Annotated in this window: 51 protein-coding genes and 2 pseudogenes (1 of these 53 running past the window's edge); 26 read left to right on the forward strand and 27 right to left on the reverse strand. The window is 71.4% G+C overall.

Annotated features, from left to right (window positions below):
- Positions 1–111: 111 nt before the first annotated feature.
- On the reverse strand, positions 112–894 hold the full coding sequence (locus ACWDRW_RS16405; RefSeq protein WP_451723721.1) for a sulfite exporter TauE/SafE family protein: 783 nt from the start codon (positions 892–894) through the stop codon (positions 112–114).
- Between the two features lie 266 nt (positions 895–1160).
- Between ACWDRW_RS16405 and ACWDRW_RS16410 the strand changes: the two genes are divergently transcribed.
- The 5 genes from ACWDRW_RS16410 (at position 1161) to ACWDRW_RS16430 (ending at position 6882) form a co-directional block, all read left to right on the forward strand.
- Complete coding sequence (locus ACWDRW_RS16410; RefSeq protein ID WP_451723723.1) at positions 1161–2375, forward strand: NAD(P)/FAD-dependent oxidoreductase; 1215 nt, start codon at positions 1161–1163, stop codon at positions 2373–2375.
- A complete protein-coding gene (gene nirB / locus ACWDRW_RS16415) occupies positions 2375–4969 on the forward strand; it encodes a nitrite reductase large subunit NirB (protein ID WP_451723725.1) in 2595 nt (864 codons plus the stop codon). Before ACWDRW_RS16410 ends, nirB begins: the two co-directional genes overlap by 1 nt.
- Entirely contained in the window at positions 4966–5316 is a 351-nt protein-coding gene (gene nirD, locus ACWDRW_RS16420; protein ID WP_451723726.1) for a nitrite reductase small subunit NirD, read from the forward strand. Before nirB ends, nirD begins: the two co-directional genes overlap by 4 nt.
- Before the next feature lie 272 nt (positions 5317–5588).
- A complete protein-coding gene (locus ACWDRW_RS16425) occupies positions 5589–6101 on the forward strand; it encodes a hypothetical protein (RefSeq protein WP_451723729.1) in 513 nt (170 codons plus the stop codon).
- Positions 6102–6234: 133 nt separating this feature from the next.
- Complete coding sequence (locus ACWDRW_RS16430; RefSeq protein ID WP_451723732.1) at positions 6235–6882, forward strand: LysE family translocator; 648 nt, start codon at positions 6235–6237, stop codon at positions 6880–6882.
- Positions 6883–6885: 3 nt separating this feature from the next.
- Here the strand turns inward: ACWDRW_RS16430 and ACWDRW_RS16435 are convergent, their stop codons facing one another.
- The 3 genes from ACWDRW_RS16435 to ACWDRW_RS16445 form a co-directional block, all read right to left on the reverse strand.
- A complete protein-coding gene (locus ACWDRW_RS16435; RefSeq protein WP_451723733.1) occupies positions 6886–7812 on the reverse strand; it encodes an oxidoreductase in 927 nt (308 codons plus the stop codon).
- Positions 7813–7841: 29 nt separating this feature from the next.
- Positions 7842–9428 carry a SulP family inorganic anion transporter gene (locus tag ACWDRW_RS16440; protein ID WP_451723948.1) on the reverse strand — a complete coding sequence of 529 codons (1587 nt, stop codon included), beginning with the start codon at positions 9426–9428 and terminating at the stop codon, positions 7842–7844.
- 515 nt (positions 9429–9943) lie between these two features.
- A complete protein-coding gene (locus tag ACWDRW_RS16445) occupies positions 9944–10549 on the reverse strand; it encodes a carbonic anhydrase (protein WP_451723735.1) in 606 nt (201 codons plus the stop codon).
- A 266-nt stretch (positions 10550–10815) separates the two neighbouring features.
- Here ACWDRW_RS16445 and ACWDRW_RS16450 point away from each other — a divergent pair, with 266 nt between their 5' ends.
- The 4 genes from ACWDRW_RS16450 to ACWDRW_RS16465 all read left to right on the forward strand — a co-directional run bounded on the left by ACWDRW_RS16450 (position 10816) and on the right by ACWDRW_RS16465 (position 14854).
- Positions 10816–11562 (forward strand): response regulator transcription factor, encoded by a 747-nt coding sequence (locus tag ACWDRW_RS16450; protein WP_451723737.1) that lies wholly within the window; start codon positions 10816–10818, stop codon positions 11560–11562.
- Positions 11559–13022 (forward strand): sensor histidine kinase, encoded by a 1464-nt coding sequence (locus ACWDRW_RS16455; protein ID WP_451723738.1) that lies wholly within the window; start codon positions 11559–11561, stop codon positions 13020–13022. The genes ACWDRW_RS16450 and ACWDRW_RS16455 overlap by 4 nt, the downstream gene beginning before the upstream one ends.
- 140 nt (positions 13023–13162) lie before the next feature.
- On the forward strand, positions 13163–14323 hold the full coding sequence (locus ACWDRW_RS16460; RefSeq protein WP_451723740.1) for an alkaline phosphatase PhoX: 1161 nt from the start codon (positions 13163–13165) through the stop codon (positions 14321–14323).
- A 135-nt stretch (positions 14324–14458) separates the two neighbouring features.
- Positions 14459–14854: an LAETG motif-containing sortase-dependent surface protein gene (locus tag ACWDRW_RS16465; protein ID WP_451723742.1), complete on the forward strand. Its 396-nt coding sequence runs from the start codon at positions 14459–14461 to the stop codon at positions 14852–14854.
- A 116-nt stretch (positions 14855–14970) separates the two neighbouring features.
- Here ACWDRW_RS16465 and ppdK read toward each other — a convergent pair whose 3' ends face one another.
- A complete protein-coding gene (ppdK, locus tag ACWDRW_RS16470; RefSeq protein ID WP_451723744.1) occupies positions 14971–17676 on the reverse strand; it encodes a pyruvate, phosphate dikinase in 2706 nt (901 codons plus the stop codon).
- Positions 17677–18082: 406 nt separating this feature from the next.
- Entirely contained in the window at positions 18083–19279 is a 1197-nt protein-coding gene (locus tag ACWDRW_RS16475) for an ROK family protein (RefSeq protein ID WP_451723745.1), read from the reverse strand.
- A gap of 120 nt (positions 19280–19399) precedes the next feature.
- On the opposite strand from ACWDRW_RS16475, the gene ACWDRW_RS16480 reads away from it, so the two are divergent.
- The 3 genes from ACWDRW_RS16480 (at position 19400) to ACWDRW_RS16490 (ending at position 25285) form a co-directional block, all read left to right on the forward strand.
- Positions 19400–21103, forward strand: coding sequence for an MGH1-like glycoside hydrolase domain-containing protein (locus tag ACWDRW_RS16480; protein WP_451723746.1), 1704 nt, complete (start codon positions 19400–19402; stop codon positions 21101–21103).
- A gap of 37 nt (positions 21104–21140) precedes the next feature.
- Entirely contained in the window at positions 21141–23078 is a 1938-nt protein-coding gene (locus ACWDRW_RS16485) for an amylo-alpha-1,6-glucosidase (protein WP_451723748.1), read from the forward strand.
- A gap of 191 nt (positions 23079–23269) precedes the next feature.
- The gene (locus ACWDRW_RS16490) at positions 23270–25285 is read left to right on the forward strand and encodes a CDP-alcohol phosphatidyltransferase (protein ID WP_451723751.1); all 2016 of its coding nucleotides are present in this window, start codon (positions 23270–23272) and stop codon (positions 25283–25285) included.
- A 6-nt stretch (positions 25286–25291) separates the two neighbouring features.
- Here ACWDRW_RS16490 and ACWDRW_RS16495 read toward each other — a convergent pair whose 3' ends face one another.
- Positions 25292–25819 (reverse strand): hypothetical protein, encoded by a 528-nt coding sequence (locus tag ACWDRW_RS16495; RefSeq protein ID WP_451723752.1) that lies wholly within the window; start codon positions 25817–25819, stop codon positions 25292–25294.
- A gap of 43 nt (positions 25820–25862) precedes the next feature.
- A complete protein-coding gene (gene dusB / locus ACWDRW_RS16500; protein WP_451723753.1) occupies positions 25863–27005 on the reverse strand; it encodes a tRNA dihydrouridine synthase DusB in 1143 nt (380 codons plus the stop codon).
- A gap of 78 nt (positions 27006–27083) precedes the next feature.
- Here dusB and ACWDRW_RS16505 point away from each other — a divergent pair, with 78 nt between their 5' ends.
- Complete coding sequence (locus ACWDRW_RS16505) at positions 27084–28526, forward strand: MFS transporter (RefSeq protein WP_451723755.1); 1443 nt, start codon at positions 27084–27086, stop codon at positions 28524–28526.
- On the opposite strand, the gene ACWDRW_RS16510 is transcribed toward ACWDRW_RS16505, so the two are convergent.
- Complete coding sequence (locus ACWDRW_RS16510) at positions 28516–29394, reverse strand: MmyB family transcriptional regulator (RefSeq protein ID WP_451723756.1); 879 nt, start codon at positions 29392–29394, stop codon at positions 28516–28518. The two genes, ACWDRW_RS16505 and ACWDRW_RS16510, sit on opposite strands and share 11 nt — an antisense overlap.
- 101 nt (positions 29395–29495) lie before the next feature.
- Here ACWDRW_RS16510 and ACWDRW_RS16515 point away from each other — a divergent pair, with 101 nt between their 5' ends.
- From ACWDRW_RS16515 to ACWDRW_RS16525, 3 genes are all read left to right on the forward strand, one after another.
- A complete protein-coding gene (locus tag ACWDRW_RS16515; RefSeq protein ID WP_451723759.1) occupies positions 29496–30935 on the forward strand; it encodes an MFS transporter in 1440 nt (479 codons plus the stop codon).
- A gap of 68 nt (positions 30936–31003) precedes the next feature.
- Positions 31004–31210 carry a hypothetical protein gene (locus tag ACWDRW_RS16520; RefSeq protein ID WP_451723761.1) on the forward strand — a complete coding sequence of 69 codons (207 nt, stop codon included), beginning with the start codon at positions 31004–31006 and terminating at the stop codon, positions 31208–31210.
- 48 nt (positions 31211–31258) lie between these two features.
- A complete protein-coding gene (locus ACWDRW_RS16525; protein ID WP_451723763.1) occupies positions 31259–31876 on the forward strand; it encodes a GNAT family N-acetyltransferase in 618 nt (205 codons plus the stop codon).
- Positions 31877–31880: 4 nt separating this feature from the next.
- Here ACWDRW_RS16525 and ACWDRW_RS16530 read toward each other — a convergent pair whose 3' ends face one another.
- Both ACWDRW_RS16530 and ACWDRW_RS16535 read right to left on the reverse strand, forming a co-directional pair.
- On the reverse strand, positions 31881–32474 hold the full coding sequence (locus ACWDRW_RS16530; protein ID WP_451723765.1) for a TetR family transcriptional regulator: 594 nt from the start codon (positions 32472–32474) through the stop codon (positions 31881–31883).
- Positions 32475–32497: 23 nt separating this feature from the next.
- Positions 32498–33505, reverse strand: a complete 1008-nt coding sequence (locus ACWDRW_RS16535) for an aldo/keto reductase (RefSeq protein WP_451723766.1) — start codon at positions 33503–33505, stop codon at positions 32498–32500.
- A gap of 192 nt (positions 33506–33697) precedes the next feature.
- On the opposite strand from ACWDRW_RS16535, the gene ACWDRW_RS16540 reads away from it, so the two are divergent.
- The gene (locus ACWDRW_RS16540) at positions 33698–34744 is read left to right on the forward strand and encodes a chitinase (protein ID WP_451723768.1); all 1047 of its coding nucleotides are present in this window, start codon (positions 33698–33700) and stop codon (positions 34742–34744) included.
- On the opposite strand, the gene ACWDRW_RS16545 is transcribed toward ACWDRW_RS16540, so the two are convergent.
- Positions 34722–35636: a LysR family transcriptional regulator gene (locus ACWDRW_RS16545; RefSeq protein ID WP_451723949.1), complete on the reverse strand. Its 915-nt coding sequence runs from the start codon at positions 35634–35636 to the stop codon at positions 34722–34724. The genes ACWDRW_RS16540 and ACWDRW_RS16545 overlap by 23 nt on opposite strands.
- Positions 35637–35715: 79 nt before the next feature.
- Between ACWDRW_RS16545 and ACWDRW_RS16550 the strand changes: the two are divergent.
- Positions 35716–36585, forward strand: a pseudogene (locus ACWDRW_RS16550) (EamA family transporter); the annotation flags it as partial.
- Positions 36586–36687: 102 nt separating this feature from the next.
- Positions 36688–37257: pseudogene (locus ACWDRW_RS16555) on the forward strand (NAD(P)-dependent oxidoreductase); the annotation flags it as partial.
- Here ACWDRW_RS16555 and ACWDRW_RS16560 read toward each other — a convergent pair.
- From ACWDRW_RS16560 to ACWDRW_RS16570, 3 genes are all read right to left on the reverse strand, one after another.
- Positions 37244–37855 carry a LysE family translocator gene (locus ACWDRW_RS16560; RefSeq protein WP_451723770.1) on the reverse strand — a complete coding sequence of 204 codons (612 nt, stop codon included), beginning with the start codon at positions 37853–37855 and terminating at the stop codon, positions 37244–37246. The pseudogene ACWDRW_RS16555 and the gene ACWDRW_RS16560 sit on opposite strands and share 14 nt — an antisense overlap.
- Positions 37856–37921: 66 nt before the next feature.
- Positions 37922–38836, reverse strand: coding sequence for a DUF4394 domain-containing protein (locus ACWDRW_RS16565; RefSeq protein WP_451723772.1), 915 nt, complete (start codon positions 38834–38836; stop codon positions 37922–37924).
- Between the two features lie 139 nt (positions 38837–38975).
- The gene (locus ACWDRW_RS16570; RefSeq protein ID WP_451723774.1) at positions 38976–40358 is read right to left on the reverse strand and encodes a glycine--tRNA ligase; all 1383 of its coding nucleotides are present in this window, start codon (positions 40356–40358) and stop codon (positions 38976–38978) included.
- Positions 40359–40501: 143 nt separating this feature from the next.
- On the opposite strand from ACWDRW_RS16570, the gene ACWDRW_RS16575 reads away from it, so the two are divergent.
- The 4 genes from ACWDRW_RS16575 to ACWDRW_RS16590 are packed head-to-tail and all read left to right on the forward strand — an operon-like array spanning position 40502 to position 43618.
- Positions 40502–41461 carry a metal ABC transporter substrate-binding protein gene (locus tag ACWDRW_RS16575; RefSeq protein WP_451723776.1) on the forward strand — a complete coding sequence of 320 codons (960 nt, stop codon included), beginning with the start codon at positions 40502–40504 and terminating at the stop codon, positions 41459–41461.
- A gap of 17 nt (positions 41462–41478) precedes the next feature.
- Positions 41479–42246: a metal ABC transporter ATP-binding protein gene (locus ACWDRW_RS16580; RefSeq protein ID WP_451723778.1), complete on the forward strand. Its 768-nt coding sequence runs from the start codon at positions 41479–41481 to the stop codon at positions 42244–42246.
- The gene (locus ACWDRW_RS16585) at positions 42246–43148 is read left to right on the forward strand and encodes a metal ABC transporter permease (RefSeq protein WP_451723781.1); all 903 of its coding nucleotides are present in this window, start codon (positions 42246–42248) and stop codon (positions 43146–43148) included. The genes ACWDRW_RS16580 and ACWDRW_RS16585 overlap by 1 nt, the downstream gene beginning before the upstream one ends.
- A 59-nt stretch (positions 43149–43207) precedes the next feature.
- Positions 43208–43618 (forward strand): Fur family transcriptional regulator, encoded by a 411-nt coding sequence (locus tag ACWDRW_RS16590; RefSeq protein ID WP_451723783.1) that lies wholly within the window; start codon positions 43208–43210, stop codon positions 43616–43618.
- Positions 43619–43625: 7 nt separating this feature from the next.
- Here ACWDRW_RS16590 and ACWDRW_RS16595 read toward each other — a convergent pair whose 3' ends face one another.
- From ACWDRW_RS16595 to ACWDRW_RS16645, 11 genes are all read right to left on the reverse strand, one after another.
- Positions 43626–43979, reverse strand: coding sequence for a hypothetical protein (locus ACWDRW_RS16595; RefSeq protein WP_451723785.1), 354 nt, complete (start codon positions 43977–43979; stop codon positions 43626–43628).
- Positions 43976–44809 (reverse strand): isoprenyl transferase, encoded by an 834-nt coding sequence (locus ACWDRW_RS16600; RefSeq protein ID WP_451723788.1) that lies wholly within the window; start codon positions 44807–44809, stop codon positions 43976–43978. The genes ACWDRW_RS16595 and ACWDRW_RS16600 overlap by 4 nt, the downstream gene beginning before the upstream one ends.
- A 25-nt stretch (positions 44810–44834) precedes the next feature.
- Positions 44835–45581: a DNA repair protein RecO gene (gene recO / locus ACWDRW_RS16605; protein ID WP_451723789.1), complete on the reverse strand. Its 747-nt coding sequence runs from the start codon at positions 45579–45581 to the stop codon at positions 44835–44837.
- Between the two features lie 406 nt (positions 45582–45987).
- Positions 45988–46608 (reverse strand): DUF1266 domain-containing protein, encoded by a 621-nt coding sequence (locus ACWDRW_RS16610; RefSeq protein ID WP_451723791.1) that lies wholly within the window; start codon positions 46606–46608, stop codon positions 45988–45990.
- Positions 46609–46632: 24 nt separating this feature from the next.
- Positions 46633–46848: a hypothetical protein gene (locus ACWDRW_RS16615; RefSeq protein ID WP_451723793.1), complete on the reverse strand. Its 216-nt coding sequence runs from the start codon at positions 46846–46848 to the stop codon at positions 46633–46635.
- 116 nt (positions 46849–46964) lie between these two features.
- Positions 46965–47948: a DUF6879 family protein gene (locus tag ACWDRW_RS16620; protein ID WP_451723795.1), complete on the reverse strand. Its 984-nt coding sequence runs from the start codon at positions 47946–47948 to the stop codon at positions 46965–46967.
- 35 nt (positions 47949–47983) lie between these two features.
- A complete protein-coding gene (locus tag ACWDRW_RS16625; RefSeq protein ID WP_451723797.1) occupies positions 47984–48952 on the reverse strand; it encodes an SCO2521 family protein in 969 nt (322 codons plus the stop codon).
- Position 48953: 1 nt separating this feature from the next.
- The gene (locus tag ACWDRW_RS16630; RefSeq protein ID WP_451723798.1) at positions 48954–49946 is read right to left on the reverse strand and encodes an SCO2522 family protein; all 993 of its coding nucleotides are present in this window, start codon (positions 49944–49946) and stop codon (positions 48954–48956) included.
- Positions 49943–50854, reverse strand: coding sequence for an SCO2523 family variant P-loop protein (locus ACWDRW_RS16635; protein ID WP_451723800.1), 912 nt, complete (start codon positions 50852–50854; stop codon positions 49943–49945). The genes ACWDRW_RS16630 and ACWDRW_RS16635 overlap by 4 nt, the downstream gene beginning before the upstream one ends.
- Before the next feature lie 4 nt (positions 50855–50858).
- On the reverse strand, positions 50859–52709 hold the full coding sequence (locus ACWDRW_RS16640; RefSeq protein ID WP_451723801.1) for an SCO2524 family protein: 1851 nt from the start codon (positions 52707–52709) through the stop codon (positions 50859–50861).
- Positions 52710–52800: 91 nt separating this feature from the next.
- The gene (locus tag ACWDRW_RS16645; protein WP_451723802.1) at positions 52801–53595 is read right to left on the reverse strand and encodes an SCO2525 family SAM-dependent methyltransferase; all 795 of its coding nucleotides are present in this window, start codon (positions 53593–53595) and stop codon (positions 52801–52803) included.
- A gap of 260 nt (positions 53596–53855) precedes the next feature.
- Here ACWDRW_RS16645 and ACWDRW_RS16650 point away from each other — a divergent pair, with 260 nt between their 5' ends.
- Positions 53856–54389, forward strand: coding sequence for a GNAT family N-acetyltransferase (locus tag ACWDRW_RS16650; protein WP_451723804.1), 534 nt, complete (start codon positions 53856–53858; stop codon positions 54387–54389).
- Positions 54390–54492: 103 nt separating this feature from the next.
- Complete coding sequence (locus ACWDRW_RS16655) at positions 54493–55995, forward strand: alpha/beta hydrolase (RefSeq protein ID WP_451723807.1); 1503 nt, start codon at positions 54493–54495, stop codon at positions 55993–55995.
- Between the two features lie 124 nt (positions 55996–56119).
- On the opposite strand, the gene ACWDRW_RS16660 is transcribed toward ACWDRW_RS16655, so the two are convergent.
- On the reverse strand, positions 56120–56557 hold the full coding sequence (locus ACWDRW_RS16660) for a protein-tyrosine phosphatase family protein (protein ID WP_451723809.1): 438 nt from the start codon (positions 56555–56557) through the stop codon (positions 56120–56122).
- 81 nt (positions 56558–56638) lie between these two features.
- Here ACWDRW_RS16660 and ACWDRW_RS16665 point away from each other — a divergent pair, with 81 nt between their 5' ends.
- Positions 56639–56651 carry the 5' portion of a SigE family RNA polymerase sigma factor gene (locus tag ACWDRW_RS16665; protein ID WP_451723811.1) on the forward strand. The gene runs 515 nt beyond the window's last position, so the window shows 13 of its 528 coding nt (coding positions 1–13); the start codon lies at positions 56639–56641; the stop codon falls past the right edge of the window.

Here is a 56651-nt window from a genome sequence, read left to right on the forward strand (position 1 = left end):
GCCGCACCGGGCACAAGCCCAAGTACATCCAGTACGAGGGCTTGCACCCGGCACGCCGAGAGCACGCACCGGACGCCGCTCCTTGACGGGCAAACCTTGCCTGACGCGGCACTAGGCCAGCCACTGCTCGTAAGCCATGTTCGCCACCAGCGCGAACACCACCGTCAGCAGCACGACCCGGACGAAGCCGCTGCCCTTCTTCAGGGCCGTGTGGGCGCCGAGGGTGCCGCCGCCCAGGTTGAAGCACGCCATGAGGGCGGCCAGCTGCCACAGGACCGTGCCCTGCCAGGCGAAGGTGGCGAGGGCGCCGAAGTTGGTGCAACAGTTGACGATCTTGGCGGTGGCGGAAGCGGTGACCAGGTCGAAGGAGAGGGTCGCGGTGAGCGCCAGGATCAGGAACGTACCGGTGCCGGGGCCGATCAGGCCGTCGTAGAAACCGATGCCGAGGCCCGCCAGGGCGATCGCGGTGAGGATCTGGCGGCGGGTGGCCGGGCCGGTCGCCGGGGCGGTGCCGAAGGCGGGGCGCAGGATCACGAAGGCGGCGACCGCGAGCAACACCACCATGATCACCGGCTTGAGCACCTCGGTGCTCATCCCGGCGGCCAGGAAGGCCCCGCCCGATGAGCCGGCCAGCGCCGCCAGCCCGATGCGGACGGCGATCCGGACGTCCACGGGAGCCTTGCGGGCGTAGGTCACCGCGGCGCCCGAGGTGCCGACGATCGCGACCGCCTTGTTGGTGCCGAGCGCGTAGGCGGCGGGCGTGTTCGCGGGCAGGCCCAGCAGCAGGGCGGGGAGCAGCAGGAGTCCGCCGCCGCCGACCACGGCGTCGATCCAGCCCGCGGCGAAGGCCGCGAGACAGAGGACGACGATCATGGTCAGCGATATGTCGGGCATGATCGCGACCCTAGGGACGGGATACATGCCGCGTCCATCCAACTGAGGGCTTTCTGAGGTTCCGGCCCGGCTCTCACCAGCGGCCTCCGCCCGGACCGGGGAACCCTCACAGGCCGCGGCCCCCCGGACCGGGGAACCCTCACAGGCCGCCGCTCCCTGAGCCGGGGAACCCTCACAGGCCACCGGCGCCCCCGCTGAGGGCAGAGTTCCCCGCGTGAAACAGATGCGATGCGGTCGGGTAACACCCGCACCGCACGCTCAGTGGCATGACCTCGAATACGCGTGTGGTGGTGATCGGCGCCGGCCTCGCGGGCGTACGGCTCGCCCGGCGGCTCGGTGAGCTCGGCACGCCCGCGCTGCTGATCGGCGAGGAGGAGCACCGGCCGTACAACCGGGTCCTGCTCGCCGAGGTGCTGGCCGGGCGGTACGCCCCCGAGGTGATCGCGCTGCCCTCCCCGGACGGGCTGCTGCGGACCCGGGCCACCGGCATCGACCGGGAGGGCCGCGTCGTCGAGTGCGCCGACGGCTCGAAGATCGCATACGACACGCTGGTCCTGGCCACCGGCTCCAACCCGGTGCTGCCACCGCTGCGCGGTCTGTTCACACCCGACCACGTCCTGCCCGAGGGCGTGCACGCGTTCCGCACCATGGACGACTGCCTGGGCCTGTCCAAGGCGGTACGGCCGGGGGTGCGCGCGGTCGTCATCGGCGGCGGGCTGCTCGGCGTCTCCGCCGCCCGGGCGCTGGCCGTCCGGGGAGCGCAGGTCGTGCTCGCCCAGCAGTCCGAGCGGCTCATGGAGCGTCAGCTCGACCCGGGCGCCTCGAAGCTGGTGCTGCGGCACCTGAAGGACCTCGGCGTCGAGGTGCACACCGAGTGCCGGGTGCGCGACGTGCGCTGCGTCGGCGGCGCGGTCCGCTCGGTGGAGATGGCCGACGGCTACGCCCTCGACGCCGACCTCGTGGTGCTGGCCTGCGGGGTGCACCCGCGCGTGGGGCTCGCCAAGGAGGCCGGGCTCGCCGTGCACAAGGGCGTCCTGGTCGACGACGAGCTGCGCACCTCCGACCCGCACATCCGGGCCATCGGCGACTGCGCCCAGCACGACGGCACGCTCTACGGCCTCGCCACCCCGGCGCTCGAACAGGCCGACGCGCTCGCCGAGTCGCTCGCCGGGGACCCGGCCGCCCGCTACACCGGCACCCGGACGCTGACCCGGCTGACGCTGCACGGCAACACCGCCTTCGACCTCGCCGCGTTCGGCGAGACCGAGGCGCTCCCGGGCGACGACGTCGTCCAGCTCACCGACGCCACCCGCGGCACCTACCGCAAGGTCGTCGTCCGCGACGACCGCGTGGTCGGCGGGGTGCTCGTCGGTGAACTCGGCACCGTCGGCGCGCTCGCCCGCGCCTGGGAGGGAGCAGAGCCGCTCCCCACGAACGGCGCCCCCCTGCTCCATCTGCTCACCAACGACGGAGGCTCCTGATGACCGCCACCCCGGGGGCCACCCCCACGATCGTGCTCGTCGGCCACGGCATGGTCGGCCAGCGCTTCCTCGAGGCGCTCGCCGAACGCGGCCTGACCGCCACCCACCGCGTGGTCGTGCTGTGCGAGGAGCCGCGTCCCGCTTACGACCGCGTGGCGCTCACCTCGTACTTCTCGGGCAAGACGCCCGACGACCTGTCCATGACCGACATGGAGTTCATCGAGAAGCACGCCATCGAGCTCCACATCGGCGACCCGGCTCTCTCGGTCGACCGCGAGGCGAGGAGGGTCACGGCCCGGTCCGGGCAGGTCTTCGACTACGACATCCTGGTCCTCGCCACCGGCTCCTTCCCCTTCGTGCCGCCGGTCCCGAACAAGGACGCCACCGGCTGCTTCGTGTACCGCACGATCGAGGACCTGCTGGCGATCGAGGAGTACGCGAAGACGGCGACGACCGGTGCCGTGGTCGGCGGCGGTCTCCTCGGCCTCGAGGCGGCCGGTGCCCTGAAGGGCCTCGGACTGACCTCCCACATCGTGGAGTTCGCGCCCCGGCTGATGCCCGTGCAGGTCGACGAGGGCGGCGGCGCTGCGCTGCTGCGGACCATCGAGGAGATGGGCCTGTCCGTCCACACGGGCGTCGGCACGCAGGAGATCGTCGTCGACGACACGGGTGCCGTCACCGGCATGAAGCTCTCCGACGGCTCCGAACTCGCCACGGACCTGGTCGTGTTCAGCGCCGGCGTCCGGCCGAGGGACCAACTGGCCCGGGACTGCGGCCTCCAGGTCGGCGAGCGCGGCGGCATCGCCGTCGACGAGCAGTGCCGTACGGTCAACGACCCCCATGTCTTCGCGATCGGCGAGTGCGCGCTGGCCTCCGACGGCCGGGTGTACGGCCTGGTGGCGCCCGGTTACGAGCAGGCCGAGACGGCCGCCGCGACCATCGCCGCCGACGAGGCCGCCTTCACCGGCGCCGACCTGTCGACCAAGCTCAAGCTGCTCGGCGTGGACGTGGCCTCCTTCGGTGACGCCCACGGCACCACCGAGGACTGCCTGGACGTCGTCTACTCCGACTCCCGCGCGGGCCTGTACAAGAAGCTGGTCATCGGCCGCGACGGCACCCTGCTCGGCGGCATCCTGGTCGGCGACGCGGAGTCGTACGGCACGCTGCGCGCTTTCACCGGCTCGGTCCCGCCGATCTCCCCCGAGTCCCTGGTGCTGCCCGCGGGCGCCGGCGCCCCGGCCCAGCTCGGCCCGTCCGCGCTGCCCGACGAGGCGGTCATCTGCTCCTGCCACAACGTCACCAAGGGCACGATCCGCGGCGCGGTCACCGAGCACCAGTGCACCACGGTGCCCGAGGTCAAGAAGTGCACCAAGGCCGGTACCGGCTGCGGCAGTTGTGTCAAGGTCCTCGGCCAACTGGTCAACGCCGAGCTGGAGGCGAGCGGCGTCGAGGTCGACAAGGGCCTGTGCGGTTGCTTCGGGCAGACCCGCGAGGAGCTCTACGAGATCGTCCTCGCCCTGCGCATCAACAGCTACCAGGACCTGCTCGACCGGTACGGACGCGACGGCGCCCGGGGCGGCGACGGCTGCGAGATCTGCAAGCCCGCGGTGGGTTCGATCATCGCCTCCCTCGCCCCGACCATCGGCGCGAGCGGCTACGTCCTGGACGGCGAGCAGGCGGCGCTGCAGGACAGCAACGACCACTTCCTCGCCAACCTCCAGAAGAACGGCTCCTACTCGGTCGTACCGCGTATCCCCGGCGGTGAGGTCACTCCCGAGGGCCTGATCGTGATCGGCGAGATCGCCCGCGACTTCGGCCTCTACACCAAGATCACCGGCGGCCAGCGGATCGACATGTTCGGCGCCCGCGTCGAACAGCTCCCCCTCATCTGGGCTCGGTTGGTGGACGCCGGCTTCGAGTCCGGCCACGCGTACGGCAAATCGCTGCGCACGGTGAAGTCCTGCGTCGGCCAGACCTGGTGCCGCTACGGCGTCCAGGACTCCGTCCGGATGGCGATCGACCTGGAGCTGCGCTACCGGGGACTGCGCTCCCCGCACAAGCTGAAGTCGGCGGTCTCCGGCTGCCAGCGCGAGTGCGCCGAGGCCCAGTCCAAGGACTTCGGCGTGATCGCCACCGCCAACGGCTGGAACCTCTACGTCGGCGGCAACGGCGGTGCCACCCCGCGCCACGCGGACCTGCTCGCCCAGGACCTCACGGACGCCGAACTTATCAGGCTGATCGACCGGTTCCTGATGTTCTACATCCGCACCGCCGATCGCCTGGAGCGCACCTCGACCTGGCTGGAGCGGATCCCGGGCGGCCTGGACCATGTGCGGGACGTGGTGGTGGAGGACTCCCTCGGCATCTGCGAGGAGCTGGAGTCCCTGATGGCCGCCCATGTCGACCACTACCGCGACGAGTGGGCCGAGACCATCAACGACCCCGAGAAGCTGGCCCGGTTCGTGTCCTTCGTGAACGCCCCCGACACCCCCGACCCGGTCGTCGGCTTCGTCCCCGAGCGCAACCAGATCAAGCCCGACCTGCCGCTGCTGACCATCGGCCACCGTCCCCTGGAAGGGAGCACCCAGCGATGACCCTGGCGCCCGAGACGACCGACCTCAAGGTCCAACTCCAGCTCGCCGACGACTGGTTCACCGTCTGCGACCTGAAGCAGCTGCTCCCCGGGCGCGGAGTGGCGGCCCTGCTCCCGGACGGCGGCCAGGTGGCCCTGTTCCGCGACCGCGCCGGCACGCTGTACGCCATCGACAACCGGGATCCGTTCAGCGGCGCCGGGGTCCTCTCCCGCGGGCTGACCGGCTCCTACCAGGGCCGCCCGTTCGTGGCCTCGCCCCTGCTGAAGCAGCGGTTCGACCTCGCCTCCGGGCAGTGCCTGGACGACGAGTCGGTGCGGGTGGCGACGTACGCGGTCCGCACGGCCTGAGTACCGCATCGGGCCCGGCCGGAACACTCCGGCCGGGCCCTTCGCCGTTCCCCCCGAGCGCGATTCCGGATACGTCCCGGCGCGCGGCGACGGCCGTACCACCCCTCTCGACCTGGCCCTCGCGACGCCCGGCCCGCTACGCCCCGAGGCCCCCGCACCACCCCGCGCGCCCCGGCCCCCCGTGCGCCGGGAACTCGCAGGCCGGGGCCCGCTGTCCCTGGGGATGCCGGCCGCCCACCAGGGTCGCGGCCGACGGACATCGGGGGACGATCATGCGCATCGCACGCACATACCGCCGGGCCACGACACTCGGCCTCGCCGCCCTCCTCACCGCCGCGACGCTCGCCACCGCCACGGGCTGCGGCTCGGACGGGGACCCGGGCGGTGGAGAGACGCGGAAGAAGGCCGTGGCACCCACCTCCGCGGCCTCCGGCCAGGCTCTGGAGGGCAAGGCCTACGGCTACGCCCCCTCCACCTGGGCCACCCGCCGGGACAGCCGGATCGGGGTTTACGGCATCGACCTGCACGGCCAGAGCTTCACCCTCGGCGGCGAGGTCAGGATGGCCCTCTACCGGGACGGCGGCATCCCGGGCGTGCCGTCCTGGGCGAGGTCCACCACCGCCCAGTGGCAGACCGGCCGCCGCGGCGGCGCCTTCGACGTCACGACCGGTCTGCTGGACTGCACGGCCTACGGGTACGGCAAGGACTCCACACTGATGGCGCTGGACGTCGCCACCAACACCTGGTCCAACAAGGTCCGCGTGTCGACAGGTTGCTCCCGCTGACAGTCCTTCTCGACCGATCCGGGCGCGGTCCGGCTCGCGGGACGGTGGGCGCGCGAGGCGGGCGGCGACCGCTTCGGCCACTCCGCCCGAGAATTCGCTCGCGGCACGGGGGCGCGGCTGCTTCCATGGCGGCATGGTGTCCACCGACCGTCTTCTCGCCTTCGCGGCCATGTCGTTCCTGCTGATCGTGGTCCCCGGGCCCAGCGTGCTGTTCGTCGTCGGGCGGGCGCTCGCCCAGGGCCGCCGGGCCGCTCTGATGACGGTGGCGGGGAACACCGCCGGCGCCTATGTGCTGGTCCTGGCCGTGGCGTTCGGGGTCGGCTCGGTCGTGGAGCGCTCCGTGCTGGTGTTCACGGCGCTGAAGCTCGCCGGTGCCGCCTACCTCGTATACCTGGGGATCAGGGCGTGGCGGGAGCGCGGTGCGCTGCGGAACGCCTTCGCCGACGATGTGTCGCAGGCTGCGGCGCAGGGCGGACTGCGGACCTTCTGGGAAGGGTTCGCGGTCGGCGTGAGCAACCCCAAGACCATCGTGTTCTTCGCCGCGGTGCTGCCCCAGTTCGTGGACCCCGGCGTGGGGCACACCGCGGCCCAGATGCTGCTGCTCGGCATGGTCTTCAACGTCATCGCGCTCGCCTCGGACAGCGTCTGGGGCCTGGCCGCGGCGACCGCCCGGGGCTGGTTCGCCCGCTCCCCGCGCCGCCTCTCGGCGGTGGGCGGGGTCGGTGGGATCAGCATGATCGGGCTCGGGGTCACGGTCGCCGTGACGGGCCGCAAGGACTGACGGTCAGTCTTTCAGCCCGTCGTACGACACACCGGTCAGCCGCTCGGAGGCCTCCCAGAGGCGTCGCCCCATCGCGTCGTCGGCCGCCCAGGGCGCCCGCCAGGACGGTGCCGGCGCGCCGCGCCACCCCGCGAGGGACGGGCCGGTGAAGGAGTCGGGCCCGACGTCGGGCGCGGTGGCCGCGTACAGCGTGGGCAGGGCGCCGGCCTCGGCGCTCTGGGCGACGACCCGGTTGCCGATCCCCATGACCCGCTCCACGAGCCGCCGGCCCGCCATGCGCGGCCCTTCGGCCTGGAGGTTGGTGGCCGCGTACCCGGGGTGGGCCGCGGCGGCCACCACGTCCGCGTCGTGCGCCGCCAGCCTGCGCGCCAGTTCGTGGGTGAAGAGCAGGTTGGCGGTCTTGGACCGGCTGTAGGCGGTCCAACGCCGGTAGCGGCGCTCGCTGTTGAGATCAGCCGGATCGATGGTGGCCACGAGGTGCATCAGGCTGGACACGGTCACCACCCGCGCCCCGGGCGAGCGCAGCAGCACCGGCAGCAGCAGTCCCGTGAGGGCGAAGTGCCCCAGGTGGTTGACGCCGAACTGCCGCTCGAAGCCGTCCACGGTCGTGCCGTACGGCAGGGCCATCACCCCGGCGTTGTTGACGAGCAGGTCGAGCCGTTCGTGCGGAAAGGACTCGGCGAACTCCCGCACGGACCCGAGGTCGGCGAGGTCCAGCCGCGCGAACTCCACCTCCACGCCCGGCGCTTCGGTCACCATCCGGTCCCCGGCCTCGTGACCGCGCCGCTCACTGCGGCAGGCGAGCACCACCGTGGCGCCCTTGCGGGCCAGTTCGCGCGCGGTGACGTACCCGATGCCGCTGTTGGCGCCGGTGACCACGGCGACGCGTCCACTCTGGTCGGGGATGTCCTCGGCGCGCCAACCGGCCATGACGGGCTCCCTCCGCTGTGGGCTCCGGCTCAGCCTACGAGCGGGGTGCGCTCCGCGTACCCGTCCGGGAGGGGCCGGGTGTCCAGGTAGAACCATTCGGCGCCGGGACCCGGGAGCGGGCCGGGCCGCGGAGCCGTGCCCAAGCCCTCCGGCGAGCCGGGCCCCGGCGTCGCGCCCGGGCCCTTCGGCGGGCCCGGCATCAACAGCTCCACCCGCAGTCCCCGAGCCCGCTGCTGAGCGGTGAACTCCTCCACCTGGCTGCGGCAGGCGTGGTCCAGATGGGTCACCGCGGTCAGATCGAGCCGGATCCTCGGCTTGCCCGACCCGGCGGCGGCCTCCAGGGCCTCGATCAGCCGGGGCAGCCGGAGGAAGGTGGCGTTGCCCGCCATGACGACCCTGGCGGTGTCCTCCGCCAGCTGCTGCCGGATCACCGTCTGCGACATGCGCAGCGCGGCCAGCACGATGCCGGCGACCAGCCCGATGATGACGCCCTCCAGCAGCGCGGTCGCCACGATCACCAGCGTGGTCACGGACATCACGACGAACTCGCCGCGGTCCTGCCGCCACATCTTCGGGAACTCGTCGGGCGCGAACAGCTTCCAGCCGCTGTGCACCAGCACTCCGGCGAGCACCGAGATCGGGATCAGCGCGAGCACCTGGGGCAGCAGCAGCGCGAAGGCGAGCAGCCACAGGCCGTGCAGGGTGCGGGAGAGCCGGGTGCGCGCGCCGGCCTGCACGTTCGCCGAACTGCGGGCGACCACGGCGGTGACGGGCAGCGCGCCCAGCAGGCCCGCCACGGTGTTTCCGGTGCCCTGGGCGATGAGTTCGGTGTTGTAACGCGTGCGCGGACCGCTGTGCATGCGGTCCACGGCCGCCGCGGTGAACAGGCTCTCCGCCGAGGCGATGACCGTGAAGGTCAGAATCGAGGTGATGATCGCCGCGTCGGCGAGACCCGCGAACTGCTCGGGTCCGGGCAGCTGTACGGCGGCGGCCAGATCGCCGACCTGGAGCGTCTTCACCGCTACGCCGGGCAGCGCGGCGACCGCGCAGCCCAGACCTACGGCGACCAGCGCGGCCGGGATCTTCCCGGCCGGGCCGGGCACCTTCTTCCAGAGGAAGCTGAGCGCGATGGTGAGGACTCCGAGCCCGGCTGCGGTCAGCGCCTGCCGGTCCGTCAGGACACCGGACAGCAGACCGGGGAGTCCCGCCATGTTCTCGACGGGGGTGCCGGGTGCCTTGGCGTCGGCCATCGGATAGACCTGGCTGATCATCAGCGGTAGTCCGATGCCGGCCAGCATGCCCTGGACGACGGAGAGCGAGATCGCCTGGAACATCCGGCCGAGCCGGACCAGGCCGAGGACGATCTGGAGGATGCCGGTGAACAGCACGATGACGCCGAGCGCGGCCACTCCGTGCTCCGCGACGGTCTCCGCGACGAGCGCGGCGAGTCCTGCGGCGGGCCCGCTGACCTGGAGCGTGCTGCCCCGGATCGCGCCCACCACCAGTCCGCCGACGACCCCCGAGACGATCCCGAGCTCGGCCGGGACACCGGAGGCGACGGCCACCCCGATACACAGCGGCAGCGCGACGAGGAAGACGACGAGGGAGGCGGTGATCTCGGTGAGGAGAGGCGCCTTCGCCCCGGTGCCGCCGTCGGCCCGCGACGCCTTTCCGGCCCGCGACGCCGCTCCGGCCGGGGGGCCGGCTCCCTTCCGCGCCCGGCTTCCGGCCCGCCCGGAGCTCCCGGGGCTCCCGTCGTGAGCCGCCGCCCGCGGCCCGTACCCAGCCGCTGGCCCACCGCCCACACGCCCCGCGCCCCCAGCCCGCGCGGCGGCCCCGGAACTCCCGTCATGAGCCGCCGCCCCCGGCCCGTCCCCAGCCGGTAGCCCGTCCCCGGACCAGGGCCCCTCCCCAGCCGGTAGCCCGCCCCCGGACCAGGGCCCATCCCCAGCAAGTTGCCCATCCCCGGCCGGTAGGCCGTCCCCCGACCGGGGCCCGTCCCCGGACCAGGACCCGTCCCCGGCCGGTAGCCCGCCCCCGGACCAGGGCCCACCGCCCGACCGCCCCGCGCCCCCGCCCCGCCCGGACGGTACGGCCCGCCCCGCCCCGCGTTTTCGCGCATGCGCCCCGCTCATCCGGCGTGCACCCGGAAGCGGTCGTCGGCGCCCAGTTCGTGCACCCGGCCGGTGTCGACCTCGTAGTACCAGCCGTGCAGGCGCAGATCGCCCTCCGTCAGGCGCCGCCGGACCATCGGGTGACTGCGCAGCGCGGCGAGCTGGTTGACGACGTTGCGCTGGGCCACGTCGGACAGCGACGGCTCGGCGCCATCGGTCGTGAGCACGTCGGCCAGGCCCGGGCGGGCCGACTCCAGCCAGGCGTCCACCCCGGGCAGCGCGGACAGGTCGTCGCCGGAGAGGAGCGCGCTCATCGCCCCGCAGTGTGAGTGACCGCACACGACCACGTCCTGAACCCCGAGCACCTCGAGCGCGTACTCGACGGTAGCCACCTCGCCGGAGGCGCCGGGCCGCCCGTACGCGGGCACGATATTGCCCGCGTTCCGCAGCTCGAATATCTCCCCGGGCCGGGCGCCGGTGATCAGGGCGGGTATGACCCGGGAGTCCGAGCAACTGATGACGAGCGCCTCGGGATATTGCCCGTCGGCCAGTTTCCGGTATTCGTCGCTCTCGAAATCGACCCGCCGCCCGAACGCGCGAGCACGGTCCAACAATGCCTTCAACGGTGCCTCCTGTGAAGGGAGTTCGGCCAGATGACCACACCGTAGAGGGGTGTACACCAGACGAAGGTTAAAGGAACACCAGCGCCCGGCCAGGAAGCGGACATTCTTTGCCCGAAACCCGTGTCCATAATTCCGAGAAATCGCTTTCTGAGCGGCTCGTCACACCCGGTCGCTTTTCCGCGACGCGGCATTGAGACTGCTTGTAGGTTGGCAACTCCACGACACGTCATTCGTGTTGTCCGGAAATTCACGGAGAGACAGGACGCATGGGCATACGAGTGCTGCTCATCGAGGACGACGAGACGATCGCCGAGCCGCTCAGAGAAGGGCTCGGGCACTTCGGGCTGACGGTCGATCACGTCGCCACCGGCACCGAGGGTCTGAGAGGTCCGTACGGCGATGTCGTCCTGCTCGACCTGGGGCTGCCGGACATGGACGGCATCGACGTCTGCCGGGGCATCCGGCAGGTCTCCGACGTCCCCATCGTCATCCTCAGCGCGCGCGGCGAGGAGGCCGACCGGGTGCTCGGCCTGGAGCTGGGCGCCGACGACTATCTGGCGAAGCCTTTCAGCGTGCGGGAGTTGGTGGCGCGGGTACGGGCGGTGACCCGGCGCACCCTGCGCACCCCCGCGCCCGAGGCGGCGGCACCCGTGCTGACCGCCTCCGTCCCGGACGAACCCGCGCCCGGGCCACCGTACGAACCAGGGCCGCTGGTCGTCGACCGCCGTACCCGCCAGGTCTGGGTCGGCGACGTGCCGGTGCCCCTGACCCCCAAGGAGTTCGAGCTGCTCGCGCTGCTCACCGAGGATCCGGGTGCGGTGTACTCCCGCCAGCAGATCCTCGACCGGGTGTGGGACCCGCACTACGAGGGGCCGACGAAGACGCTGGACGTCCATGTGGCCGCGCTGCGCCGGAAACTGGGCCACCCCGCGTGGATCCAGACCCTGCGCGGAGTCGGCTTCCGGCTCGCGGTGCAGGCCGAGCCGGGGCCGCAGCGGGTGGACTCCTCATGACCCGTCGTCTGCTGGCCGGCTACCTCTGCCTGGCCGCCCTGGTGCTGCTCTGCCTGGAGATCCCGCTCGGCTTCCTCTACACGGCCGGCGAACGGGCCCGGGTGGCCGACGCGGCACGCGACGAGGCCGAGTCGGCCGCGGCGTACGCCGCGCTGTCCCTGGCCACCGACCGGGCCGGGCGGGATCTGCCGGAACGCGCGGTCGTCGGCGCCGAACGCGTCGGCGGGAAGGTGGTGATCGTCGACGGTTCGGGCGCGGTGCTGGCCACCTCGCACCCGCTGTCCCGCCGGGCCGCCCGCGCCCTTCCCGAGCGCCCCGGCATCGCGGCGGCCCTCAGGGGCGAGGCCGTGACGGGCGTGGGTACGGCCGTCGTGGGCGGGGCGGAGCAGCTGTCCGTCACGGTGCCCGTCGCCCGGCGGGGTGCCGTGTGGCTGACCGTGCCCGCGCGGACGGTACGGGAGCGGGCCGCGCGGGCGTGGCTGCTCCTCGGCGGCTGCGGGCTCGGCGTGTTCACCGCGGTCGCCGTGGCCGGCCTGGGCCTCGCCCGCTGGGCGGGCCGCCCCATCCGCGAACTGGAGCGCGCCACCCAGGAGTTGGCGGACGGCGGCCTGGCCGCGCCCGTACCGGACACCAAGGGCCCGCCGGAAGTGCGCAGGCTGGCGGCGGCGTTCAACCGTACCGCCGCCCGACTGGCCCATCTGCTGGCCTCCCAGCACGCGTTCGCGGGCGAGGCCTCGCACCAGCTCAAGACCCCGCTCGCGGCGCTGCGGCTGCGCCTGGAGAACCTGGAGCCCGACGTGTGCGGGCCCGGCCGGGGCAGCCTCGCCGCCGCGGTGACCGAGACCGACCGGCTCGCGCGGATGGTCGAGGGGCTGCTGGCGATGGCCCGCCTCGAGGAGGACGCGGCCACCCCGGGACCGGTCGACGTGGGCGCGTTCTGCGCGGAACGGCACCGGACCTGGCTGCCGTTGTTCGAGCGCGAGGGCGTGGCCCTGGTGCTGTTCGCGGGGAGCGTGGGCCCGGTGCTCGCGGTGCCGGGGGCGGTCGAGCAGATCCTCGACAACCTGCTCTCCAACGCCCTGCGGGTCTCCCCCGCCGACAGCACGGTGACCATCGAACTGCGGCTGCACGTGCCCGCCAAGCGCGCGCTGCGCGACAGCCGCCCGTGCTGGGTCGACCTGCACGTCACCGACGAAGGACCCGGCATGACGGCGGAACAGCGCCGGCGCGCCTTCGACCGGTTCTGGCGGGCGCCCGGCGCGCCCAAGGGCGGTACGGGGCTCGGGCTCGCCCTGGTCCAGCGGCTGGCGGTGGCGAGCGGTGGGGCGGCGAGTCTGCACACGGCGGCGACGGGCGGACTCGACGCGGTGGTCCGGCTGCCCTCGGCGGACCCTTCCGCCGGCGGCCCCTCCCTCGGCAGGACGGGAACGCTCCGCGAGGCCCCGGCACTTCCCGCGTGACCCTCTCGGGCCCGTCACAGCCTGTCCATGACCCGTCAACCCACTGTCCCTGGAAGCGGTAACTCCGCCGCCCTAGCCTCCCTCTCCGCACGACCCCGTTCGCCGACCGGCGACGGGGCCTCTCCACCCTTGGAGCGAGAGTGGAACGTCGTACTGTCCTGCGTGCGGCCGTCCTCGGCGGGTCCTCCGCCGTCTTCGGCGGAACCCTGTGGCGCGGAGCCGCGTACGCCGCGCCCGCACAGCCCGGCACGGGCCCGTACGGGGCGCTCGGTTCACCCGACGCCAACGGCATCCGGCTGCCCAGCGGCTTCACCAGCCGGGTCATCGCCCGGTCCGGGCAGACGGTCCCCGGAACGTCGTACACCTGGCACAACGCCCCTGACGGCGGGGCCTGTTACGCGGACGGCACCGGCTGGATCTATGTCTCCAACTCGGAGATCAACCCCGGCGGCGGGGTCGGCGCGGTGAAGTTCTCCGCCACCGGCGCGATCACGGGGGCGTACCGCGTCCTGTCCAACACCCGCACCAACTGCGCGGGCGGGAAGACGCCGTGGAACACCTGGCTGTCCTGCGAGGAGGTGTCCCTCGGGTACGTCTACGAGACGGACCCGTGGGGTGTGAACGCGGCGGTGCGCCGGGACGCGATGGGCCGCTTCAAGCACGAGGCGGCCGCCGCCGACCCGGTGCGCAAGGTCGTCTACCTGACCGAGGACGAGACGAACGGCCGCTTCTACCGCTTCGTGCCGACCACATGGGGCAACCTCTCCTCCGGCACCCTCCAGGTCATGGTCGCCGGATCCGCCACCTCCGGTTCCTTCACCTGGGCCGACGTCCCCGACCCGGACGGCTCCCCGACCACCACCCGCACCCAGGTCTCCGGCTCGAAGTCCTTCAACGGCGGCGAGGGCTGCTACTACGCCAACGACACGGTGTGGTTCACCACGAAGGGCGACAACCGGGTCTGGCAGCTCAACCTGACCAACAACACCTACGAGTTGGCGTACGACGACTCCCTGGTGACGTCGGGCACGGCCCCCCTGACCGGCGTCGACAACATCACCGGCTCCTCCTCCGGCGACCTCTTCGTGGCCGAGGACGGCGGCAACATGGAGATCTGCGTCATCACCCCGAACGACGTCATCGCCCCCTTCCTCCGCATCGACGGCCAGTCCGGCTCGGAGATCACGGGCCCGGCCTTCTCCCCCGACGGCCGCCGCCTGTACTTCTCCAGCCAGCGCGGCACCAGCGGCAGCTCCTCGGGCGGCATCACGTACGAGGTGACGGGCCCGTTCCGGGCGTAGCCTCAAAGGGCCGGACGGTAGCGGAGAGCTACCGTCCGGTCACGTCACGCTTGCATCACAGGTCCGTCGAACCGCCGCGCCCTCAGGCGCCCCTCAATACGGTCAACACCTCAATTCCGGACCAAGGGGGGTTCCATGAACCGGATCCGCATGCCCGCAACCTTAGCCGTCACCGCGTTCGCGCTGGTCATGGCACCCGGAGCCGCCCAGGCCCACGAGGGCGCTCATCCGTTCGAGAACTGTTCCGAGGCCTACGCCAACGGGTACTCCAACATTTCCGAGGGCGACGAGCACTACGGCAGCCACCTGGACCGCGACGGCGACGGCATCGGCTGCGACCAGCCACCCGCGGGTTTCGTCCCGCGCGAGGAGGCCGAGGAGGCCGGGCCCGCCGACGAGCAGGACCAGGACCTCGCCGCGACCGGCGGCAACAGCGCCACCCCGTACCTCGCGGGCGGCGGCGCGGTCGTGGTGCTCGCCGGCGGCGGTGTGCTGCTGGCGGTCCGCAGGCGGCGGACGGCCGCCGAGTAGGCAACGCCGAGGGGCGGCAACCCCCGCACGGGTTGCCGCCCCTTTCTGGCGATCCGGAGCCGCCGTGGATCGGTACTGAGGGTCGGGGACCCACAGCGGCTCCGGAGTCGGTGAGGTCAGCGGTGGTCGCTGCCCTCGGACTGGGTGGCCGCACGCCCCGCTTCGAGGCGGGCGACCGGGATGCGGAACGGGGAGCAGGAGACGTAGTCCAGACCCACCTCGTGGAAGAAGTGGACCGACTCCGGGTCACCGCCGTGCTCGCCGCAGACGCCGAGCTTGAGGTCGGGACGGGTCTCGCGGCCCGCCTTGGCCGCCGACTTCACCAGCGAGCCGACGCCGTCCTTGTCGATCGTCTCGAACGGGCTGACCCCGAAGATGCCCTTCTCCAGGTAGGCCGTGAAGAACGAGGCCTCCACGTCGTCCCGGCTGAAGCCCCACACCGTCTGCGTGAGGTCGTTCGTGCCGAAGGAGAAGAACTCCGCCGCCTCCGCGATCTGACCGGCGGTCAGCGCGGCGCGCGGCAGCTCGATCATCGTGCCGATCGACAGCTTGAGCTTGGTGCCGGTCGCCGCCTCGACCTCCGCGATGACCTGGTCGGCCTCCTCGCGGACGATCTCCAGCTCCTGGACCGTGCCGACGAGCGGGATCATGATCTCGGCGCGCGGGTCGCCCTTGGCGTTCTTCCGCTCCGCCGCGGCCTCCGCGATCGCCCGTACCTGCATCGTGAACAGGCCGGGGATGACCAGACCCAGGCGCACGCCGCGCAGACCCAGCATCGGGTTCTGCTCGTGCAGCCGGTGCACGGCCTGGAGCAGCCGCAGCTCGTTCTCGTGCGGCTCCTGCCGGGACTCGGCGAGGGCCACGCGGACCGACAGCTCGGTGATGTCGGGCAGGAACTCGTGCAGCGGCGGGTCGAGCAGGCGGACCGTCACCGGCAGGCCGTCCATCGCCGAGAACAGCTCGACGAAGTCCTTCTTCTGCAGCGGCAGCAGCTCCGAGAGGGCCGCCTCCCGCTCCGCCTCGGTGTCGGCGAGGATCAGCTTCTCGACCATCTCGCGGCGCTCGCCCAGGAACATGTGCTCCGTACGGCACAGACCGATGCCCTGGGCGCCGAAGCGACGGGCGCGCAGCGCGTCCTCGGCGTTGTCCGCGTTGGCGCGCACCCGCAGCCGGCGCTTGCGGTCGGCGAAGGCCATGATCCGGTGCACGGCTTCGACCAGCTCGTCGGCGTCGTTGGCTCCCGCGTGCATCCGGCCCTCGAAGTACTCCACGACGGGGGACGGCACGACCGGGACCTCGCCCAGGTAGACCTTGCCGGACGACCCGTCGATGGAGATCAGGTCGCCTTCCTCCACGACGTGCCCGCCCGGGACCGTCATCCGGCGCCGCTTGGTGTCGACCTCGAGCTCCTCGGCGCCGCAGACACAGGTCTTGCCCATGCCGCGGGCGACCACGGCCGCGTGCGAGGTCTTGCCGCCGCGCGAGGTCAGGATGCCCTCGGCCGCGATCATGCCGTCGAGGTCGTCGGGGTTGGTCTCACGCCGAACGAGAATGACCTTCTCGCCCGAACGCGACCACTTCACCGCGGTGTACGAGTCGAAGACAGCCTTGCCGACCGCCGCGCCCGGCGAGGCGGCGATGCCCCGGCCGACCTGCTCGACCTTCGCGTCCTCGTCGAACTTCGGGAACATCAGCTGGGCGAGCTGGGCGCCGTTGACGCGCTGGAGCGCCTCCGCCTCGTCGATGAGGCCCTGGTCCACGAGCTGGGTCGCGATCCGGAAGGCGGCGCCCGCCGTGCGCTTGCCGACGCGGGTCTGGAGCATCCACAGCTGGCCGCGCTCGATGGTGAACTCGATGTCGCAGAGATCCTTGTAGTGGTTCTCCAGCGTCTCCATGATCTGCATCAGCTGGTCGTACGACTTCTTGTCGATCGACTCCAGCTCCGCCAGCGGGACCGTGTTGCGGATACCCGCCACGACGTCCTCGCCCTGGGCGTTCTGCAGGTAGTCGCCGTACACGCCCTGGTGGCCGCTGGCGGGGTCACGCGTGAACGCCACACCCGTGCCCGAGTCCGGGCCGAGGTTGCCGAAGACCATCGAGCAGACGTTGACCGCGGTGCCCAGGTCGCCGGGGATGCGCTCCTGACGGCGGTAGAGCTTGGCGCGATCGGTGTTCCAGGAGTTGAAGACCGCCTCGATGGCAAGGTCCATCTGCTCGCGCGGGTCCTGCGGGAAGTCCCGCTCGGCCTCGGTCTTGACGATCTTCTTGAACTTGGTGACGAGCCGCTTGAGGTCGGCCGCCTCCAGCTCGGTGTCGACCGTGACCTTCTTGGCCGCCTTCGCCGCGTCCAGCGCCTCCTCGAACAGCTCGCCGTCGACGCCGAGGACGGTCTTGCCGAACATCTGGATGAGGCGGCGGTACGAGTCCCAGGCGAACCGCTCGTCGCCCGCCTGCTCGGCGAGACCCTTCACCGACTTGTCGGAGAGGCCGATGTTCAGGACCGTGTCCATCATGCCGGGCATGGAGAACTTGGCGCCCGAGCGGACCGAGACCAGGAGGGGGTTGTCGGCCTGGCCCAGCTTCTTGCCCATGCGCTGCTCCAGCGCGTCGAGGTGCGCACTCACCTCGTCACGCAGTGCCGCCGGCTCCTCGCCGCTGTCGAGGTAGACCTGGCAGGCCTCGGTGGTGATGGTGAAGCCGGGAGGTACGGGAAGACCCAGGTTGGTCATCTCGGCGAGGTTCGCACCCTTACCGCCCAGAAGGTCCTTGAGCTCCTTGTTGCCCTCGGTGAAGTCGTAAACGAACTTTTTGTTTTCCGACACGGGTCCCAACTCCTCGAGGACTCGGTGGCTGCCCTGACGGCGAGGAACATACCCAGATCGAAGGCGCCTGGGTACGTCCACTTGTGCGTCATGCGCCTGTAACCAGTCGTCCGCCACGGGATCGAAAGTCAAAGCTTGGCAAGGAAGCGCGCCGTCACGCGTTCACCTCTTGAACGAATCCACCCCTGTAGACCCACGATTCCGCTCAGATGAGCGCTGGTTAAGCACATCTGATTTCGATCGATGAACGATCAAGGGGTGGCACCGAGTGCCACCCCTTGGAGAAGTGCAGTAGCCCAAGAATCGCTCATCTGAGCGCAACCCTTATCAAGGGTGGCGAGAATCACGCTGTCACAGGCGCCGAGATTTCACCATGCGGACGTGACGTGGGACAGAAACACGCCTGTCACACGCCCAGTTCCGTGAGTCGCTCCTCCGCCCGCTCGGGCGCGTACAGATGCTCCACGACCAGCGCACCGGCCCCCACCAGGCCCGCCCGCTCCCCCAGTCGCGAGGTGACGATCTCCAGATGAGCGGTGGAGCGCGGCAGCGCCCGCTGGTAGAGCAGCTCTCGAACACCGGTCAGGAACGGTGTTCCGGCCAGATCTCCCGCGATCATCAGCACCCCGGGGTTGAGCAGGGTCACCACGGTCGCCAGGACGTCCCCGACCTGCCGGCCCGCCTCCCGGGCGAGACCGACCGCCTCCGGATGCCCGGCCGCCAGCAGCTCCCGCACATCCGAGCCCGAGGCCGCCTTCACCCCGGCCTCGGCCAGCCGCCGGGCCACGGCACCGCCGCTGGCGACGGCGGCGAGGCAGCCGTAGGAACCGCAGCGGCACAGCGCCTCGGCGCCCACCCGGATGTGCCCGATGTCCCCGGCGCCGCCGTCGATGCCCCGGAACAGCGAGCCGTCCACGACCACGCCCGCGCCGATGCCGGTGGAGACCTTCACCAGGACGAACGCCGAGCAGTCCGGGTAGCCGGTGCGCTGTTCGCCGTACGCCATGAGGTTGGCGTCGTTGTCGACCAGGACCGGGACCCGGGGCGCTCCGGTGTGCTCGGTGAAGGATCTGGCCAGGCGGCCTCTTATGTCGTAGCCGTCCCAGCCCGGCATCATCGGCGGCTGGACGACCCGGCCGGTCTCGCTGTCGACCGGACCCGGCACGGCGAGCCCGATGCCGCAGACCTCGTCGGCCCGCTGACCGGCCTTCTCCAGCAGTTCCGCGAACCAGTGACCCAGCTCCCCCAGCACCGTCTCCGGCCCGTCCTCCACGACCAGCGTGCCGCCGTGCTCGGCGAGGATCTCACCGGTCAGGGAGAGGACGGCGGCGCGGGCGTGCCGGGTGTCGAGGTCGGCGGCGAGGACGACGGCGTGCGCGTCGTCGAACTCCAGGGTGATCGAGGGGCGTCCGCCGAGCGGGGAGCCGACCGGGCCGCCCGCGCCCTCGCGCAGCCAGCCCGCCCGGAAGAGCCGGTCGAGGCGCTGTCCGACGGTGGCCCGGGAGAGGCCGGTGACCTGCTGGAGGGCACCGCGCGTCGTGGCCCGGCCGCTACGGACCAGTTCGAGCAGATCGCCGGCGCTGATCTGTCCCCGACCCGTCATGCGCACCCCCTTGTGTTTCTCCATCTTGCATTACATATTGAGTTTTGCGTGTTAAATAGACGTAACCCTACGGTAGCTCTTGCCGAACCGATCACCGATTCGTCTCCCGGGGAGTCCCGAGTGGATCGCATCACCGCGCTGGCCGCCCGCCCAGTGGAACGGCCCTCCGTATACGATCCGGCCGCGCGCTCCCTGCACGTCAGAGCGGCTCGGGTGCTGGAGGCCAACTGGACGGGCGCCTCCACGGTCCCCTCACGGGGCCTGTATCCGCACCAGTGGTCCTGGGACTCGGCGTTCATCGCGATCGGGCTGCGGCACCTGTCGCCGTTACGGGCCCAGACGGAGCTGGAGACACTGCTGGACGCCCAGTGGGGCGACGGCCGTGTTCCGCACATCGTCTTCAACCCCTCCGTCCCGCTCGACGCCTACTTCCCGAGCCCCGACTTCTGGCGCTCCTCGACCGCGGGGCGCGCTGCGGGCGCCCCGCGCACCGTACAGACGTCCGGCATCGTGCAGCCACCGGTGCACGCGCTGGCCGCCTGGCTGGTGCATCGCGCGGACCCCGGGCTCTCCCGCGGGCGCGGCTTCCTGGCCCGGGTCTACCCGAAGCTGGCGGCCTGGCACCGCTACCTGCTGCACCGGCGGGACCTGGGCGGCGGCGGTCTGGTGTCGGTCGTGCACCCCTGGGAGCAGGGCATGGACAACAGCCCCTGCTGGGACGCCCCGCTGGCCCGCGTCGCCCCCGCCCCGGCCCGCTCCTACCGACGCGCGGACCTGGACCACGGCGCCGCGGAGGACCGGCCGACGGATCTGGACTACGGGCGGTATGTCCGGCTGGCGGCGGAGTACCGGGACAGGGGGTACGACGACGGGGTGGGGGCCGGCCGGAGGGCTTCGGCGGACGCGCCGGGCCGGGGCGCGGCCGTCGGACACACCGGCGATCCGCGCGCGACTGGCGGACACACCGGTGATCCGGTCGCCCGTGGCGGGCATGCCGGTGACTCGGCCGCCCGCGGCACGCATGCCGGTGACCCGCCCGACCCTGGCACGCGTGCCGGCGACCCGCCCAGCCCTGGCACGCATGCCGGTGGCCCGGCCGCCAGTGGCAGGCATGCCGGCGCCCCGCCCGCCTTCGCCGTCGAGGACCCCGCGTTCAATGCCCTGCTCATCGCTTCCGAGCACGCCCTCGCCCGGATCGCCTGCGAGCTGGGGGCGACCGGCACCGCCCGGCACGCGCGCGCCGAGCGCCTGACGACGGCCCTGCTGGACCGGCTCTGGGACCCGGAGCGCGGGATGTTCTTCTGCCGGGACGTGCGCGGCGGCGGCCTCATCCCGGAACGATCCGTCTCCGGCCTGATCCCGCTCCTGCTCCCCACGCTGCCGAGGGAGATCACGGACGCCCTGGTCCGCACCGCCCGCGGACCGCACTTCTCGCTCGGCGACACCACCCGCCTGGTCCCGAGTTACGACCTGCTCGGCGAGGCCTTCGACCCGCACCGCTACTGGCGGGGCCCGGCCTGGTTCAACACCGCCTGGCTGCTGGAGCGCGGCCTGCGCACCCACGGCGAACGGCACCTGGCCGACGGACTGCGGAGATCGGTGCTGGAGCTGGCCGACCGCTCCGGATTCGCCGAGTACGTCGAGCCGTACACCGGCGCGGCCTGCGGCACCGCCGACTTCAGCTGGACGGCGGCGCTCGCACTCGACCTGCTGCAGGACGAGCCCGCATCGGATTCACACGTCACCAAGGACGCCGAGGGCGCCGAAGGCGTCACCGACGCCATCGAGGCAATCGACGGCATCGACATCAAAGGCATCAGGTAGCCAGCCAAACCAGGCAAACCAGGGGAGGGGAACAGGGATGACGGACCGGCATCATCTGCTCGTGCACGGGGAGACGTTCGCCGCCGTGGGAGACGGCGGCGACATCAGCGGCGTACGTGGCGGCGGCGCCCCGGACGGCATGTTCGTCAGGGACGCCCGCCACCTCAGCCGCTGGCAACTGACACTGGACGGCGCGGTGCCGGAGGCCCTGGCCCCCGTGGCCGACGCGGACACGGCCCGCTGTGTCCTGGTCCCCCGGGGCGGGCGCCAGGAGCCGCCGGCGTACACGCTCTTCCGTGAACAGGCGGTGGGAGAAGGCTCGTTCGTGGAGTGCCTGCATGTGACGAGCAACCTCCCGACGCCCACCACGGTCCGCCTGGCGATCACCGCGGACGCCGACTTCACGGACCAGTTCGAACTCCGCTCCGACCACCGCACCTACGCCAAGACCGGCGCCGTCCGCTCCCGCCAAGTCCTCGATCACGGCGTGGAGTTCGGGTACCAGCGGGGCCAATGGCGTTCCTGTACGACGGTGACGGCCGAGCCGGCCCCGGACGCCGTGGAGGAAACGGGCACCGGCGCGAGGCGCCTGGTCTGGACGCTGGATCTTGAGCCGCACGGCACGGCCGAGCTGGCGCTGAGGGTGATGGCCCGCCCGCACGGCGACAAGCGCGCCCTGCGCGTCCCGCGCTCACCGGCCGCCCTGAACGAGCAGCTACTGGCCCTGGAGGGCGAGTTCGTCGCGGGCGTCTCCTTCCCCACCGGCTGGCCGGAACTGGCGGCGGCCTGCGCCCGGGGCCTGGCGGACCTGGCCGCACTCCAGATCCCGGCGACGGGCCTGGACGGGGAAGAGGTGCGCGTCCCCGCGGCCGGTGCCCCTTGGTTCCTGACCCTCCTGGGCCGGGACGCCCTCCTGACCTCCCTCTTCGCCCTGCCCTACCGACCGGCCCTGGCCGCGGCGACCCTCCCCGCGCTGGCGGCGACGCAGGCGACGGAGACCGGCGCGGTCTCGGTGGCCCAGCCCGGCAAGATCGTGCACGAGGTCCGGCACGGCGAGCTGGCGCACTTCGGCCAGGTGCCGTACGGCCGTTACTACGGCTCGGTGGACGCGACACCGCTCTTCCTGGTCCTCCTGGGCGCCTACGTGGAACAGACGGGCGATCTCGACCTGCCCCGACGCCTGGAACGGCACGCGCGGGCGGCGGTCGCCTGGATGCTGGACCACGGCGGCCTGACCTCCCGGGGCTATCTGGTGTACCGAGCCGACCTGGGGGGCCTGGCGAACCAGAACTGGAAGGACTCCCCCGGCGCGATCTGCTGGTCCGACGGCACGAGGGCGAACGGGCCGGTGATGGCGGCGGGGGCGCAGGGGTACGCGTACGACGCGTTGCGCCGCACGGCATGGCTGGCGCGGACGGTATGGGCGGACGACAAGTACGCGGCGCTGCTGGAACAGGCGGCGGGTGATCTGCGGGACCGCTTCCAACGGGACTTCTGGATGCCGGAGCGCTCCTTCCCGGCGCTGGCCCTGGACGGCGAGGGCCGTCAGGTGGACGCGCTGGCCTCCGACGCCGGTCATCTGCTCTGGTCCGGCCTGCTGGACAAGGAGTACGGCGAGCTGGTGGGGCGGCGGCTGCTGGAGGGGGACTTCTTCTCGGGGTGGGGGGTGCGCACGCTGGCCGCGAACCAGGCCGCGTACCACCCGCTCTCCTACCACCGCGGTTCGGTCTGGCCGCACGACAACGCCCTGATCTGCCTGGGCCTCTCCCGCTACGGCCTCCACGACGAGGCCCGGACCGTGGCCCACGCCCTCGTGGACGCGGCGACGGCGACCGGCCACCGCCTCCCCGAGGTCCTGGCGGGGTACGGGCGGGAGACCCACCCGGAACCGGTCCCGTACCCCCATGCCTGTGTCCGCGAGTCCCGCTCGGCGACGGCCCCGTTGGCGCTGCTGACGGCGGTGGGCGGGGCGTAGCGCCGGGCGGCTTCGCCGCAGGTTTGCCGGGAGTTTGCCGAGCGCTGGCCCGGCCTGCCTGAACAAGCCCGCCCACGGCCCCGTACGCATCAGGGGGCGGCCCTTGCCTCCCTGCCCCACCACGAGGGACCGCGAGGAAGGACCACCGGGTGCCCGTCTTCACGCGCCTGCGCCAGCTCCCAGGCACACGAGTGGCTGAACAACCCACCCCGGCAAACCCCGACCCCACGCCGCCCGCGAAGACCCCCGACGAGCCGCCCCGCCCACCCGAACTCGCAACCCCCGACACGGAGGAGCCCCCTCAGCCGCCCACCACACCCGCCGCCAACGAGGAGCCCCCTCAGCCGCCACCCACACCCACCGCCGAGGAACCCCTTCAGCCGCCGACCGCAGCCACCGCCGAGGAACCCCCTCAGCCGCCACCCACACCCACCGCCGAGGAACCCCTTCAGCCGCCGACCGCAGCCACCGCCGAGGAACCCCCACCAGGACCACCCGCACCCGACGACGAAAGCGGCACGGGTGGTGCGGGTGGAAACACGACGGAGGCCGAAGGCGCGGCCGAGGCCGACACGCCACCCGACAACCCCCGCCGCTGGCCGGTGACCGCCCTCGCCGCCGCCCTCGTGCTCGCCACCCTCCTCCTCCCCAACAGCCTCGCCGCTCTACGCCTCAACCGCTTCACCCGACTCCCCGCGGAAGCGATCGTGGGCGCCGCGATCCTCCTCTCCCTCCCCCGCCGCCCGAGAACAGTCGTCGCCGTCCTCACCGGCACCACCCTCGGCGCCCTCACCATCCTCAACGTCCTCGACATGGGCTTCCGCGAATACCTGGGCCGCGGCTTCAATTTGGTCCTCGACTGGTCCCTCCTCGACGACGCGCAGGCGTACATGAGGGACTCGATGGGCGAGGCCACCACCCTCACCGCCACCGTCGCCGCCGTCCTCCTCGCCGTACTCCTCCTCGTCCTCACCGCGTTGGCCACGGTGAGAGTCGCCAACGCCCTGTCCGACCACAGACACCGGGCCGCGAAGGCCACCCTCATCGCCGGCACGGTCTGGATCACCTGCTCCACCCTCGGCCTCCAACTCGCCGGACTGCCGATCGCCTCCGACCGCGCGGCCTCCGCCCTGGCGATCCAGGCGAAGCGGGTTCAGGACACCCTGCGGGACGAGGCGGCGTTCGCCCGGGAGGCGAAGGCGGACCGCTTCGGCGCGACCCCGGCCGACCAGCTCCTCCCCGACCTGCGCGGCAAGGACGTGATCTTCACCTTCATCGAGAGCTACGGCCGCAGCGCGATCGAGGACGACATCATGGCCCCGGGAGTGACCAGCGCCCTGGAAGCGAGCACCGACTCCCTGAAGGCAGCGGGGTATCAGGCGCAGAGCGGCTGGCTCACCTCCGCGACCTACGGCGGGAGCAGCTGGCTGGGCCACTCGACCTTCCTCTCCGGGCTGTGGGTCGACAACCAGCAGCGCTACCGCACGGTCACCTCCGGCGACCACCTCACCCTCACCAAGGCGTTCCAGAAGACCGGCGCCTGGGACACCGTGGGGATCATGCCGGGCATCCAGAAAGGCTGGCCGGAGGCCGCTTTCTACGGCCTGGACAAGGTCTACGACGCCTTCCACCTCGGCTACCGGGGACCGAAGTTCAGCTGGTCGACGATGCCGGACCAGTACGCGCTGGAGGCCTTCCAGCGCCAGGTCCACGGCAAGAAGCGGGACAAGCCCTTGATGTCGGAGATCATCCTGACCTCCAGTCATCAGCCCTGGGCCCCGATCCCGAAGCTGGTCGACTGGGACGACCTGGGCGACGGCTCGCTCTTCGACGCCATCCAGAAGGAGGGCAAGAAGCCGCAGGACATCATCACGGACACCACCAAGTCCCGTGAGGAGTACGGCAAGTCCATCGCGTACTCGGTGACGTCCCTGACCCAGTGGCTGGAGCGCTACGGCACCGAGGACACGGTCCTGGTCTTCCTCGGCGACCACCAGCCGATCGCCCGGGTCAGCGGCAACCAGGCCAGCCGGGACGTCCCGATCTCGATCGTGGCCAAGGACCCGGAGGTCCTCGACAGGATCAGCAGCTGGAACTGGACCGAAGGCCTCCAGCCCGCCCCCAACGCCCCCGTCTGGAAGATGGACACCTTCCGAGACCGCTTCCTGACGGCCTACGGATCGACCCCCCACCCGACGAAGGACTGAGGCTCCTCACGGCGCGCCCATCGCCTGCCGCGCCACCTCGACGAACCCCGCCAGCAGCCGCTTGAACTCCTCGTGAAACGCGTCGAACCGCTCCTGCGCCCCCGACACCCCGAGGACGAAGTGCCACAGCGTCCGGTTCGTCTCCGCCGCCACGTCCAGCACCGCGTCGGCCGCCTCGGCGGCGTCGGCCGGTCCCTCCAGCGCGACGACCCGCACACTCCGCATGAGGGGGTCGTACGCGTCCCGGAGCTCGCCCCGCAGTTCCTGGATCCGCGTCCGCAGCTCATCGGCGTCAGCGAGGTGCGTGAACGCGAACGCCGCCCGCCAGTACAACTCGCCCGCGACGTGGGCCTGTTCCATGAGGTCGAGGTAGGCGGCCCGGCGCAACTCCCTGACCCGCCCGCGCTCCTGGGCCAGCGCCGACGACTCGGCCTGGGCCCGGGCGGCCCGTACGTTCCCGAGATTGGTCACCCAGCTCGCCAGCACCGCCGTACCGCCGGTGAGGGCCGCGACCCACATCGCGCCGTCCGCCACGCCGCCCAGTGTCGGCGCCGTGCCGTCCGCTGTCGAGATCGCCTCAGCCGCCGGAGGTGTCCAGCTCCGCGTCCTCGCTCACGCCCGCGCAGTCGTACGGGTCCTTCAGCCAGCCGTCCGGGAGGACGACCCGGTTGTTGCCGGAGGTACGGCCGCGGGGGCCGTCGGCGCCGAGCGGCCAGGGCTGGTCGAGGTCCAGCTCGTCGAGGCCGGAGCGGAGTTCCTCCAGGGAGGACGTGATCGCCAGCCGCTTGCGCATCTCGGAGCCGACCGCGAAGCCCTTCAGGTACCAGGCGACGTGCTTGCGGAAGTCGATGACGCCGCGCGCCTCGTCGCCGATCCACTCGCCGAGCAGGGTGGCGTGCCGCACCATGACGTCGGCGACCTCGCGGAGCGCGGGGCGGGCGATGTCCTGGTCCCGCCCCTCGAACGCGGCGACCAGGTCCGAGAACAGCCACGGCCGCCCCAGGCACCCGCGCCCGACCACGACCCCGTCACAGCCGGTCTCCCGCATCATCCGCACCGCGTCCTCGGCCGACCAGATGTCGCCGTTGCCGAGCACCGGGATCTCGGGCACATGCTCCTTGAGGCGCGCGATGGCGTCCCAGTCGGCCGTACCGCCGTAGTGCTGGGCGGCCGTACGACCGTGCAGGGCGATGGCCGTGACCCCTTCCTCGACGGCGATCCGGCCGGCGTCGAGGAAGGTGATGTGGTCGTCGTCGATGCCCTTGCGCATCTTCATCGTGACCGGCAGGTCACCCGCCCCGCTGACCGCCTCGCGCAGGATGGCCCGCAGCAGGTTCCGCTTGTACGGCAGCGCCGAGCCGCCACCCTTGCGGGTCACCTTCGGCACCGGGCAGCCGAAGTTCAGGTCGATGTGATCGGCGAGCCCTTCCTCCGCGATCATGCGGACGGCCTTGCCGACGGTCGCCGGGTCCACGCCGTACAGCTGGATCGACCGGGGCTTCTCGCTCTCGTCGAAGTGGATCAGCTGCATGGTCTTCTCGTTGCGCTCGACCAGCGCCCGAGTGGTGATCATCTCGCTGACGAACAGCCCCTTGCCCCCGCTGAACTCCCTGCACAGCGTGCGGAAGGGTGCGTTGGTGATCCCGGCCATGGGGGCCAGGACGACGGGCGGCTGAACGGTGTGCGGGCCGATCTGCAGGGGGGTGACGGTCGTGGGCATTCCCCCATTGTGCCGTGCAATGAGTTCGTAAAATTCGTTAGTTAGACGCACTATCGAAATCGGCGTACGATGGAGACCATGCCCGAGCTCAGCCACCGCCGACGCCTGCTGGTGCTCGCGATCTGCTGTATGAGCCTGCTGATCGTGAGCCTCGACAACACCGTCCTCAATGTGGCCCTGCCCTCGCTGCAGCAGGATCTGCACGCGAGCACGGCGGGCCTGCAGTGGACGATCGACGCGTACACGCTGGTCCTCGCCTCGCTGCTGATGCTCGCGGGCTCCACCGCCGACCGCATCGGTCGCAAGCGCGTCTTCATGGCGGGCCTGGTCGTCTTCACGATCGGCTCGGCCCTGTGCTCGATGGCCCCCAGCCTGGAGGCCCTGGTCGCCTTCCGCATGGTGCAGGCGGTGGGCGGCTCGATGCTCAACCCGGTCGCCATGTCGATCATCACCAACACCTTCACGGATCCGCGCGAGCGGGCCCGGGCGATCGGGGTCTGGGGCGCGGTGGTCGGCATCTCGATGGCGGCGGGCCCGCTGGTGGGCGGCCTGCTGGTGGACTCGGTCGGCTGGCGCTCGATCTTCTGGGTCAACCTCCCGGTGGGCCTCGCGGCCCTGTTCCTGACCCTCCGCCACGTCCCGGAGTCCAGGGCCCCCAAGCCCCGCCGGGTGGACCCGGTCGGCCAGCTCCTGGTGATCGCCCTGTTCGGTTCCCTGACGTACGCGATCATCGAGGCGCCGAACTCCCTGACGGCGAGCCTCCCGCTCGCGGCCGTGGCGCTGTGCGCCCTGCTGGCCCTGCTCCGGTACGAACCCCGCCGCGCCGAACCTCTCATCGACCTGCGCTTCTTCCGCTCGGCACCCTTCAGCGGCGCCACGGTGATCGCGATCAGCGCGTTCGCCGCGCTGGGTGGCTTCCTGTTCCTGTCGACGCTGTACCTCCAGAACGTCCGCGGTCTGACCGCCCTGGAGGCCGGCCTGTGGATGCTGCCGATGGCGATACCGACCTTCCTGTGCGCACCCCTGTCCGGCCGCCTGGTGGGCAATCGCGGGCCGCGCCTCCCGCTGCTCGTCGCGGGCGTGGCCATGACCGCGAGCGCCCTGCTCTTCGCCGTGTTCGACGCCGAGACCTCCCACCCGACCCTGTTCCTCGGCTACGCCCTCTTCGGCATCGGCTTCGGCTTCGTCAACGCCCCCATCACCAACACGGCGGTCTCCGGCATGCCCCGGTCCCAGGCGGGCGTCGCCGCCGCCGTCGCCTCGACCAGCCGCCAGCTCGGCCAGACCCTCGGGGTCGCGGTGGTCGGGGCCGTACTCGCCGCGGGCGTGGGCGCGTCCACGTACCAGGACGCCTTCGTCACGGCGGCGGTCCCCGGCTGGTGGATCCTCACGGCCTGCGGCCTCGCCGTGCTCCTTCTCGGACTCCTCACCACCGGCCCCTGGGCCCGCCGAACCGCCGAACGCACGGCCGACCGGCTGCAGTCGCCGGAGGTGCGCGAGGCGTCGAGGATCAGCGCCTAGCGGCCAGCGCGTGCAGCTTCTCCAGCCGCAGCCTCGACTCCTCGTCCGCCGGCACGTACGTCACCACCCGCGGACCCACCTCCGGGCCCAGCCAGAAGTCCGTGTGGTCGACCACCAGGCGGCCGACGTGGCGGTTGAGGAATTCCTTGCGCTTGGTGCGGTGGGCCACCACCTCGTGGCGGTCCCAGGCCGCGCGGAACTCGGCGGACTCCGTGCGCAGCCGCTTCAGGAGCATCTTCCAGGCGGGTTCCGAGAGATGGCCGGCCATCGTGGCGCGGAAGCGGGCCGCCATCAGGCGCTGGGTCTCCTCCAGGTGCACGATCGACGAGCGCCACTCGTCGTTCGTGTACGACAGGATCATGCAGTTGCGGTCCTCCGGCGGCACCGCGTCCAGGTCGCAGAGCAGCTGCCCGTACGTGCTGTTGTAGGCGAGGATGTCGTACCGGCTGTTCTGCACGCAGGCCGGGATCGGCTCCAGACCCGTGAGGACCGCCCGCAGTGCCGGGGTGACCGAGGGGCAGCTCGTCGCCGGGGTCGGGTCCACCGCTCCGGCGAGCTGGAAGAGGTGGGCGCGCTCGCCCGCGTCCAGGAGCAGCGCCCGGGCCAGGGCGTCCAGCACCTGGACCGAGACCTGGATGTCCCGCGCCTGCTCGAGCCACGTGTACCAGGTGACGCCGACCGCCGACAGCTGGGCGACCTCCTCACGGCGCAGTCCCGGCGTCCGGCGCCGACGGCCGCGGGGCAGGCCCACCTGCTCGGGGGCGATGTGCTCGCGCCGGTGCCGCAGGAACGCGGCGAGTTCATGCCGCCGCACGTCCGCCTCGCGGGTGCGCGGGCTCGCGGTCTGTTCCTGCGCCATGGTCGTCATGCCCCCAGCCTGCCGCCGTACCAACCCTGTTGCCAGGTAGTCCTTCTACCAGGATAAAGACACTCTGGTACCAGCCTCCGGGTGGGCGCAGGCTCGACACCGTGACCGAGACCATGACCTCACAGCAGGCCCGAGCCACCGCCGCGCCCCCCACGCTCGGCGGACTCGGCCTGTTCACCGTGCTGCTGGGCGCGGCACTTCCGCTCATCGACTTCTTCATCGTCAACGTGGCCCTGCCCACCATCGGCCACGACCTCGCCGCGAGCGAGTCCGTCCTGGAACTCGTCGTCGCGGGCTACGGCGTCGCCTACGCCGTGCTGCTCGTCCTCGGCGGCCGGCTCGGCGACCTCTTCGGCCGGCGCCGGCTCTTCCTCGGCGGCATGGCGGCCTTCGGAATCACCTCGCTGGCGTGCGGGCTCGCGCCGACCGCGTGGACGCTCGTCGCCGCCCGGGTGGCGCAGGGCGCCGCGTCCGCCGCGATGCTCCCGCAGGTCCTCGCCACCATCCAGTCGGCCACCGCGGGCCCCCGCCGCGCCAAGGCCATGGGCCTCTACGGCGCCACCGCGGGCCTGTCCATGGTCGCCGGGCAGATCCTCGGCGGGATCCTCGTCGCCGCCGATCTCGCCGGAACCGGCTGGCGCTCGGTGTTCCTGGTGAACGTGCCCGTCGTCGTCCTCGCCCTGTTCCTCGCCGTCCGCGCCGTCCCCGAGACCCGCTCCGCCCGCCCCGAACCGGTCGACGGACCCGGCACGGTCCTGCTCGCCGCGGCCCTGCTGACCCTGCTGGTCCCGCTCACCGAGGGCCGGGCGGCGGGCTGGCCGCTGTGGACCTGGCTGTCGCTGGCCGCCTTCCCGTTCGCGGCCGCGGCGTTCTACGCGGTGGAGCGCGGCGCCGACCGGCGCGGCCGGACTCCGCTGGTGCCGCCGAGCCTGTTCGCGCTCACCTCGCTGCGACGCGGTCTGGTGATGATCCTGCCGTTCTCGATCGGCTTCAGCGGCTTCATGTTCGTCATCGCGGTGGCGCTCCAGGAGGGCGCGGGCCTCGGTCCGGTCCCGGCCGGCCTCGCGCTGCTGCCGATGGCGGTCTCCTTCTTCGCCGTCTCGCTCGCCGGACCCCGCCTGGTCGCCCGGTACGGCGTCCGCGTGGTGACCGCCGGCGCCGTGCTCCAGGGCGTGGGGCTCGGCCTGCTGGCCCTGACCGCCTGGCGCTCCTGGCCGGACCTCGGCCTGCTCACGCTGCTCCCCGGAGCGGCGGTCGCGGGCGCGGGCCAGGCCCCTCAACTGCCGGTGCTGTTCCGGATCGTGCTCTCCGAGGTGCCGCCCGCGCGGGCCGGCGTGGGCAGCGGCGTGATGATCACCGCCCAGCAGTCGGCGCTGGCGCTGGGCGTGGCCACCCTGGGCACGCTCTTCCTCTCCCTGGTCCCGGGCCTGGGCATGCGCGACGCCCTGGTCGTCACGCTGCTCGTGCAGTTGGCGACCGTGGTCCTGACCGCGCTGCTCAGCCTGCGCCTGCCAGGGCACAGCTTGGCCAACTCGGTGTGAAGGAACCCCTTTTGATGTTGCTCTTGCTGCACACTCCTCCTTGAATTCCCAGGCCCCCTGGAGGCGTCATGCCGCAGATCAACACGAGCAAGGTCACCCGCTGGGACCAGCACGGCCGCGAACACGTCGTCCAGGTACGGCGCACGGGAGTGCAGCGGACGGTCAGATGCGACACCTGCGGGTGGCGCATCTCGGCTCAGTTCCTGCCCTGGCTGAAGGCGGAGGAGCATCTGGCGGAGGCGCACCAGGCGACGGTGGATCCGACCGTCGCCTGACAGCCCTCCCCCTTGTGGGAGCGCTCCCAGACACGGCACGATGCGGGGGTGACCCATGCCGTGCGCCCCTACCGCCCCGAGGACCAGCCCGCCCTGGAAGACATCTGCGTCCGCACCGCGCACCAGGGCGGCGACAGCCGTCCCCACTACGCGGACCCGGCCGTCTTCCCCGCCACCTTCGCGACCCCCTACGTCCACCTGGAGCCCGAGCTCGCGTTCGTGCTGGACGACGGACAGGGACAGGCCGTCGGCTACGTCCTCGGCACCGCCGACACCCCCCGTTTCGCCGCGGAGTTCCGTACGAAGTGGCTGCCGAAGGTCGCCTTCCGCCACCCGGCGCCCAAGGGCCCGCCCAGGACCCCCGACGAGACGATCGCCGACCTGCTCCACCGCCCGGAACGGATGGTCCTGCCCGAGCTGATCGCCTACCCGGCCCATCTGCACATCGACCTGCTCCCCGAGTGGCAGGGCAAGGGCCACGGCCGGTCCCTGATGCGGACGTTCCTCCAGGCCCTGGACGACCGCGGGGTCCCCGCCGTGCACCTGGTCATGGCGACGGCCAACACCCGCGCCCGCGCCTTCTACGACCGGATGGGCTTCCACGAGATCAAGGTGCCGGGCCTGGGCCAGTCCACCTGCCTGGGCCGGACGACCCGGGACCACTGAGCCCTCAGTCCGCCCGCAGCCCCCGGACGAGCAGATCCACCACGGCCTCGAACTCGCTCTGCGCGTCCGGCCGTTCCCACTCCCGGTGATAGCCGGGGTCGTGGAAGCGGGCCGTGGCCTGGAAGACGGCGCGGGCCGTGGTGAGCGGGTCGTCGGAGGAGAAGGATCCCGACTCCACTCCGGAGCGGACGATCTCGGCGAGCTGGCCGGTCAGGTCGTCGATGTGCTCGTCGACCGCGTCACTGTTCTCCGTGGTCAGCACGGTGTACGTGGCGAACAGCTCGGGGTCGTCCCCGGCCTTGTGCCGCTTGGCGTCGAACAGGGCCAGCAGCCAGGCCTCCAGCCGGGACTCCGGCTCGCGCCCGCTCTCGGCGACGATCCCGGACAGCACCTCGGACGTACGGTCCAGCCAGCGCTTGGTCACCGCCTCGCGCAGCGCCGCCTTGGTCCGGAAGTGCCGGTAGACGCTGCCGTGGCTGACACCGAGCGCGCGGGCCACGTCCACCACGGTGGCCTTGGCCGGGCCGTGGCGGCGCAGCACCTCCTCGGTGGCCTCGAGGATGCGCTCGGCGGTCAGGGCTTCGGAGGTCGGTGCCATGGAGGAGACCGTACCTTCGGGTCTCATCTGCTGCCGAGGTGGGCCATCTGCGCCGCCGGGTAGCGGTCGCCCGCGGCGGCGTCGGCCGGCACCGCCCGCTCGATCGCGGCGAGGTCCGCCTGATCCAGGGCGATGTCGAGGGCCCCGAGCGACTCGGTCAGCCGCTGCCGGGTCCGGGCGCCGACGAGCGGCACGATGTCCTCGCCCCGGGAGAGCACCCAGGCGATGGCGGTCTGCGCGACCGTCACCCCCTTGTGCTCGGCGATCTTGCGCAGGGCCTCGACGAGGTTCAGGTTGTGCCGGAGGTTGTCTCCCTGGAAGCGGGGTGACACGGAGCGGAAGTCGTTGGCGGCGAGCTGCCGGTCGCGGCTGAAGTGGCCGGAGATCAGCCCGCGGGACAGGACACCGTAGGCGGTGATGCCGATGCCCAGTTCCCGGGTGGTGGGCAGGATCTCCTCCTCGATGCCCCGGGAGATCAGCGAGTACTCGATCTGGAGGTCGGAGATCGCGGCGGTGGCGGCGGCGCGGCGGATGGTGTCGGCGCCGACCTCGCTCAGGCCGATGTGACGGACGTACCCCTTCTCGACGAGTTCGGCGATGGCGCCGACGGTCTCCTCGATCGGCACGCCCGGGTCGAGCCGGGCGATCCGGTAGACGTCGATGTGGTCGACGCCGAGGCGCTGCAGGGAGTACGCGGCGAAGTTCCGCACGGCCGCGGGCCGTCCGTCGTAGCCGCTCCAGCCGCCGTCCGGGTCCCTGAGCGCGCCGAACTTCACGCTGACCAGCGCCTGTTCGCGGCGCTCGGCGGGCGCGGCGCGCAGGGCCTCGCCGATCAGCGTCTCGTTGTGCCCCATGCCGTAGAAGTCGCCGGTGTCCAGCAGGGTCACGCCCGCCTCCAGGGCGGCGTGGATCGTCGCGATCGACTCGGCCCGGTCGGCGTCGCCGTACAACGCGGACATGCCCATGCAGCCGAGACCGAGGGCGGAGACCTGAGGGCCGGTGGTTCCGAGGGTGCGTGTCTGTGTGGTCATGGAAACAGTCTGACATGACAGCTGACAGATTTCAATATCTGTCAGCTGTCATTTGTCATTCACCGCCGGGCACCTTCCTGCATCTGATTGGTCCAGACCTATTGACGAAAGGTCTGGACCGCGCGCACAGTCGTCTCGAACAGCTCTGTCATGCCTACGACACCTCACCGCACCCCCACCGGGAGGCCTCGCATGATCCGCCGCGCCCTCAGCCTGCTCACCGCAGCAGTGGCGACCGCCTGTCTGACCCAGCTCCCCGCCGCGCCCGCCGCCACCGCCGCCGACACCTGCGCCGTGAAGTCCAAGCCCGCCGGAAAGGTCCTCCAGGGCTACTGGGAGAACTGGGACGGCGCCGCCAACGGCGTCCATCCGCCCTTCGGCTGGACCCCGATCACCGACTCCCGGATCGGCGCGCACGGCTACAACGTGATCAACGCGGCCTTCCCGGTCATCCGCTCCGACGGCACCGCGCTGTGGGAGGACGGCATGGACACGGGCGTGAAGGTGGCGACACCGGCCGAGATGTGCGCGGCGAAGGCGGCGGGCCGGACGATCCTGCTCTCCATCGGCGGCGCGACGGCCGGTATCGACCTCAACTCCACCGCCGTGGCGGACCGTTTCGTCGCGACCATCGTGCCGATCCTGCAGAAGTACAACTTCGACGGCATCGACATCGACATCGAGACCGGCCTGATCGGCAGCGGCAACATCAGCCAACTGTCCACGTCCCAGGCCAACCTGATCCGCATCATCGACGGCATCCTGGCCCGCATGCCGGCCAACTTCGGCCTGACGATGGCCCCGGAGACGGCCTACGTCACCGGCGGCAGCGTCGTCTACGGCTCGATCTGGGGCGCCTACCTGCCGATCATCAAGAAGTACGCCGACAACGGCCGCCTGTGGTGGCTGAACATGCAGTACTACAACGGCAGCATGTACGGCTGCTCCGGCGACTCCTACTCGGCCGGCACCGTCCAGGGCTTCGTGGCCCAGACCGACTGCCTCAACAGGGGCCTGGTCATCCAAGGTACGACGATCAGGGTGCCGTACGACAAGCAGGTCCCGGGCCTGCCCGCCCAGTCCGGCGCGGGCGGCGGCTACATGTCACCGTCGCTGGTCGCCCAGGCCTGGCGCCACTACGGCACCTCCCTGAAGGGCCTGATGACCTGGTCGATCAACTGGGACGGCTCGAAGAACTGGACCTTCGGCGACAACGTCAAGGCGCTCCAGGGCCGTTGACCGAGCGCTTGCCCGGGACCCCGAGCACCTCGAGCATCGCCCGCGTCGCCGGACTCGGATTGAACCGGCTCCACGCGAGCACCTCGACGCGGCGCGGCCCGTCCAGCACCGGGACCAGCGCCAGCCCGGGGTTCCGGTCGGCCAGCGGCCGGACGAAGGCCGAGGGCAGCAGCGCGACCCCGAGCCCCCGCTCGGTCAGCCGGGTGATCAACTCGACGACGCCGACCTCGTACGCCACGTCCCGCACCAGCCCGGCGGCGGTGAACGCCTGATCGGACTGGGCGCGGGCGGGCGTGCCGTGCATGAAGTCCACGAACGTCTCACCGGCGATGTCCCGCAGCCCGACCCGCCGGGCACCCGCGAGCCGGTGCCCGGCCGGCACCACCAGCACATGCTCGTCGTGATCGAGGATCAGTGTCTCCACCTCGGTGGGCCGCTGGTCCTCGGGCAGTCCGAGGAAGGCGATGTCCAGGTCCCCGTCCCGGATCGCCGCCACCAAGTCGTCGCTGCGCCCGGAGCGCAGCACGACCCGGACCTCGGGGTGCAGGCCGCGATAGCGCTGCACCAGTTCCGGCACGTCGACCGCGGCGGCCGTCACGATGACACCGACGGCGAGCCGTCCTCGTACGATCCCGGCCGCCGCGGCGGCGTCCGCCGCCGCGCGGTCGGCGGCGGCCAGGCACTCCCGAGCGCCGACCAGGAACGCCTCCCCGGCGCTGGTCAGTTCCACCCGCCGGCTGGTCCGGGCGAACAGCTTCACCCCCAACTCCTTTTCCAGACCGGCGATCCGATGGCTCAGGGACGACTGCACCACGGCACAGCGCTCGGCGGCGCGCGTGAAGTTGCGGGTCTCGGCGACGGCGACGACGTACCGCATCTGCTGGAGGTCCACGCATCCATCGTTGTCGTTCATCACTGCTATCGCAACCATGCTTTGGAGACATGGCTGAGGCAGGCCGAGACTGCGGGACATGCAGAACTCCTCCGCCCGGCAGCCCTCGACCGTCGCGCTGACCGCGCTCGCCCCCGCGTCCTGGGGCACCACCTACGCGGTGACCACGGAGCTGCTTCCGCCCGGCCACCCGCTGTTCGCCGCGGTGCTGCGGGCCCTGCCCGCCGGGCTGCTGGCGCTGGCGTTCACCCGGGTCCTGCCGCGCGGCGACTGGTGGTGGAAGGCCGCGGTGCTCGGCACCCTCAACATCGGCGCGCTGTTCCCCCTGCTGTTCGTGGCGGCGGAGCGCCTGCCCGGAGGCGTGGCCGGCACCCTCGGCGCCGTCCAGCCGCTGCTGGTCGCCGGGTTGGCCATCCCGCTGCTCCACCAGCGGGCCACGGCCTGGGCATGGAGCTGGGGCGTGCTCGGCGTCCTCGGCGTCGGGCTCGTGGTGCTCGGCCCGCAGGCCCGGCTGGACGCCGTGGGCGTGCTCGCGGGTCTCGGCGGTACGGCGGGCATGGCGGCCGGAGTCGTCCTGACCAAACGGTGGGGGCGGCCCGCCGGGGTCGGTCCGGTGACCCTCGCGGGCTGGCAACTGACGGTCGGCGGGCTGGTGCTGCTGCCGCTCACCGTCCTCGTCGAAGGCGCGCCGCCCGCGATCGGCGGCGAGGCCGCCCTCGGCTACCTCTGGCTCGGTGGGATGGGCGGGCTGATCTCGTTCACGCTCTGGTTCCGGGGGCTCGGCCGGCTCCCGGTCGGCGCGTCCGCCCCGCTGGTGCTGCTGTCCCCGCTGGTCGCGACCCTGGCGGGCCTCGCACTCGGCGAGACGCTGGGCGCGCTCCAGGTCGTCGGCTTCGTCCTCGCCCTCGCCGCGCTGCTCGCCGCGCAGTTCAACGCCCCTGATCTGACAAACCTGTTCACAAGGAGAGCGGATTCCATGACCAAGCACCTGACCATCGCCGTGCTCGGCGCCACCGGCATGGTCGGCAGCCGGGTCGTCACCGAGGCCGCCGCCCGCGGACACCGGGTGCGCGCGCTGTCCCGCAACCCCGCGGCCGACGACCCCAACGTGACGCCGTACGCGGTCGACGCCGGCGACCCGGACGCCCTGCGCGAGGCCCTCGCGGGCGCCGACGCCGTGGTGGTCGCCGTGCGGACCGAGCCGGCCGACCAGGACTTCCTCGTCCGTACGACCCGTGCCGTGCTGGACACCGGCATACGCACCCTCGTGGTCGGCGGCGCCGGCGTGCTGCGCAGCCCCGGGGACCCCGCGCTGCTGATCGCCGACAACTCCGCCTACGTGCCCGCAGAGGTGCGGCCGGTCGCCGCGGCCGGGGTGGCCCAGCTGCGGGCCTGCGAGGCGTACGCCCACCGCGACTGGGTCTACCTCGCGCCGCCCGCCCTGCTGGAGCCGGGCGAGCGGACCGGACGCCACCGGCGCGGCACCGACACCCTGCTCACCTCCGCGGACGGCCGCTCCTGGATCAGTGCCGAGGATCTGGCCCTCGCGGTCCTGGACGAACTCGAAAGCCCGGGCGCGGAGCGGCTGTTCACGGTCGCCCACGCGACTACCGGGCGGTGAAGGCCAGCTTCGCCCCCAGCGCCACGAAGGACCCGGCGAAACTCCGGCGCAGCCAGGTCATCACCCCGGGCCGTGCGACGACCTTGCTGCGGACGGAGGCGGCCAAGACGCCGTAGACCGCGAAGACGACGAAGGTCGCCAGCATGAACACCCCGCTGAGCGCCAGCATCCGTGGCACGGCACGCGGTCCGTCCGGGTCCACGAACTGGGGCAGGAACGCGAAGAAGAACATGGTCAGCTTGGGGTTGAGCAGATTGATCAGCACACCTCGGACGATCATCCGCCCCGCGGACAACGGCGCCGAGGCCTCCTGCACGGTGATCGCCTCCTTGTCCCGGAGGGTGGCCCAGGCCATGTACAGGAGGTAGGCGACTCCGGCGTACTTGAGGATCTGGAAGGCCGTGGCGCTGGCGTGCAGCAGGGCGGCGACCCCGGTGATCGTGGCCACCATGTGCGGCAGGATCCCGAGGGCGCAGGCGAAGGCGGCGACGACACTGGCCCGCCGCCCGTAGGAGAGCCCGGCGGCGAGGGTGTAGACGACGCCGGTACCGGGCGTGGCGACGACGACCAGGGTGGTCAGCAGAAACGCGATGCTCATACGGCCACCCTGGCCTCGTCACCGGCCCGCTGACAGAGCCAATCGGGCGCGCGGTTGGCGGACCAATCAGCCCTGCCGGAGCGGTATCGCGAGGTCCACGACCTGGCGCCCCCGCGGGAAGGACCCCGTGGAGGTGGCCGCCCCGGTGAGGACGTCGACGCGGAGGAGGCGCGAACCGGTCACCGCCCAGCCGGTGTTGGTGCCCCGGCTCGCCGAACTGTGGATGTCGAAGCCGGAGTCGGGCGGGACGTCGGTGCCGAGCCCGCCGGTGGGGGCGAGGGTGCCGGCGTTCGCCGGGGACTGCACGGAGATCCGGTCCTGGGCGGTGTCGAGGTCGAAGAGGGTGGTGGCGGTGGCGGCGCTGAGGTCGTTGTTGGTGTACGCCGCCCCCGTCACGCCGGTCGCGGTCGTACCGGTCGTCGCGGGCGGGACCGGCGGGTTGGTGAGCGTGCCGTCGACGGCGGTGCCGCCCGCGGCGGGTGCGCCCGCCGGGTCGTCGATGTTGTGCCGGAGGTTCTGGCCGGTGTCGCTGATGACCCGGAGCCGGTTGGCGGCCGGGTTGAAGTCGACGCCGAAGGACGTGCCCCGCAGAGCGACGCCGAGCTGGGAGACCTTGGTCGCCCTGGCGCCGATCTCGCGGACCGTGTAGATCCCGCCCCGGTCGCCGACGCCGTACAGCTTGTTGTTCTGCACCCGGTAGTCGATGCCGACGAGTTTCGTGTCGCCCCTGAGGCCACTGATCCTGCCCAGCGGCAGGACGGTACCGGGACGGTCGACGCGGAAGCTGACGAGCCGCTGATCGGCGGTCAGGCCGACCGCGCGGAGCCGGTCGCTCGCGACCCCCGCGAACCCGGCCCCGGAACCGGTCTGCGTGGAGACCGACGACCCGTCCCGCCCGCCGTGGTCGCTCGCCGCGACATAGCCGACGGAACCGATGGCCAGGGCCAGGACGGCCGCCCCGATGACTGCTTGCTTGCGCATGGTGCCCCCCGTACAGGACGCGCGGCCCCCGGTGGGCCCCGCATGTCCTGCACTTCGGAGCCGAATGCGCCCAGGATGGGCGAAACCCCGGTTCCGTTACATCCGTGACGGAACCGGGGTTTTCGTCGACCTTCGGTGACTAGCAGCCGATCAGACGGGAGGCCAGGTAGCCCTCGATCTGGTCCAGGGACACGCGCTCCTGCTTCATCGAGTCGCGCTCGCGGACGGTGACCGCGTTGTCGTCCAGGGTGTCGAAGTCGACCGTCACGCAGTACGGCGTGCCGATCTCGTCCTGGCGGCGGTAGCGGCGGCCGATGGCACCGGCGTCGTCGAACTCGATGTTCCAGTGCTGGCGCAGCGCCTGGGCGAGGCCCTTGGCCTTCGGCGACAGGTCGGCGTTGCGGGACAGCGGAAGCACCGCGACCTTCACCGGGGCGAGGCGGTGGTCCAGGCGCAGTACCGTGCGCTTCTCCATCTTGCCCTTGGCGTTCGGCGCCTCGTCCTCGACGTAGGCGTCGAGGAGGAACGCCAGCATCGCCCGGCCGACACCGGCCGCCGGCTCGATGACGTACGGCGTCCAGCGCTCCTGGGCCTCCTGGTCGTAGTAGGCGAGGTCCTGGCCGGAGGCCTTGGAGTGCGCGGTGAGGTCGTAGTCGGTGCGGTTGGCGACACCCTCCAGCTCGCCCCACTCGTTGCCGCCGAACTGGAAGCGGTACTCGATGTCAGCGGTGCGCTTGGAGTAGTGGGAGAGCTTCTCCTTCGGGTGCTCGTACCACCGCATGTTCTCCTCGCGCAGGCCCAGGCCGGTGTACCAGTTCCAGCGCTGCTCCATCCAGTACTCCTGCCACTTCTCGTCCTCGCCCGGCTTGACGAAGAACTCCATCTCCATCTGCTCGAACTCGCGGGTGCGGAAGATGAAGTTGCCGGGCGTGATCTCGTTGCGGAAGGACTTGCCCATCTGCGCGATGCCGAACGGCGGCTTCCTGCGCGAAGCGACCTGCACCTGGGCGAAGTTGGTGAAGATGCCCTGGGCGGTCTCCGGGCGCAGGTAGGCGACCGAGCCGCTGTCCTGGGTCGGGCCGAGGTGGGTGGAGAGCAGGCCCGAGAACTGCTTGGGCTCGGTGAACTGGCCCTTGTTGCCGCAGTTGGGGCAGTTGACGTCCGCGAGGCCGTTCTCCGGGAGGCGGTTGTGCTTGGCCTCGTAGGCCTCTTCCAGGTGGTCGGCGCGGAACCGCTTGTGGCAGGAGGTGCACTCCGTCAGCGGGTCCGTGAACGTGGCGACGTGACCGGAGGCCACCCAGACCTCGGGGGCCAGGATCACGGACGAGTCGAGACCGACCACGTCCTCGCGCGACGTCACCATGTAGCGCCACCACTGACGCTTGAGGTTCTCCTTGAGCTCGACACCCAGCGGTCCGTAGTCCCAGGCGGCGCGCTGACCACCGTAGATCTCACTGCAAGGGAAAACGAAGCCACGGCGCTTGCTCAGGCTGACGATGGTGTCGATCTTGTCGGCGGCCACGGTGCTCTCTTCATGACGAATGGACGGCAGCGAATGCCTCAGCGTACCGGCGGGCACTCCCCCTCGACCAAATCGGTAGCGCTCTGTGGACGGCCCATCACGGTTGTTGACAATCATTTCCATTCTTGCTGAAAATGAGAGTCATGAACGTACGACGACACCACATATCCGGGATCGCGGTCGCGGCGGCCACCGCTCTCGGTCTCGGCACTCTCTCCGCCTGCTCCGACAGCGCGGCCGCGGGCAACACGGAGAAGTTCGACGTCGTCGCGTCGTTCTACCCGATGGCCTACCTCGCCGAGCAGATCGGCGGTGACCACGTCAACGTCACCAGCCTCACCGAGCCCGGCCAGGAGCCGCACGACCTGGAGATCAGCGCCAAGCAGACCGCGCAGCTCCAGGAGTCCGACGCGGCCCTCTACCTCAGGGGCCTGCAGCCCTCCGTCGACGAGGCGATCTCCCAGTCCGAGGTCGCCACGAAGATCGACGCCACCACGCTGACCTCCCTGGAGGAGCACGGCACCGAGGTCGGCGGCCACGCGGAGGAGCACGAGGAAGAAGAGCACGACCACGAAGACGGCGGGAAGGACCCGCACGTCTGGCTCGACCCGGTGAAGTACGCCGAGGTCGCCGAGGGCGTCGGCAAGGCCTTCGAGAAGGCCGACCCGGACCACGCCGCCGACTACAGGAAGAACACCGAGGCCCTGGTCGAGAAGCTCGGCGAGCTCGACACCCGGTTCGAGGACGGTCTGCGGAACACCGACTCCAAGGTCTTCATCACCACGCACGCCGCCTTCGGCTACCTCGCCGAGCGCTACGGCCTGACCGAGGAGGCCATCAGCGGCCTCGACCCGGAGTCCGAGCCGAGCGGTGCCCGGGTGAAGGAACTCGAGAAGATGGCCAAGGCCGACGGCGTCACCACTGTGTTCTACGAGACGCTCGTCAGCGACAAGACCGCGAAGACCCTCGCCTCCGACGCGAACCTGGAGACGGCCGTCCTGGACCCGATCGAGGGCATCACCGACAAGTCCGCGGGCGACGACTACATCCAGGTCATGGACGCCAACCTCAAGGCGCTCCAGACCGCGCTCGGCGCCAAGTGACCAACCCGGAGGACCTCGTGAGCGAGTCCGTCATATCCCTGCGCGGCGTCCGCGCCGACCTCGGCTCGCGGCCCGTCCTGCGCGGTATCGACCTCACCGTCTCGCGCGGTGAGGTCGTCGCGCTGCTCGGCGCCAACGGCTCCGGCAAGTCGACCGCCGTGCGCAGCGTCATCGGCCAGGTGCAGACGAGCGCCGGCAAGATCGAGCTGTTCGGCACCCCGCGCCGCCGCTTCCGCGACTGGCACCGGATCGGCTACGTCCCCCAGCGCACGACCGCCGCGGGCGGCGTCCCGGCCACGGTGACCGAGGTCGTCTCCTCGGGGCGCCTCTCGCGCGCCCGCTTCGGCCTGCTGCGCAAGGCGGACCGCGAGGCCGTGCGCCGGGCGCTGGAGCTGGTCGGCATGGCGGACCGCGCGAAGGACTCCGTGGACGCGCTCTCCGGCGGCCAGCACCAGCGCGTGCTCATAGCCCGGGCGCTCGCCGCCGAACCCGAACTGCTGATCATGGACGAGCCGATGGCCGGCGTCGACCTGGCCAGCCAGGAAGTGCTGGCCGAGACCCTGCGCGAGCAGGTCGCGGCCGGTACGACCGTCCTGCTCGTCCTGCACGAACTGGGCCCCCTGGAGCCGCTGATCGACCGCGCGGTGGTCCTGCGCGACGGCTGCGTCGTCCACGACGGGCCCCCGCCGAAGGCCGTCGGCCAGCACGCGCTGCCCGGCCACGACCACGTCCACCCGCACGCCCCCGCGGGCGCCGAACCGATCCGCACGGGACTGCTGAGCTGATGGAAATCCTCGACTACGCCTTCATGCAGCGGGCTCTGCTCGCCGCCGTCCTGGTCGGCATCACAGCCCCCGCGGTCGGCATCTACCTCGTCCAGCGCCGCCAGGCCCTGATGGGCGACGGCATCGGCCATGTCGCGATGACCGGCGTCGGCCTCGGCTTCCTGCTCTCCTGGTCCCCGGTGTGGATGGCGACCCTGGTCTCCATCGTCGGCGCGGTCCTCATGGAGCTGATCCGCTGGTACGGCAGGACCCGCGGCGACATCGCCCTCGCGATGCTCTTCTACGGCGGCATGGCCGGCGGCGTGATGTTCATCAACCTCGCGCCCACCGGCTCCAACGCCAACCTGACCTCGTACCTCTTCGGGTCCCTGTCGACGGTGAGCGAGTCCGACGTCACGGCGATCTGCGTGCTGGCGGCCTTCGTGGTCCTGGTCACCCTCGGTCTGCGCCGCCAGCTGTTCGCGGTGAGCCAGGACGAGGAGTTCGCCCGGGTCACGGGCCTGCCGGTGCGGGCCCTGAACCTGCTGACCGCGGTCACGGCGGCGGTGACCGTCACGGTCGCGATGCGCGTGGTCGGCCTGCTGCTGGTCTCCGCGCTGATGGTCGTCCCGGTGGCCGCCGCCCAGCAGCTGAGCCGCAGCTTCGCCGCGACCTTCGCCATCGCGGTGGCCATCGGCGTCACCGTGACGATCAGCGGCACGGTCACCTCGTACTACCAGGACGTGCCGCCCGGCGCGACGATCGTGCTGCTGACCATCGGGGCGTTCATCCTGCTGACCGCGCTGGCCGCGCCGCTGGCCCGGCGACGCGCGCGGGCCCTGGTCGCCGCACAGGGAGCCGGGGACCCGGCGGAGTGTGTGATTCCGGCCGGTCGGGGCAGCGGCGGAAAGGTCGGCGCCTGACCGCGCCGACGGTCCGGGCTGGCACAATGGCCCGGCAGGCAGACCTGAGGAGGCACCCCGTGACGACCGCTGGACCGCCCGTGAAGGGCCGTTCCACCCGGCAGCGGGCCGCCGTGGCGGCGGCCCTGGACGAGGTCGACGAGTTCCGCAGCGCGCAGGAACTGCACGACATGCTCAAGCACAAGGGCGACTCGGTCGGGCTGACGACGGTCTACCGCACGCTCCAGTCCCTCGCCGAGGCCGGCGAGGTCGACGTCCTGCGTACCTCCGACGGCGAGTCCGTCTACCGCCGCTGCTCCTCCGGCGAACACCACCACCACCTGGTCTGCCGCGTCTGCGGCAAGGCCGTCGAGGTGGAGGGCCCCGCGGTGGAGAAGTGGGCCGAGTCGATCGCGGCCGAGCACGGGTACGTGAACGTGGCGCACACCGTGGAGATCTTCGGCACCTGCGCGGAGTGCGCCGCGGCGTGAGCGGGGCTCAGGCGCCGGAGTCGCCCCGGTTCACGCAGTAGTAGGAGCCGTCGTCCAGGCGGCCCACACTGTCGTAGGACCAGCAGTGCAGCATCGGCGTCAGCGTCCACATCCGCAGCCCCATGACGGCGACCAGGCAGCCGACGGCGATCCATCCCGCCCAGGACCGCCGGCCGGCCAGCGCGAGCGCGCCGACGGACAGCAGCACGGCGAACACGAGCATGTAGACGACGAGCGGGGCCATGTTCTCCCGCAGCCCCGGGAAGGTCTCCATCTCGATGGTGCCGCCGAAGGAGAACAGCACGACGAGCGCGGCGAACCCGAACACCAGGCCCGCCGCGCACCCCCGTAGGAGCCTCAACTCTGCTTGCCCTCCATGGCCAGCAGTTCCTCGTTCGGGATCGCTCCGCCGAAGCGGCGGTCGCGGGACGCGAACTCCACGCACGCCCGCCACAGGTCGCGCCGGTCGAAGTCCGGCCACAGGACGTCCTGGAAGACCATCTCGGCGTAGGCACTCTGCCAGAGCAGGTAGTTGGAGGTGCGCTGCTCGCCGCTCGGCCGCAGGAACAGGTCCACGTCGGGCATGTCCGGGTAGTACATGTACTTCGCGAAGGTCTTCTCGTTGACCTTGGACGGATCCAGCCGCCCGGCGCGCACGTCCTCGGCCATCGCCTGCGCCGCGTCCGCGATCTCCGCCCGGCCGCCGTAGTTCATGCAGAAGTACAGCGTCAGTCTGTCGTTGCCCTTCGTCTGCTCCTGCGCGATCTGGAGCTCCTTGGCGACCGACTTCCACAGCTTGGGCATCCGCCCGACCCACCGCACCCGCACGCCCAGCTCGTCGAGCGTGTCCCGGGTCTTGCGGATGAAGTCGCGGTTGAAGTTCATCAGGAAGCGCACCTCGTCCGGCGAGCGCTTCCAGTTCTCGGTGGAGAAGGCGTACAGCGAGATCGAGCCGACGCCCATCTCGATCGCGCCCTGGAGCACGTCCAGCACCCGCTCGGCGCCGACCTTGTGCCCCTCGGTCCGCGGCAGCCCGCGCTCCTTGGCCCAGCGGCCGTTCCCGTCCATGACGATCGCCACGTGCTTCGGGATCAGCTCGCCCGGGAGCTTCGGCGCACGGGCCCCGGACGGATGCGGTTCCGGCGCCCTGTAGTCCCGGCGCTGCCGCCCCAGGATCCCGCGTACGACCATGTGCCCCTCGACTCCCTTGATTGCCTTACTTTTCCACGTACCGCAGCGACCGCAGGCCGCGCTCCAGATGCCAGTGCAGGTAGGCGGAGACCAGCCCGCTGCCCTCCCGGACGTACCGCGGCTCACAGGCGTCGGCGGTGGCCCAGTCTCCCGTAAGCAGCGCGCCGAGCAGTTCCAGGGTCTGCGGTGAGGGTACGACGCTACCCGGCACCCGGCAGTCGACGCAGACCGAGCCCCCGGAGCCCACCGAGAAGAAACGGTTCGGTCCCGGCATACCGCACTTCGCGCAGTCACCGAAGCTCGGGGCGTAGCCGTTGACGGCGAGCGAGCGCAGCAGGAAGGCGTCGAGAACGAGGTGCGGCGCGTGCTCCCCACGGGCCAGCGTCCGCAGCGCCCCGACGAGCAGCAGATACTGCTGCACGGCCGGCTCGCCCTCGTGGTCGGTGAACCGCTCGGCGGTCTCCAGCATCGCCGTACCGGCGGTGTAACGGGCGTAGTCGCTCACGATCCCCCCGCCGTACGGCGCGATGGTCTCGCTCTGCGTGCACAGCGGCAGCCCGCGCCCGACCAGCTCGCTCCCCCGCGCGAAGAACTGCACGTCGACATGGGAGAACGGCTCGAGCCGGGCCCCGAACTTCGACTTGGTCCGCCGCACCCCGCGAGCCACGGCCCGCACCCGCCCGTGCCCGCGCGTGAGCAACGTGATGATCCGGTCCGCCTCACCCAGCTTCTGGGTGCGCAGGACGATGCCGTCATCCCGGAACAGACTCATCGCACACCCCCCGCGGCCACCGGCCGGGGGTCCGGGGGGTGGATCCCCGGACAGCACAGCATGATCCGGTCCGCCTCACCCAGCTTCCGGGTGCGCAGGACGATGCCGTCATCCCGGAACAGACTCATCGCACACCCCCCGCAGCCACCGGCCGGGGGTCCGGGGGGTGGATCCCCGGACAGCACAGCATGATCCGGTCCGCCTCACCCAGCTTCCGGGTGCGCGAGACGATGCCGTCATCCCGGAACAGACTCATCGCACACCCCCCGCAGCCACCGGCCGGGGGTCCCAGGGGTGGCCCCCGGGACAGCACAGCATGATCCGGTCCGCCTCACCCAGCTTCCGGTGCGCGGGACGATGCCGTCGCGGAACAGACTCATGGGGTCATTCTCGCGTACGCCACGGATCAGCGGACGCGGTCGGGGTGGCTGATGGTGGTCCAGGGGGCCTGGTTCCAGGGGCTGGAGCGGTTCGCCGGGTCCAGGAGGGAGCGCAGGTGGGCGTCGGCCGTCGCCTGCGGGGCGGGAAAGCCCGCGTCGGGGGTGCCGCGCAGGCCGTCCTGCCACACCCTGCGCCCGAGCAGGTAGTGGTCGGCGTACTCGCGCCAGGATCCGTACGTCCCCACCACCGACGGCACGATGTTCTTCAGCGCGGTCCAGGCGTCGCCCTCGTCGAGCAGCCCGCAGCCGAACCCGCGGCGCGAGATGTCGACGTACAGGGCGGCGTCCCAGGCGAGCGGTGAGACCCCGGTGAGCCGGTGCGCCCGCGCCCGGTAGCCGGTGCGGGACAGGTCGTCGAGGCGGTCGACCAGCTCCGCGCGCGAGGTGATGCCCCACTGCTCGGCCAGCCACCGCCGCGCGCTGTCGTCGTCGATGCGCGTGAACGGGTACAGGGTGGTCCGCGAGGCGTTCGCGTCCCGGCTGACCGGCGCGCTCAGGGACACCATCCACAGCTGGTGCGCGGTGAGCGGCACGGGATACCGGCGGACCGCCTTCGGGCCCCTCTTCCTCCAACTCCACAACCCCATGCCGCCGCACCCTAGCGCCCCGCGTCAGGGCACCTCACCGCGGCTGTGTGGCCCGGGGTGTGCGGTGGCCGCGCCGGCCCGCTCGGCGGGGGTGGCATGGCGTACGGAATCCGGCGCCGCGTCCCACTCGCAGCCGCCGCCGTACGGTCTGAGCTGGACGTACGGGCCCTCGTGGCCCATGACGATGCCGATCCTGCCGGACCGGGTGTCGACGACGTACGAACCGACGGGTGGCTTCACCGCAGTCATTCCTTCCCCGCTGCTCACACTGCTCTCCGTCCCGTTGGTTCCCCCGGCCTCCCCTGTTTCACTCTTCGCATCCCCCTGACGACACTCCGCACCTACACTCGGGAAGATCAGTCGGGGCTGCTGGCCTCCCACAGGGCGTCGAAGCGCTCGATGCGCTCCGAGACATGGTCCGGCGTCATCTTCAGCGTGGTCTTGGTGGGCGTGGCCCGCACATCGGGCTCGATCTCGTAGCACAGTTCGCCGTCGAAGATGATGAAGTCGCTCACCGACGTCACCGGCGCGATGTCCAGCTCGGACTGGTCGACGATCCGCGCGTCGATGCCGTACCTGCGCTGTCTCTCGCACAGCTTGCGCAGGTTCTCGGTGATCTCCTCCGGGCTGTCGACGAGGAACAGCCGCCGTACCTCCACGCCCCGCTTCCTGATCGCGTCGTCCTGCGCGACCAGATACCGCTTGCCGGGGCCACTGGACCAGAAGTCCCGGTCGACGGAGGTGCTGATGGCGTAGAGCGTCTTCTTCGTGCACGCGGTCAGGTCGATCAGCCACTCGTTGTTCTCGCCGGGGCAGTCCGCCGTGCCGTTGCTCAGGCACTCCATGAGCCGGGCGAGGCTGGCGATCTCCTCCTGCGCGAACCGCTTCACGATCTCCGAACCGTGCTCGCCGACCTGCGTGTACTTACGGGCGAGCCTGGTCACCCCGTCGGAGCGCAGCACGGACCGGTCGACCTGGCTGAACAGCTCGGTCGCCGCGTTGATCTTCGCGAAGCTCTCGTCGACCGCCGACCGCATCTCCCGGTGATGCTCGGCGAGACTGTCCCGCATCCCGCGGATCCGCCGCTTCTGGGCCTCCTCCACGGCCTCCAGGCGCTCCCCGAAATCGACCAGGTACTGCATGATCAGCACGGCGCTGCCGACCACCACCGGCATCGTCCACTGCCACTGCTCACTCGCGTCCGGGGTGAGGACATTGGTCAGGAAGAACGTTCCTGTCGCCACTAAGACCGTGACCAGCGTCTTGCGGAACAGCCTGGAGCCGCGTTCGTCCTGGGGCGGTGGTGCCGTCCTTACGTCTCCTGTCGTCGCTCCGTTCATGTTTCCCCCGTCGGGTGGTGTCGTCCGCCCGCCCCTCAGCGCGTGCTCAGCGCCTGGTGCAGCAACGGAATGGTCTGGACGGCAAGTTGGTCGCGGATCCGCTGGACGAGGCTCTGCCACTGGCGGGTGAACCCCGGTTCTCGTTCCAGCTCGTCCCAGAGATGACCCAGCGTGCGGTCCACATGGGCGCGCGGCATCCACAGATGCAGCAGGTGATCGACGGCAGGGCGCAGCGCGAGCACCGCCGAGGGCCCGTCCGCCGCGCCGAGCCGGCTGTTGTCCAGCAGGTGCACGACGGTCGTGAGCAGCCAGTCGTGCAGGGCGAGGTCCTCGCACAGACCCGCCGCCGCGCCCGCCGGGATGTCCTCCGGCAGCCGCAGCTCCACGGTCCGCAGCCCGTCCTCGGCCAGCGTGAAGCGCGTCAGCGCCGGTCCCTGACCGGCCGACGCCCGGCGCGCGGTCCACCGCAGGTGCGTACGGCGGGACTTGAAGGGCGCCTTGTGGTCGAGCAGAGGATGGCGCATGAGTCGGCCGAGCAGTCCCTCGGCGATCGTCCCGAGGTCCAGCTCCCCGCGTCCGGCCCCGCGCAGCACGCCCTCGGCGGTGGCCTGCTCGGGCAGCTTGCCGAACGGCTCGACCAGCCCGGGCCGGACCAGGTAATGCCCCCAGGGCCGGCGCAGATCGGGCCCGGAGGCGGGGGCGCTGAAGTACGCGGTCGCCTGGAGCACCCGGCCCTCGGTGAGCGCGGCGCGGGCGGCCACCGTGCCGACGGCCCGCACCCGGGCTCCGTTGGCGGTGGGCAGCTTGCAGTCCACGCCGGTCAGCACCTCGGGCGAGCGGACGTACAGGTTGGGCCGCTCGGAGACCCGGACGTGCTCGTCGGCGCGCAGCCGGAGCAACTGGGCGGCGGCCCGGCCGTCCAGCGCCTGGAAGGACGGCAGCAGACAGGTGCGCACCTCGCCGCAGACGAGGACCGGACGCGCCGACTGTCCGGGGGCCGTCATCTCAGGTCCTCTCGGCGATGGGATCGGCGGGCTCCCCGGACGGCTCCTCGTAGAAGACGTAGGTGGCGCGCTGGGCGACCGCGGCGGGCACCTCGACCCGCTCGCCGCGCGAGCGCTTCTCGACCTGCTCCAGAGCCTTGGCGTCCACGTCTGTCTGGTCCAGGATCAGCCGGACCGCGTCCTCCACGGCGAGGAAGCGGTTGGGCATCAGGGTGCAGGTGCGGTAGGCGCTGAAGGGGTCGGCGTCCGGGGTGAGCTGGAGCAGCGGCGGCAGCCGGTCCCAGTCGTGCGGGAAGTCGCCGCCGTCCCAGGGCTTCGGGGTCAGCACGGGTTCGCCGAGGTGGCGCAGGAGTCCGAGCCGGGCCAGTTGCCATACGGCGGCCAGGAAGGGGCAGGACCACTGGCGGCGGCCGTCCTTGTCGGACCACAGCTCCACGTCCATGAAGACGGAGTGGTTGCGGGCGGCCGTCTCCTGGGGCGGCTGCCAGGCGGTGACCTCGGAGAGGGCGGCGCCCCGGCCGGGGCTGCGCTGGCCGTTGGCGAGCCAGCCGGTGCGGCTGACGGGCGGGCGGTGGCCGGAGGAGCCGGGCGGCGGGGATTCGACGAGCCGGTGCATCACGGACTCGGCGAGCTCTATCCGGTCGGCGACCGCGCAGCCGGACTCGCGGGCCAGGTAGTCGATGGTGAGCCCGGCCTCCTCGGCCTCCTTGAGGATCAGCGGGACGAGTTCGGCCGGGGTGGAGAAGCGGCTGAAGTAGTCGTCGACGAGAAAGCAGGTGCTGATCCTGGGCCGGCCCGCGCCGGCCCGGCGGGCGGCGGAGGCACGGGCGGCCTCCACCCAGATCCGCACCTCGGCGAAGTGCTCGCCGAGCCGTTTGGGTCCGGCCTCGAAGTCCTCCATGTAGAGGTGGCCGAGCTCCAGGGAGAGGTGGGACAGCGGCACGGACTGGGTGCGCGGCTCGGCGCTGGTCTCCTGGAAGACGAGGTCGCTCATGCCTGCTCCCAGTCCTCGGTGAGCCGGCCGGCCAGATCGCTGAGCGCCTTCCAGGTCTCCATGTTGGCGATCTGGCTGTCGAGCACGTCCTCGTCGGTGATCAGCTGCTCCCGCCACTGGAGGACGGGTTCGAGGGGGACGGCGCCCAGAACCTGGCTGTAGCCGATGCCGTGGGAGGAGGCGAGCTGCTTCAGATCGCGGTCGCACTCGCGCATCCACGCCGACTGGGTGGCCGAGACCTGCGACCACAGCGCGGACCTGGGGTCGGGTACGGCGGCCCGGACGAACCGGATGGAGCCGCGCAGGGCGTCCTCGTCATGGCCGCGGGCGACTCCGCCGGCGACGATCCCGCGCTTGCCGAAGACCAGTCCGGCGGCGGCCGTCACATGCTGCCGGGTCCAGCGGTGGAAGATCAGCCAGCGCGCCTCGACGCCCCGCAGCTCCGGCTGCGAGGTGGCCTCCAGGGCCATGTCGACGGCGTACGAACGGCCCGCGCTGAGGTCGACGACGATCAGGTCGAACTCGGAGTTGAGCCGCAGCAGCAGATCCACGCAGCGGCGGAGGTTGTCGTCGTCGGTGGCGAACTCGCCGCCGCTGAGGTCGCCCGGCATCAGCACGAGCCGGCCCGACCCCGGCGGCCGGTTGCGCAGGACGCGGTGCTCGGTGTCCGCCCAGACGTCGACCCGGACCGGCTCGCCGACCTCGCCGATGAGATAGGAGTGCAGTCCGCGGTCCTCGGCGGCCTGGCGGGCGTCGGGCACGTCGAAGACGGCGGAGGCGGTGGGCGAGCCGAAGTCGAAGTCCAGGTAGCAGACATCGTCCCCGGCCAGCGCCCGGTGGTAGGCGAGGTTGGCGCTGGTGACGGAGCGCCCGGTGCCTCCCTTGTCGGAGGCGGCGAAGATCAGCACGGGGTCACACCCCCTGGGCCGCGGCTTCGCGCGCCCGGCCGAGGGCGTCCAGCTGTCCGAGGACGTCGAGGGCCAACGAGTAGGAGGTGCCCGGCTGTTCGTCGACCAGCGCGCGGGCGCGGCGCAGCTTGACCTCGATGTTGCGCAGCTGCATGCCGTGCCGGCCGTCGTCCTTGGGCGCCGGTTCCATCTGTTCGTTGCCGAGCAGATGGGCGGCCTCGGACAGCAACGCCTTGGCCAGCTCGATCAGTTCGAGGCTGCGGATCGGCGGCTGCTGGTACATCTGGTGCGCCTGGACCATGACCTCGGTGACGCGCTCGGTGATGCTCCAGGACACCGCGACGCGCCGCTTCTGGATGTCGGCCTCGGGGTAGGCGGCGTGGACGTTGTCCCACAGGCCCGCGCCCTCGCCCTCGCGGATCCGGCGGCGCCACATGTGGTCGAAGATGGCCTCGGCGAGCCCGAGCAGCCGGTCGTGCGAGGCCAGGTTCCGCGAGAGCGTGCACAGTTGGACGGTCCGCTTGAGCAACTGCGCAGAGAAGTCGCTCATGGACCAGGTCATGGCGGGACCGACCCGCTCGCTGCCCTGGAGGGGCAGGGCGACACCGATGTTGTGCAGGGTGTGGACCATGGGGTCGTCCATCGTCATACGGCTGGTGATGCGGCCGCGTTCGGCGAGGCGCTCCATGACGGTGACCGTGCGGTTGAGGTCGTCGTCGGTGGCCCGGCGCCGCATCAGGTCGTGCACGAGGATGGCGGCCACGGAGAGGGAGAAGTACTCGGACTCCAGCTTCTGTCCCGTCGTACGCCAGGGGATGTCCTCCAGGGGCCAGCGCTCCGCGTCGAAACGGGCGATGCGGGACCAGTACTGCTGGGTCAGTTCCCAGCGCAGCCGCAGCGCCTCGGCGAGCTTCTGCTGCTCGGTGTTGAGCAGGCCGAGCGTGAGGGTCCGGTCCGAGAACAGGTCCTGGATACCGTCGAGGGCGACCACGGTGAAGTACAGATACGGCACCGGGTTGGCGACGCCCTCGGGCTGGGGGCCGATGGGTTCGTCGGTCTCGACCTCGGGGGCGTCCTTCACCAGGGACCAGGCCCAGCCGCACTCGAAGAGCTGGCTCTCGTCCTTCAGGCCTTCCTGGACGTCGATACCGAGCTGGAGGCTCTCCACGATCGCGGCCCGCAGCGGCCGGAAGCGGTCCTGGAACTTCTTCAGCACCTGGCGCTGCGAGAGCCGTCCCTGGCCGAGGAGTTCGCACAGTGTCTGGCCCTGGGAGGCGTCGGTGTCGAAGACGTTGACGGTGAAGGAGCGCAGCAGGCTGACCATGGCCGCGGTGAGCCGACTGCTGGTGGCGGAGCGCAGCTCGGCGATGGTCTCCCTGATGTCGGTGCGCCGGGTCTTGCCCTCGTAGATCTTGAGGAAGCCGAGGGTGGCCAGGCACAGCGTGATGGACATCGAGTAGGAGTCGACGACGCCGAGCTGACGCTGCTCGTCGGTGAGTTCCTCGGTCTTGTCGCGGGCGCCGAAGTAGTACCCCCCGGCGAAGGTGGGCCGCTTGTCCTCGCCGGTGTGGGTGCGCATGAACTCGGCGGCGGCGGTGACGAGGTTGGCCGGAATGTCCAGCCTGCCGCCCGCCTTCTTCAGCACCTGCTGGACGTCGTCCTGAGTGGTGTCCGGGTCGTCGAGCCGGAACGCGGGAATCTCCGTGGCCGGATAGAACAGGCAGAGCAGCCGCTCCGCGTCGGCGACGCTGCTCTGGCCGCCCCATTCACCCCAGTTCCACTCTCCGCCCTCGAACGAGTGACGACCGAGCGCCTGCCAGATGTCCAGCAGATGCTGGCGTGGCTTGATCTGCATCCCATGCCCCTCACACAGGCCGCACTGCCATCGAATTGAGGAAAAATCCCTCTTCTGCTTTCAGTCACCCAAGGGTTTCAGCCGCGAGGCTTCAGGCACCCAGAGGCGGAATGCGGGAATCCGAATTCCGCCGGCCGTAGGCGACGATCATTCCGGAATATCCGTCCCGCACGGCGGCCGAGGATTTCAGGCGTTCGGTCTCGAAGTCGTCCGCGAATCGCGCCAGGCTCGCGTTCACCTCGGGCTCCCCCACATCACAGGCCGGGAAGAAATGCTCACCCGCGTGATAACCCTTGGAATGTTCCATGAAGGCCGCGGCGAACGGCGCACCGGGGGCCAGGGCGCGCAGGAAGCACTCCACGCCCCGGTCGAACTCCTCGCGCGAGGTGGTCATCGACTCGGCGACGAAGAACATGGTCCCCATCGACCACCGGCCCTCGTACCGCACGAGGTCGAAGAGGTTGCCCTCCGCCACCCCGACGACATCGCGGAAGCGGGCCCTCGGGTCCATGTCGAGGGCGCCGTAGGCGTCGTTCTTGCACAGCACGCGCCAGAACTGGTCCCAGTTGCCGTCGTAGGAGGTCACCTGGGAGCGCAGGTAGCGGACGTTGGCCGAGGAGCGCTCGAAGAGCGTGATCTCGTCGCACCAGGGCAGCATGGCCAGCGCGGGGTAGAGATTCGCGCCGGCGCCGACGTCGATACCCGAAACAGGTCGGTCACCACGCTTCGGAAAATGATCGCCGAAATGATCCCGGATGACAGAAAGGATCTCCGCGTCCTCCGCCTGTAAGTCGCGGTAGTTGTGATCAACGTAGGCGATCGGGTCGAATGCCGCCCAGGACACATCCGCATTCAGCTGGGCATCCCCCGAGGATCTCAAGGTCATTCATCAACGGTACCAACGCCGGGGGCGCGAGGGATCCCCCGCGCGCAAATGTGACAAACAAAGGGCCCTGCGGGGCGCACCGGGGGCGCACGGTGGCGAATGGATTCCCGCGACCTGATCCGGCCTTGAACGGCCGGATTGTCCCGCTCAAGATGGTCGGAACTCTGCCGAACACACCCGAAAGGCAGACACCTCGCGTCTCGCTCGTACCACCCGTACGAGTGTCAACGCGCACCTGACCCTAACCCGCAGGGGGCGGTATGGCGGCTCTTCCAGAGGAACGTTTCCCTTCGCGCGGCGGCCGCGCCGGTCACGTGTTCGTCCGCGACCGGGCGTTCATCGACCGGCCTCTGACGATGAGAGGCGTCACCGAGTCCGACCTGCCCGAACTCGTCCGCGTGGACCGCGAGGCGTTCCCCGAGGAGCCCTACCCCTACTTCGTCCTGCGGCAGTTGTACGACCTCCACGGCGACCGGCTGCTGGTCCTGGACGACGGCGAACGGCTGCACGGCTACGTCCTGTTCCCGGTCTCCTCGGACGGCCACCAGGGCTGGATCATGAGCCTGGGCGTGACCCGGGACCAGCGCGGGCGGGGCCTGGGCCGGTGGCTGATGCTGGAAGTGCTGCGCCGACTGCGCGCCGAGGGCGTGCGCGAGGTCCGCCTGACGGTGGAACCGGCGAACGCCGCCGCCATCATGCTGTACCGGTCGATCGGCTTCTCCTCCAACGAAGGCGTGCGCGAGCAGTACTTCGGGCCCGGCGAGGACCGACTGGTGATGACGCTGGGACTGTGAGACCCAGGGGTTTCCCGGAGACGGCAACTGGGGGTAAACCCCCCTGTGAAACGGGTTGTTGCCCGGATGTGTGGGGCGCCTTCGGTCCGCGAGGCTCGTGGGTATGAAGCAGATCGCGAAGTGCGCAGCCCTGATCACCGCGACCGGTGTCGCCCTCGGACTCGCCGTGCCGGCCGGCGCCTCCGCCGCCGGCGTCCGCCCGTCAGCCGCGGACACCCGCGCCGAGTCGCTGAAGTGGACCGAGTGCGAGGGCGAGGGCCTCGACCCCCGTCAGCGGTGCGCCACGGTCTCCGTCCCGATGGACTACGCCGATCCCGACGGCCCGACCGTCGACATCGTCATCTCCCGGATCCGCAGCGAGAACCCCGGGGCCCGCCGAGGCGTCCTGCTGATGATCCCCGGCGGCCCCGGCGGCGACAGCCTGTCCCACCCCTCAGACGAGGGCCAGATGATGCCGAAGAAGGTCCGGGAGGCCTACGACCTGGTCGGGTTCGCCCCACGCGGGAACGCCCCCTCCACCGCCGTCACCTGCGGCCTGGAGCACGGCGACCTCGCCCTCACCAAACTCCGCCCCTGGCCCGCCGCGGACGGTTCGATCACCGAGAACATGGCCACCGCGCAGCGCATGTCCGAGGCCTGCGCGAAGAACGGCGGCGAGCTGATCCGCCACATCAGCACCAAGAACGAGGCCCGGGACATCGACCGCATCCGCATCGCGCTCGGCGAGCGCAAGCTGTCCGCGTGGGGGGTCTCCTACGGCACCTATGTCGGCGCCGCCTACCTCGAACTGTTCCCGCACCGCACCGACCGGATCGTGCTGGACAGCAACGACCACCCCGACCCCGTCCACGCCGAGCGGGCCTGGCTCGCCGCCTTCGAGCAGGGCGTCGAGGACGTGTTCCCCGAGTTCGCCAAGTGGGCGTCGCGGCCCGGCAACCCGGACCGGGTGGCCCGTACGCCCCAGGAGGTGCGGTCGCGCTTCCTGGAGCTGGCCGCCCGTCTCGACCGCGAGCCGCTGCCCTGGCCCGGCGCCAACCCGCCCGAACTGGGCGGCAACGAGCTGCGTCAGGCCATGCTCAACGCGATGTACGACCCGGACGACTTCCCCTCGCTGGCCAAGCTGATCCGCGCGGCCGAGAAGGGCACGGGGCTGCCCGCGCCGCAGTCACCGCCCGAGGAGATGCTGCAGAACATGGCGGGGATGGGCGCCGGGACCATCTGCAACGACGCCGCGTGGCCCTCGGACCCGGCCGTCTACCAGAAGGACGTCACCGAGAGCCGGGCCAAGTACCCGCTCACGGCGGGCATGCCGCGCAACGCGATGCTGTGCGCCGCCTGGCCGTTCCCGCCGAAGGAGGCGCCGGTACGGATCACCGACCAGGGCCCGTCCAACGTCCTGCTGATCCAGAACGAGCGGGACCCGGCCACCCCGCTCAGTGGCGCCCTGAAGCTGCGCGAGGCGCTGGGCCGGCGCGCGGTCATGATGGTCAACGACTCCACCGGTCATGACGCCTACCTCCTCAACGGCACCCCGTGCGGCGACCGGCTGGTCTCCCGCTTCCTCGCGACCGGGGACCGCCCGGAGCACGACGTCTACTGCGACTGACCCCGAGGCCGGTGTCCCGAGCGCCCTGTCCGTCCTGACCACCGAGCCCGAGCAGGACGCGCCCCGGGACACCGCCCTGGTCGCGAAGACGGCCGCGGTCCCGGCCGAAACGCTCGGCTGACGCTCAGCCGAACCGCCGTACGTAGCGCCGCTGCCACGGCGTCTCCACCGCGTGAGGGTCGTAGTGGCGGCGGACATAGGCGACGGCCTCCCCGGGCGGCACCCCGTCCAGGACCGCGACACAGGCCAGCGCCGTCCCCGTACGCCCGCGTCCGCCGCCGCAGGCGAGTTCGACGCGCTCCTCCGCCGCCCGGCGCCAGACCTCGGCCAGCGCCGTGCGGGCCGCCTCGCGGTCGGCCGGGAGGCGGAAGTCGGGCCAGCGGATCCAGCCGGAGTCCCAGGGGACTTCGGGCGGGCGCCGGCCCAGGAGGTAGACGCCGTACGACGGCGGGGGCGCGTCCGGGGCTAGGGGGCGGCGCAGGGCGCGGCCACGGATCAGGCGTCCCGAGGGCAGCCGCAGTACGCCTGGTGTCCGTTCGTCCCACTCTCCACCGACCGTCATGGACCTATTCGAACTCCGTCCTGGATCGCGGGCAACCGAATCCGGCCGGGTGGTGGTCTGGAGGGCGAGGGAGGGTGCTTGATGCAGGTCGAAC

Source organism: Streptomyces sp. NPDC003635 (genome assembly GCF_053587635.1).

Coding starts and splice junctions, on each gene's coding strand:
- ACWDRW_RS16405 (WP_451723721.1), bottom strand. CDS start 894: ATGCCCGACATATCGCTGACCATGATCGTCGTCCTCTGTCTCGCGGCC.
- ACWDRW_RS16410 (WP_451723723.1), top strand. CDS start 1,161: ATGACCTCGAATACGCGTGTGGTGGTGATCGGCGCCGGCCTCGCGGGC.
- nirB (WP_451723725.1), top strand. CDS start 2,375: ATGACCGCCACCCCGGGGGCCACCCCCACGATCGTGCTCGTCGGCCAC.
- nirD (WP_451723726.1), top strand. CDS start 4,966: ATGACCCTGGCGCCCGAGACGACCGACCTCAAGGTCCAACTCCAGCTC.
- ACWDRW_RS16425 (WP_451723729.1), top strand. CDS start 5,589: ATGCGCATCGCACGCACATACCGCCGGGCCACGACACTCGGCCTCGCC.
- ACWDRW_RS16430 (WP_451723732.1), top strand. CDS start 6,235: ATGGTGTCCACCGACCGTCTTCTCGCCTTCGCGGCCATGTCGTTCCTG.
- ACWDRW_RS16435 (WP_451723733.1), bottom strand. CDS start 7,812: ATGGCCGGTTGGCGCGCCGAGGACATCCCCGACCAGAGTGGACGCGTC.
- ACWDRW_RS16450 (WP_451723737.1), top strand. CDS start 10,816: ATGGGCATACGAGTGCTGCTCATCGAGGACGACGAGACGATCGCCGAG.
- ACWDRW_RS16455 (WP_451723738.1), top strand. CDS start 11,559: ATGACCCGTCGTCTGCTGGCCGGCTACCTCTGCCTGGCCGCCCTGGTG.
- ACWDRW_RS16465 (WP_451723742.1), top strand. CDS start 14,459: ATGAACCGGATCCGCATGCCCGCAACCTTAGCCGTCACCGCGTTCGCG.
- ACWDRW_RS16475 (WP_451723745.1), bottom strand. CDS start 19,279: ATGACGGGTCGGGGACAGATCAGCGCCGGCGATCTGCTCGAACTGGTC.
- ACWDRW_RS16485 (WP_451723748.1), top strand. CDS start 21,141: ATGACGGACCGGCATCATCTGCTCGTGCACGGGGAGACGTTCGCCGCC.
- dusB (WP_451723753.1), bottom strand. CDS start 27,005: ATGCCCACGACCGTCACCCCCCTGCAGATCGGCCCGCACACCGTTCAG.
- ACWDRW_RS16505 (WP_451723755.1), top strand. CDS start 27,084: ATGCCCGAGCTCAGCCACCGCCGACGCCTGCTGGTGCTCGCGATCTGC.
- ACWDRW_RS16510 (WP_451723756.1), bottom strand. CDS start 29,394: ATGACGACCATGGCGCAGGAACAGACCGCGAGCCCGCGCACCCGCGAG.
- ACWDRW_RS16520 (WP_451723761.1), top strand. CDS start 31,004: ATGCCGCAGATCAACACGAGCAAGGTCACCCGCTGGGACCAGCACGGC.
- ACWDRW_RS16530 (WP_451723765.1), bottom strand. CDS start 32,474: ATGGCACCGACCTCCGAAGCCCTGACCGCCGAGCGCATCCTCGAGGCC.
- ACWDRW_RS16535 (WP_451723766.1), bottom strand. CDS start 33,505: ATGACCACACAGACACGCACCCTCGGAACCACCGGCCCTCAGGTCTCC.
- ACWDRW_RS16540 (WP_451723768.1), top strand. CDS start 33,698: ATGATCCGCCGCGCCCTCAGCCTGCTCACCGCAGCAGTGGCGACCGCC.
- ACWDRW_RS16560 (WP_451723770.1), bottom strand. CDS start 37,855: ATGAGCATCGCGTTTCTGCTGACCACCCTGGTCGTCGTCGCCACGCCC.
- ACWDRW_RS16565 (WP_451723772.1), bottom strand. CDS start 38,836: ATGCGCAAGCAAGCAGTCATCGGGGCGGCCGTCCTGGCCCTGGCCATC.
- ACWDRW_RS16575 (WP_451723776.1), top strand. CDS start 40,502: ATGAACGTACGACGACACCACATATCCGGGATCGCGGTCGCGGCGGCC.
- ACWDRW_RS16585 (WP_451723781.1), top strand. CDS start 42,246: ATGGAAATCCTCGACTACGCCTTCATGCAGCGGGCTCTGCTCGCCGCC.
- ACWDRW_RS16600 (WP_451723788.1), bottom strand. CDS start 44,809: ATGGTCGTACGCGGGATCCTGGGGCGGCAGCGCCGGGACTACAGGGCG.
- recO (WP_451723789.1), bottom strand. CDS start 45,581: ATGAGTCTGTTCCGGGATGACGGCATCGTCCTGCGCACCCAGAAGCTG.
- ACWDRW_RS16610 (WP_451723791.1), bottom strand. CDS start 46,608: ATGGGGTTGTGGAGTTGGAGGAAGAGGGGCCCGAAGGCGGTCCGCCGG.
- ACWDRW_RS16620 (WP_451723795.1), bottom strand. CDS start 47,948: ATGAACGGAGCGACGACAGGAGACGTAAGGACGGCACCACCGCCCCAG.
- ACWDRW_RS16625 (WP_451723797.1), bottom strand. CDS start 48,952: ATGACGGCCCCCGGACAGTCGGCGCGTCCGGTCCTCGTCTGCGGCGAG.
- ACWDRW_RS16630 (WP_451723798.1), bottom strand. CDS start 49,946: ATGAGCGACCTCGTCTTCCAGGAGACCAGCGCCGAGCCGCGCACCCAG.
- ACWDRW_RS16640 (WP_451723801.1), bottom strand. CDS start 52,709: ATGCAGATCAAGCCACGCCAGCATCTGCTGGACATCTGGCAGGCGCTC.
- ACWDRW_RS16645 (WP_451723802.1), bottom strand. CDS start 53,595: ATGACCTTGAGATCCTCGGGGGATGCCCAGCTGAATGCGGATGTGTCC.
- ACWDRW_RS16650 (WP_451723804.1), top strand. CDS start 53,856: ATGGCGGCTCTTCCAGAGGAACGTTTCCCTTCGCGCGGCGGCCGCGCC.
- ACWDRW_RS16655 (WP_451723807.1), top strand. CDS start 54,493: ATGAAGCAGATCGCGAAGTGCGCAGCCCTGATCACCGCGACCGGTGTC.
- ACWDRW_RS16660 (WP_451723809.1), bottom strand. CDS start 56,557: ATGACGGTCGGTGGAGAGTGGGACGAACGGACACCAGGCGTACTGCGG.